39 protein-coding genes (1 of these 39 running past the window's edge) are annotated in these 42396 nt (G+C 71.2%); 13 read left to right on the forward strand and 26 right to left on the reverse strand.

The window, feature by feature from the left end; all coding sequences use genetic code 11:
* Window positions 1-5, reverse strand: the 5' portion of a protein-coding gene (locus AB0H43_RS12035; RefSeq protein ID WP_359999282.1) for a hypothetical protein. It extends 649 nt beyond the left edge of the window; the window shows 5 of its 654 coding nt (coding positions 1-5); its start codon is at window positions 3-5; its stop codon lies beyond the left edge, outside the window.
* A 263-nt stretch (window positions 6-268) separates the two neighbouring features.
* On the opposite strand from AB0H43_RS12035, the gene AB0H43_RS12040 reads away from it, so the two are divergent.
* Window positions 269-1144 (forward strand): phosphotransferase, encoded by an 876-nt coding sequence (locus AB0H43_RS12040; RefSeq protein ID WP_359999283.1) that lies wholly within the window; start codon window positions 269-271, stop codon window positions 1142-1144.
* A gap of 79 nt (window positions 1145-1223) precedes the next feature.
* Window positions 1224-1559 carry a cytoplasmic protein gene (locus AB0H43_RS12045; RefSeq protein WP_359999284.1) on the forward strand — a complete coding sequence of 112 codons (336 nt, stop codon included), beginning with the start codon at window positions 1224-1226 and terminating at the stop codon, window positions 1557-1559.
* Here AB0H43_RS12045 and AB0H43_RS12050 read toward each other — a convergent pair.
* From AB0H43_RS12050 to AB0H43_RS12070, 5 genes are all read right to left on the reverse strand, one after another.
* Complete coding sequence (locus AB0H43_RS12050) at window positions 1556-2383, reverse strand: alpha/beta hydrolase (protein ID WP_359999285.1); 828 nt, start codon at window positions 2381-2383, stop codon at window positions 1556-1558. The genes AB0H43_RS12045 and AB0H43_RS12050 overlap by 4 nt on opposite strands.
* An 8-nt stretch (window positions 2384-2391) precedes the next feature.
* Complete coding sequence (locus AB0H43_RS12055; RefSeq protein ID WP_359999338.1) at window positions 2392-2811, reverse strand: organic hydroperoxide resistance protein; 420 nt, start codon at window positions 2809-2811, stop codon at window positions 2392-2394.
* A gap of 103 nt (window positions 2812-2914) precedes the next feature.
* The gene (locus AB0H43_RS12060; protein WP_359999339.1) at window positions 2915-3661 is read right to left on the reverse strand and encodes a succinate dehydrogenase/fumarate reductase iron-sulfur subunit; all 747 of its coding nucleotides are present in this window, start codon (window positions 3659-3661) and stop codon (window positions 2915-2917) included.
* A gap of 8 nt (window positions 3662-3669) precedes the next feature.
* Window positions 3670-5610 (reverse strand): fumarate reductase/succinate dehydrogenase flavoprotein subunit, encoded by a 1941-nt coding sequence (locus AB0H43_RS12065; protein WP_359999286.1) that lies wholly within the window; start codon window positions 5608-5610, stop codon window positions 3670-3672.
* 3 nt (window positions 5611-5613) lie between these two features.
* Entirely contained in the window at window positions 5614-6312 is a 699-nt protein-coding gene (locus AB0H43_RS12070; protein WP_359999287.1) for a succinate dehydrogenase cytochrome b subunit, read from the reverse strand.
* Between the two features lie 113 nt (window positions 6313-6425).
* Here AB0H43_RS12070 and AB0H43_RS12075 point away from each other — a divergent pair, with 113 nt between their 5' ends.
* From AB0H43_RS12075 to AB0H43_RS12105, 7 genes are all read left to right on the forward strand, one after another.
* Complete coding sequence (locus tag AB0H43_RS12075; protein WP_359999340.1) at window positions 6426-7361, forward strand: LysR family transcriptional regulator; 936 nt, start codon at window positions 6426-6428, stop codon at window positions 7359-7361.
* Between the two features lie 32 nt (window positions 7362-7393).
* On the forward strand, window positions 7394-8185 hold the full coding sequence (locus AB0H43_RS12080; protein WP_359999288.1) for a TIGR04222 domain-containing membrane protein: 792 nt from the start codon (window positions 7394-7396) through the stop codon (window positions 8183-8185).
* Complete coding sequence (locus AB0H43_RS12085; protein WP_359999289.1) at window positions 8182-9000, forward strand: DUF692 domain-containing protein; 819 nt, start codon at window positions 8182-8184, stop codon at window positions 8998-9000. The genes AB0H43_RS12080 and AB0H43_RS12085 overlap by 4 nt, the downstream gene beginning before the upstream one ends.
* Complete coding sequence (locus AB0H43_RS12090; protein WP_359999290.1) at window positions 8997-9437, forward strand: hypothetical protein; 441 nt, start codon at window positions 8997-8999, stop codon at window positions 9435-9437. The genes AB0H43_RS12085 and AB0H43_RS12090 overlap by 4 nt, the downstream gene beginning before the upstream one ends.
* 38 nt (window positions 9438-9475) lie before the next feature.
* The gene (locus AB0H43_RS12095) at window positions 9476-10612 is read left to right on the forward strand and encodes a hypothetical protein (RefSeq protein WP_359999291.1); all 1137 of its coding nucleotides are present in this window, start codon (window positions 9476-9478) and stop codon (window positions 10610-10612) included.
* Between the two features lie 185 nt (window positions 10613-10797).
* On the forward strand, window positions 10798-11796 hold the full coding sequence (locus tag AB0H43_RS12100) for a patatin-like phospholipase family protein (RefSeq protein WP_359999292.1): 999 nt from the start codon (window positions 10798-10800) through the stop codon (window positions 11794-11796).
* Between the two features lie 138 nt (window positions 11797-11934).
* On the forward strand, window positions 11935-13767 hold the full coding sequence (locus tag AB0H43_RS12105; protein WP_359999293.1) for a beta-propeller domain-containing protein: 1833 nt from the start codon (window positions 11935-11937) through the stop codon (window positions 13765-13767).
* Between the two features lie 36 nt (window positions 13768-13803).
* On the opposite strand, the gene AB0H43_RS12110 is transcribed toward AB0H43_RS12105, so the two are convergent.
* The gene (locus AB0H43_RS12110; protein ID WP_359999294.1) at window positions 13804-14187 is read right to left on the reverse strand and encodes a hypothetical protein; all 384 of its coding nucleotides are present in this window, start codon (window positions 14185-14187) and stop codon (window positions 13804-13806) included.
* A 173-nt stretch (window positions 14188-14360) separates the two neighbouring features.
* On the opposite strand from AB0H43_RS12110, the gene AB0H43_RS12115 reads away from it, so the two are divergent.
* A complete protein-coding gene (locus AB0H43_RS12115) occupies window positions 14361-16847 on the forward strand; it encodes a DUF3516 domain-containing protein (RefSeq protein ID WP_359999341.1) in 2487 nt (828 codons plus the stop codon).
* 121 nt (window positions 16848-16968) lie between these two features.
* Here the strand turns inward: AB0H43_RS12115 and AB0H43_RS12120 are convergent, their stop codons facing one another.
* The 3 genes from AB0H43_RS12120 to AB0H43_RS12130 all read right to left on the reverse strand — a co-directional run bounded on the left by AB0H43_RS12120 (window position 16969) and on the right by AB0H43_RS12130 (window position 18542).
* Window positions 16969-17520 carry a hypothetical protein gene (locus tag AB0H43_RS12120; RefSeq protein ID WP_359999295.1) on the reverse strand — a complete coding sequence of 184 codons (552 nt, stop codon included), beginning with the start codon at window positions 17518-17520 and terminating at the stop codon, window positions 16969-16971.
* Between the two features lie 66 nt (window positions 17521-17586).
* Complete coding sequence (locus tag AB0H43_RS12125) at window positions 17587-17910, reverse strand: FKBP-type peptidyl-prolyl cis-trans isomerase (RefSeq protein ID WP_359999342.1); 324 nt, start codon at window positions 17908-17910, stop codon at window positions 17587-17589.
* A gap of 326 nt (window positions 17911-18236) precedes the next feature.
* Window positions 18237-18542, reverse strand: a complete 306-nt coding sequence (locus AB0H43_RS12130; protein WP_359999296.1) for a hypothetical protein — start codon at window positions 18540-18542, stop codon at window positions 18237-18239.
* Between the two features lie 133 nt (window positions 18543-18675).
* Here AB0H43_RS12130 and AB0H43_RS12135 point away from each other — a divergent pair, with 133 nt between their 5' ends.
* On the forward strand, window positions 18676-18816 hold the full coding sequence (locus AB0H43_RS12135; protein WP_359999297.1) for a hypothetical protein: 141 nt from the start codon (window positions 18676-18678) through the stop codon (window positions 18814-18816).
* 69 nt (window positions 18817-18885) lie between these two features.
* Here AB0H43_RS12135 and AB0H43_RS12140 read toward each other — a convergent pair whose 3' ends face one another.
* Together AB0H43_RS12140 and AB0H43_RS12145 are read right to left on the reverse strand one after the other, a co-directional pair.
* Window positions 18886-19401, reverse strand: coding sequence for an RDD family protein (locus tag AB0H43_RS12140; protein WP_359999298.1), 516 nt, complete (start codon window positions 19399-19401; stop codon window positions 18886-18888).
* Between the two features lie 28 nt (window positions 19402-19429).
* Window positions 19430-20899 (reverse strand): peptide MFS transporter, encoded by a 1470-nt coding sequence (locus tag AB0H43_RS12145; RefSeq protein WP_359999299.1) that lies wholly within the window; start codon window positions 20897-20899, stop codon window positions 19430-19432.
* Window positions 20900-21092: 193 nt separating this feature from the next.
* Between AB0H43_RS12145 and AB0H43_RS12150 the strand changes: the two genes are divergently transcribed.
* Window positions 21093-21431: an RNA polymerase-binding protein RbpA gene (locus AB0H43_RS12150; protein WP_253751942.1), complete on the forward strand. Its 339-nt coding sequence runs from the start codon at window positions 21093-21095 to the stop codon at window positions 21429-21431.
* 147 nt (window positions 21432-21578) lie between these two features.
* Here the strand turns inward: AB0H43_RS12150 and AB0H43_RS12155 are convergent, their stop codons facing one another.
* The 12 genes from AB0H43_RS12155 to AB0H43_RS12210 form a co-directional block, all read right to left on the reverse strand.
* Entirely contained in the window at window positions 21579-21920 is a 342-nt protein-coding gene (locus AB0H43_RS12155) for a DivIVA domain-containing protein (RefSeq protein WP_359999300.1), read from the reverse strand.
* Window positions 21921-21961: 41 nt separating this feature from the next.
* The gene (locus tag AB0H43_RS12160) at window positions 21962-22447 is read right to left on the reverse strand and encodes an FxsA family protein (protein WP_359999343.1); all 486 of its coding nucleotides are present in this window, start codon (window positions 22445-22447) and stop codon (window positions 21962-21964) included.
* A 47-nt stretch (window positions 22448-22494) separates the two neighbouring features.
* Window positions 22495-24216 (reverse strand): apolipoprotein N-acyltransferase, encoded by a 1722-nt coding sequence (gene lnt, locus AB0H43_RS12165; RefSeq protein WP_359999344.1) that lies wholly within the window; start codon window positions 24214-24216, stop codon window positions 22495-22497.
* Window positions 24217-24290: 74 nt separating this feature from the next.
* On the reverse strand, window positions 24291-25130 hold the full coding sequence (locus tag AB0H43_RS12170) for an ATP-binding cassette domain-containing protein (RefSeq protein WP_359999301.1): 840 nt from the start codon (window positions 25128-25130) through the stop codon (window positions 24291-24293).
* Window positions 25127-27673, reverse strand: a complete 2547-nt coding sequence (locus tag AB0H43_RS12175; RefSeq protein ID WP_359999302.1) for a hypothetical protein — start codon at window positions 27671-27673, stop codon at window positions 25127-25129. The genes AB0H43_RS12170 and AB0H43_RS12175 overlap by 4 nt, the downstream gene beginning before the upstream one ends.
* Window positions 27670-31116 carry a hypothetical protein gene (locus AB0H43_RS12180; RefSeq protein ID WP_359999303.1) on the reverse strand — a complete coding sequence of 1149 codons (3447 nt, stop codon included), beginning with the start codon at window positions 31114-31116 and terminating at the stop codon, window positions 27670-27672. The genes AB0H43_RS12175 and AB0H43_RS12180 overlap by 4 nt, the downstream gene beginning before the upstream one ends.
* Before the next feature lie 163 nt (window positions 31117-31279).
* Window positions 31280-32581, reverse strand: a complete 1302-nt coding sequence (locus tag AB0H43_RS12185; RefSeq protein ID WP_359999345.1) for a glutamate mutase L — start codon at window positions 32579-32581, stop codon at window positions 31280-31282.
* Window positions 32582-32585: 4 nt separating this feature from the next.
* A complete protein-coding gene (locus tag AB0H43_RS12190) occupies window positions 32586-32966 on the reverse strand; it encodes a hotdog domain-containing protein (protein ID WP_359999304.1) in 381 nt (126 codons plus the stop codon).
* Window positions 32963-33730, reverse strand: coding sequence for an OAM dimerization domain-containing protein (locus AB0H43_RS12195; RefSeq protein WP_359999305.1), 768 nt, complete (start codon window positions 33728-33730; stop codon window positions 32963-32965). The genes AB0H43_RS12190 and AB0H43_RS12195 overlap by 4 nt, the downstream gene beginning before the upstream one ends.
* A 70-nt stretch (window positions 33731-33800) precedes the next feature.
* Window positions 33801-35357 carry a lysine 5,6-aminomutase subunit alpha gene (locus AB0H43_RS12200; protein ID WP_359999306.1) on the reverse strand — a complete coding sequence of 519 codons (1557 nt, stop codon included), beginning with the start codon at window positions 35355-35357 and terminating at the stop codon, window positions 33801-33803.
* Window positions 35350-36978, reverse strand: coding sequence for an amidohydrolase family protein (locus AB0H43_RS12205; protein WP_359999307.1), 1629 nt, complete (start codon window positions 36976-36978; stop codon window positions 35350-35352). The genes AB0H43_RS12200 and AB0H43_RS12205 overlap by 8 nt, the downstream gene beginning before the upstream one ends.
* Before the next feature lie 4 nt (window positions 36979-36982).
* The gene (locus AB0H43_RS12210; RefSeq protein WP_359999308.1) at window positions 36983-38014 is read right to left on the reverse strand and encodes an L-erythro-3,5-diaminohexanoate dehydrogenase; all 1032 of its coding nucleotides are present in this window, start codon (window positions 38012-38014) and stop codon (window positions 36983-36985) included.
* A 145-nt stretch (window positions 38015-38159) separates the two neighbouring features.
* On the opposite strand from AB0H43_RS12210, the gene AB0H43_RS12215 reads away from it, so the two are divergent.
* Entirely contained in the window at window positions 38160-39587 is a 1428-nt protein-coding gene (locus AB0H43_RS12215; RefSeq protein ID WP_359999309.1) for a lysine 2,3-aminomutase, read from the forward strand.
* An 84-nt stretch (window positions 39588-39671) separates the two neighbouring features.
* On the opposite strand, the gene AB0H43_RS12220 is transcribed toward AB0H43_RS12215, so the two are convergent.
* Together AB0H43_RS12220 and AB0H43_RS12225 are read right to left on the reverse strand one after the other, a co-directional pair.
* A complete protein-coding gene (locus tag AB0H43_RS12220; protein ID WP_359999310.1) occupies window positions 39672-39974 on the reverse strand; it encodes a hypothetical protein in 303 nt (100 codons plus the stop codon).
* A gap of 10 nt (window positions 39975-39984) precedes the next feature.
* The coding region (locus AB0H43_RS12225) for a polymorphic toxin-type HINT domain-containing protein (protein WP_359999311.1) at window positions 39985-42396 on the reverse strand (2412 nt) is incomplete at its 5' end.

The following is a 42396-nucleotide window of genomic DNA, read 5'->3' on the forward strand; positions in this document are numbered from 1 at the left end:
CCCATCGGCTCCGGTGTGTCGGGCCGAGGCAGGAGAGCCCCGCACCCCGGCTCTAGACAATATGGACTCTCGTCGTCGGCGGCGGCGCCGCACGCCGGACACTCCAGGCTCACGCGCAGCAGTATCCATCATGGACCGTCCCACCACCGGGACATCGTTGATCATGGAGTTTCCCGCCCCGACACACCGGTGACACCACAGTTAACTCCATGATCAACGGGGAGAGTGGGGGCGGGAGGCGTTGGGGGCTGAGCGGTAGCATCCGGCCGTGGTCTACGCCGAGATCCCCTACACGGCCGCCGTTCGAGAGGCGGTGGGCGCGGCTTTCGGCGTACCCGACGAGCCGGCGGTGAGGCTGCACGGCGGCGAGGAGTCCGCGGCCTATCGGGTCGCGGATCTCGTGGTCCGGCTCGGGCCGTCGTGGCGCTCCGACGCCGAGATGGCCTGGTTCGCGCGGCTCGCGGCGCACGCGAGCGCCGCGGTGCCCGAGGTGATCGCGCCGCTGCCGGCTCGGTCGGGCGATTATGTGATACGCGCAGCGCAGCGACCGGTGACCGTGTGGCCGTTCGCCGCGGGGACCTGGCCCGGCAAGTATGACGCCGGGGTGCGACAGCAGGCGGCCGAGCTGCTCGTGCGGGTGCATGCGGCGTTGGCCGACGCGCCGGGGCCGGTCGAGCCGGTCACCGCGATGCCGCAGGGGCTGGGCGAGGATCTGGCCGATCCGTGGCTGGACGCGTGGCTCGCCGAACGGGCGCAGGGCAAGGTGCAGCCGCTGCACGGTGACTTCTATCGGGGGAACACGCTGGCCGTCGGCGGCCGGATCACGGCCCTGCTGGACTGGGACGACGCGGTCGTCGGCCCGGTCGAGCGGGAGGCGGCCGAGGGGGCGTGGGAGTGGGGCGGGTGCCTGGACACCGGCGTCGTTGACGGCGCCCAGGAATTCCTGGCGGCCTATGCCGCGGCCGGCGGGCCGATCGTCGACGACCTGACCTTCCGGCAGTACGCCCGGGCGCGGATGCGGGGCGAGATCCTGCTCGCCCGTACGCGCTGGAACGAGCTGGACGCGGACGACCGCTCCTACCACGAACGGCAGGTCGCGGCGTATCACGCCCTCAAATCTCAGCCTACCCCGGGCGGTCGCTGATCGCCGCCGACCGCTCGTCGACGGTGCTTCGTGGTACCGTCGTCTCATGGGACTGGAGTCCCATGAAGGAGGGGCAGGCATGGACGACCCGACCGTCACCGATCCCGGCCTCTACCGGGTGGTGTTCGAGAACGACCGCGTACGCGTCCTGGAGTATCGGGACGAGCCCGGTGCGCAGACCCATCCGCACGACCATCCCGACAGCGTCATGATCACGCTGAGCTCGTTCCGCCGTCGCGTGTCGCTCGGCGACGAGGAGCGGGAGCTCGAGCTGCCGGCCGGGCAGGCGCGCTGGCTCGGCGCGCAGCGGCACTCCGGGCACAACACCGGCGACAGCCCGACGCACGTCTTCTTCGTGGAACTGAAGGAACCGGCCCAGAACTCTTCTGGCACAACGGTTCTGGGTCCCGTTTAAGCGGACCTCGCGAGCCACTCCAGAGCTTCTTCGGCGTGGCGCAGCACCGAGACGTGCCCCTCGTCGGCCCAATGCCGGTATTGAGCACCGGGGATGTGCCCGGCGAGCCAGGCGCTGTGCGTACTGGGGACCATCCGGTCGCGGTCGCCGTGCATCAGCAGCACGGGGACGGTGATGCTGGCCGGGTCGAATCCCCAGGCTCCGGCGTTGGCCAGGTCGTCGTCGATCTGGGCGGCCGGCCCGGCGGCGATGGCGGGCCCGACGACCTTGCCGAACCAGCCCCACTCCCCTTCCAGCGCCGCCCAGTCGACGTCGGCGAACCCGATGTCGGTCTCCCCCTCGGCCGCCAGGTGACTCGCCAGGGCGGTACGGCCGGCGGCCGACGCGCGCAGGGTGGCCTCCGAGCCGGAGGCCATGCCGGCGAACCAGTCGAGGCTTTCGGCGCTGATCGGGGCGAGCCCGGAGACGCTGACCGCCGCGAAGACCCGCTCGGGCAGCAGCGCGGCACAGGCCAGCGCGTGCGGTCCGCCACCGGAGTGGCCGAAGACGGCGAACCGGCCGAGCCCGAGGTGGTCGGCGACCGCCGCGGTGTAGCGGGCGGCGGAGGCGAAGTCCCGGCCGGGTGCGGGCGTGGAACCGCCGTAGCCGGGGCGGTCGTAGGAGACCCAGCGCAGCCCGAGGCGTTCGGCCGCGGCGAACAGCGGTTCCGGCGGCGCGCCGAGGTTGGGGGTGCCGTGGTGCCAGACGACCGGCACCCCGTCCCCACCCGTGTCGTACGCGTGCAGCCGCCCGCCGGTCACGGGCACGTCGAATTCGATCACCACACGGGCTATTACACCGTGGTGATCAGCTCCACGTCCACGTTGCCCCGGGTGGCGTTGGAGTACGGGCAGGTCTGGTGCGCCTGGGCGACGAGGTTCCGGGCGGCCGCCTCGTCGAGGCCGGGCAGGTGGACGGCGAGGGCGACGGTCAGGCCGTAGCCGCCGGTGTCGAGCTTGCCGAGGCCGACGCGGGCGGTCACCGAGGTCTCGGGCAGCTGGACCTTGCCCAGTCGCGCGACGGTCTTCAGCGCGCTGTGGAAGCAGGCGGCGTATCCGGCGGCGAACAGCTGCTCGGGGTTGGTCGCGCCACCGGCGCCGCCGAGTTCCTTCGGCACGGCCAGGGTCAGGTCGAGCTGCCCGTCGTCGGTACGCGCCCGGCCGTTGCGGCCTTCCCCGGTCGCGACGGCTTCGGCGGTGTAGAGCGTGGTCATCATGGTGTCAGCGTACCCAATTTGATTGTGTGCAACCATATGGTGAAGGCAACACGAAAAGCGCCCCGGCACCGGGCCGGGGCGCTTGGCGTACAAGCTGGGCTCAGGACTTCGCGCGGACGGCGTGGAGGAAGTCCTTGTTGAGCCGCGAGATGGTGGACAGCGGGATGCCCTTGGGGCAGACCGCGGTGCACTCGCCGCTGTTCGTGCAGCCGCCGAAGCCCTCCTCGTCGTGCGCGTGCACCATGTTCAGCACGCGCGAGTCGCGCTCCGGCTGGCCCTGCGGCATCAGCCCGAGGTGGGTGATCTTCGCCGCGGTGAACAGCATGCCCGAGCCGTTCGGGCAGGCCGCCACGCACGCGCCGCAGCCGATGCAGGTGGCCGCCTCGAACGCGGCGTCGGCGTCCGGCTTGGGCACCGGGACCGCGTGCGCCTCGGGCGCGGACCCGGTCGGCGCGGTGATGTAGCCGCCGGCCTGAATGATCCGGTCGAACGCCGTCCGGTCCACCACCAGGTCCTTGATGACCGGGAAGGCCCGGGCCCGCCACGGTTCCACGTCGATGGTGTCGCCGTCGGAGAACGTGCGCATGTGCAGCTGGCAGGTGGTGGTGGCCTTCTGCGGGCCGTGCGGGGTGCCGTTGATGACCAGCGAGCACGCGCCGCAGATGCCCTCGCGGCAGTCGTGATCGAAGGCGATCGGCTCCTCGCCGCCCAGGATCAGCTTCTCGTTGAGAACGTCGAGCAGCTCCAGGAACGACATGTCCGGCGACACGTCGTCCACCTCGTAGGTGACCATCCGGCCGGCGTCGTCCGGCCCGGTCTGGCGCCAGACGCGCAACTTCAGGCGCATGGTGTCGCTCACTTGTAGCTCCGGGTGCTCGGGTGGACGTATTCGAAGACCAGGTCTTCCTTGTGCAGGACCGGCTGGGCGTCCTCGCCGCCCCACTCCCACGCCGCGACGTAGGAGAAGTGCTCGTCGTCGCGCTTGGCCTCGCCGTCGGCGTCCTGGCTCTCGGCCCGGAAGTGGCCGCCGCAGGACTCGGTGCGGTGCAGCGCATCGATGCACATCAGCTCGGCCAGCTCGAAGAAGTCGGCGACCCGGCCGGCCTTCTCCAGGGACTGGTTGAGGCCTTCGCCGTCGCCCGGCACGCGTACGCGCTGCCAGAACTCGGCCTTGAGGTCCCGGATGAGCGAGATCGCCTTGCGCAGCCCCTCGTCGGTGCGCTCCATCCCGCAGTACTCCCACATGATGCGGCCGAGTTCGCGGTGGAACGAGTCGACGGTACGGTCGCCGTTGATCGCGAGCAGCCGCGTGATGCGGTCCTCGACCTGCCGGCGAGCCGCCGCGACCTGTTCGTTGTCGGCGGTCAGCTGCTCGAACGGACCGGCGGCCAGGTAGTCGCCGATCGTGTTGGGCAGCACGAAGTAGCCGTCGGCCAGGCCCTGCATGAGGGCCGACGCGCCGAGCCGGTTGGCGCCGTGGTCGGAGAAGTTCGCCTCGCCGATCACGAACAGGCCCGGGATGGTCGACTGCAGGTCGTAGTCGACCCACAGGCCGCCCATCGTGTAGTGCACCGCCGGGTAGATCCGCATCGGGACCTCGTACGGGTCCTCACCGGTGATCCGCTGGTACATCTCGAACAGGTTGCCGTACTTGGCCTCGACCGCCGCGCGGCCCAGCCGCTGGATCGCGTCGGCGAAGTCGAGGTAGACGCCCAGGCCGCCCGGCCCGACGCCGCGGCCCTCGTCGCAGACGTTCTTCGCCGCGCGCGAGGCGATGTCGCGCGGGACGAGGTTGCCGAACGCCGGGTAGATCCGCTCGAGGTAGTAGTCGCGCTCGTCCTCTGGGATCGCGCCCGGCGCCCGCTGGTCGCCCTTGGCCTTGGGCACCCAGACCCGGCCGTCGTTGCGCAGCGACTCCGACATCAGGGTCAGCTTCGACTGGTGGTCGCCGGAGACCGGGATGCAGGTCGGGTGGATCTGCGTGTAGCACGGGTTCGCGAACAGCGCGCCCTTGCGGTGCGCCCGCCAGGACGCGGTCACGTTGCAGCCCTTGGCGTTCGTCGACAGGTAGAACACGTTGCCGTAGCCGCCGGAGGCCAGCACGACCGCGTCGGCGAACTCGGTCGTGATCTCGCCGGTCACCAGGTCACGCACGACGATGCCGCGCGCCCGCCCGTCCACGGCGATCAGCTCGAGCATCTCGTGGCGCGCGTTCATCTCCACGTTGCCCGCGGCGACCTGCCGCTCCAGCGCCTGGTACGCGCCCAGCAGCAGCTGCTGCCCTGTCTGCCCCCGGGCGTAGAAGGTACGCGACACCTGCGCCCCGCCGAACGACCGCGTGTCGAGCAGCCCGCCGTACTCGCGGGCGAACGGCACGCCCTGGGCGACGCACTGGTCGATGATCTCGACGGAGATCTCGGCCAGCCGGCGTACGTTGGACTCCCGGGACCGGAAGTCGCCGCCCTTGACCGTGTCGTAGAACAGCCGGTGGATCGAGTCGCCGTCGCCGCGGTAGTTCTTCGCCGCGTTGATGCCACCCTGGGCCGCGATCGAGTGCGCCCGGCGCGGCGAGTCCTGGTAGCAGTAGCTCTTGACGTGGTAGCCCAGCTCGGCGAGGGTCGCCGCGGCCGAGCCACCGGCCAGCCCGGTGCCGACCACGATGACGGTCAGCTTCCGCTTGTTCGCCGGGTTGACCAGCTTGGCCCCGAACCGGCGGCGCTCCCAGCGGGTCTCGATGGGACCGTCCGGCGCCTTGGCGTCGGCGATGGGGTCACCGTCTACGTAGAACTCGGTCATTGCTCAGCCCACCAATCCGAAGGTCACAGCGAGCGGGACGATCAGGAAGCCGGCACTCAGGCCGACCGAGACCACCAGGGCGGCGGCCTTGAGGACGCGCTGGCGCTTGGCGTTGCTGACGCCGAGGGTCTGCAACGCCGACCACAGGCCGTGGCGGAGGTGGAACCCGATCATCACCAGGGCCACGACGTAGAAGATGGTCACCCACCAGCGCTCGGGGGCGAAGTCCTGCACGACCGCGTCGTACGCCTTGCTCCGGTCGCCGACCGGGTTCACGGTGCGGGTGGTCAGGTCGAGGATGTGCCAGATGATGAAGGCGAGGACGATGACGCCGCCCCAGCGCATCGTCCGGGCGGCGTAGCTGCCCTGCACCGGCGGGCGGTGGGCGTACTTGACCGGGCGGGCCTGCTTGGCCCGGATCGTCAGCACCGTCGCCGACCAGATGTGCGCCACCACCGCCAGCAGCAGCACCGCCCGCTGGATCCAGAGGAAGCCCTCGTACGGCACGACCGGCGTGAGGATCGTGCGCAGCCAGTGCGCGTAGTGGTCGAACGCCTCGGCGCCGACGAAGATCTTCAGGTTGCCGATCATGTGCACGACGAGGAAGGCGACCAGCAGCGCGCCGGTCGATGCCATGATCGCCTTGAGCGCCACCGAGCTGCGCCGGCGGACCGGCCGGACCGGAGCGCGCTTGGTGCTCACGGCCCCGGAACTCACACTGCGGGGAGGAGAAGCTACTGCCACGCCCCGACGCTAGGAACGAGCTGAACCCCGCGTCCAATGCATGCGTGCCCGTTTTCCGATAGCCGTAAACTATCGTCGTGCAGCTCCAACAGCTCCGGTACTTCGTCGCGGTCGCCGAAACCCGGCATTTCACCCAGGCGGCCGAGCAGGTCGGTGTGACCCAACCCTCACTGAGTAAGCAGATTCACGCCCTGGAAACCGACCTCGGCGCCGAACTGTTCACGCGTACGCGGGGAGCCATCGCGCTGACCCCCGCCGGTGAGGCCCTGCTGCCGCTGGCGCGCCGGATCATCGCCGACGCCGACACCGCCCGCGTCGAGGTCCAGGAGCTGGTCGGGCTCCGCCGGGGACGCCTGCGCCTGGGTGCCACCCCCAGCCTCTGCGTCAGCCTCGTCGCCCCCATTCTGCGCCGCTACGCCGACGCCTATCCCCGCGTACGCCTGCAGGTGGAGGAGAGCGGCTCCCAGGATCTCGTTCGGCACCTCGTCCAGGGCAGCCTCGACATGGCGATCATCGTGCTGCCGGACGCCGGCACCGACCCGTCGCTGCGTACCGAGCCGATCCTGCGCGAGAGCCTGGTCGTGGTCTCCTCGCTGACCATGCCCCCGCCCACGGAGAAGCCGCCGCTGCGCATCACCGAACTGCGCGACCAGCCGCTGGTCATGTTCCGCACCGGCTACGACCTCCGCGACGCCACCGTCGCGGCCTGCGAACGGGCCGGGTTCACCCCGTCGTTCGCCGTCGAGGGCGGCGAACTCGACGCCGTCCTCGGCTTCGTCGAGGCCGGACTCGGCGTGGCGCTGGTGCCGTCCATGGCGGTGGCCGGGCGCGACCGGCTCCGCATCACCACCCTGGCCAAGCCCGGCGTGCAACGAACCGTCGCCCTGGCCCACCGCCGCGACGTCACACCGACCCACGCCGCCCGGGCGCTGCGCGACACGCTGCTGGCGTACCTGACCGAAGCGTCGGCGTGGAGCACCCTCCCGCCGGGCGTCGACCCGCTCTGAACGCGGTTGCGCCCAGTACGCACACTGTCGGCATGCGCGCGCCGTTTCTGCTCGTCCTCCTGATCCCGTTCGTGCTCGCCGGTCTCATCATCCTCATCGCGCTCGTCCAGGTGGCCCGCCGCCGTAACGCCGTCTACACCGGCCCGCGGCCCAGCCCGGAGGAGGTCGCCTACCTCGCGGGCGGCCGGCCCCGGGCGGTCCAGTCGGCGCTGGCCTCGCTCTGGGTCGCCGGGCAGGTCCACCTCCGCCCGATGCACCAGATCCCCGGCGCCACCTCCCTGCAACGGGCGGTCGCCGCCGAACTGGCCCGGCGGCGCAAAGGGCGGGCCATCGTCGCGAGCCCGGCCGTCGGCAGCGCGCTCGACGAAATCCGGCACTCGCTCCAGCTCAAAGGCGTGCTGAGCGCCTCCAACCGGCGTACGCCCACCGGCAACGCGCTGCTGCGCCAGCACCGTCAGGAGTACGCCTACCTCGCACCCGCCCAGAATCCCGCCTGGCTGACGTACGGACCGGCCGCGGCCGGGCTCGGCGTCGGCCTCTACGGCACCGCCGCGTTCACCGCCGTCAGTCCCGAACTGCTCGGCTTCTTCCCGCTGCGGACCGCCGCCGCGACCAGCAGCACCGCCGGGGGCAGCACCTACAGCTGCGGCGGCTCCACAGCGTCCTGCGGCAGCCCGCCGGACACGGGCGGCTCCTCCGACAGCGGAGGCACCTGCGGCAGCGGAAGCTCGTGCGGCAGCAGCGGATCGAGCTGTGGCGGCGGAAGCTCCTGCGGCGGCGGGTCCAGCTGCGGCGGGGGCGGCGGCTGCGGTGGTGGTTCGTGACCTCCCCACTGGCCGGCGTCGGCATCGGCTGGCGGCCGGAGATCTCCGGCTACGTCACCGGCCTGGCCGCCCTGTCCTTCGCGGAGGTCATCGCGGAATCCGTGCCGCATCACGGTCCCCTGCCGGACGGGCTCGCCCGCCTTCGTGACCGCGGCGTGCCAGTCGTCCCGCACGGCGTCAAGCTGTCCCTCGGCGGGGCCGAACCCGTCGAACCGCACCGCGTCGAGCACTTCGCCGCGGTCGCCCGGCTCACCGAGGCTCCCCTGGTCAGCGAGCACATCGCATTCGTACGGGCGGGCGGGCACGAGGCCGGTCACCTGCTGCCCGTCCCGCGTACGCGGGAAGCCGTGGACGCGATCACCGCCAACGCCGCCGTCGTGCAGTCCACACTGGACGTGCCGTTGGCGCTGGAACCGATCGCCACCCTCGTCGACTGGCCCGACGACGAGCTGACCGAGGCCCAGTTCCTCACCGAGATCCTCGACCGGACCGGTGCGCTGCTGCTGCTCGACGTCGCCAATGTGTACGCCAACGCCGTCAACCGGGGCGAGGACGCGTACGCCCTGCTCGACGCGCTGCCGTGGGAGCGGGTCGCCTACTGCCACGTCGCCGGGGGCGCCGAGATCGACGGGCTCTACCAGGACACGCACACTGATCGCGTACCCGATGACGTGCTGCGGCTGCTCGCTCACCTGGCCGGGCGGCTGCCCGCGGTGATGCTGGAACGCGACGGCCGGTATCCCCCGGCGGCCGAGCTGTCGGCGGAGCTGGACGCCATCGCCGACGCCGCGGGCCTGGACCGGGTGACGGCGTGAGCCTCGCCGACCGGCAGGCCGCGCTGGTCGCCGCGCTCGTGGCCGGCGGCGCTCCCCCGCCGGACTTCGACGCCACGCGGGTCGACGCCGTCCGCGAACAGCTGCTGCGCAAACGCGCCGGGGAGGTCGCCCGGGCCTGGCCCGCGGTGGCCGCCTCGCTCGGCCCGTCCTGGTACGCCGCCTTCCGCGCCTGGGCCGACGGGCGACCGCCCCAGGGATCGCTTCGGGACGGGTGGGACTTCGCCCGCTCGCAGTCCACACTGGATCCGTCGGCCGCCGCTGAGCTGCGTCTTCGCGACATTCACTGGTCCTACGACGGCCGTACGCCACCGCGGCGGCGATCGCGCCCCGCCCGCCTCGCCCGCACGCTGACCATGCGCTTCGGGAAACGATCAGGACGCCAGGGACACGACACACCGGCCGAGCACGACCGTTAGTTCATGATCGGGCGAACGGAGCGCCTAAGGTGAACCCCGTGACCGCCGCCGCCGAACCCGAGACCGAGACCCGGCCCTGCCTGCACTGCGGCAAACCGGTGCCGCAGCGCGCCGGAGCCGGACGACCGTTTCGCTACTGCCGCGACAACGACGGCGAGTGCCAGCGAGCCGCCCGCAACGTCCGGATGCGTCACCGCACCTCGCCCGGGCTGGCCGGTCAGGTCGCCAAGGCGTACGAGGTCGTCGATCGGCTCGACCAGGTCGTGGAGACGCTGACCGAGGCGCTGCACGCCGAACTCTCCCCCGCCGGGGTGGAGCGGCAGCTCGCCGAAGTGCGGGCGCAGGCCGCCGCCGACGTCGCGGCCGCCCGCAGCGAGGTCACCGCGTCGGACGCGCACGCCGCGCAGGTCCAGGCCGCGATGCGCCGCCTGGAAGAGGAGACCGCGGCCACCCTTCAGCGAGTACGCGAAGAAGCAGCGGCCACATTGGAGGCCGCGAACGCGGCCGTCGCGGCGGCCGAGGCGACCGCGACCGCCGCCCGCGAGGAGGCGGCGACCGCCGTCGAACAGGCGCACGCCGAGGCTCAGGCCGTCCAAGAGCAGGCCGCAGCCGACATCGCCGCCGCGGTCGCCGCGAAGGAGCAGGCCGACGCCCGGGCTGCCGACGCCGCCGGACAGGCCGACGCCGCCCGCGCCGAACGCGACCGCATCGCCAAGGAGGCCGACAACGCCGTCGCCGCCGCCGGGGCGCTGCGCGACGAGGCGTACCAGCAACGAGACCAGGCACGGACCGCGCTCGCCGAAACCCAGAGCGCCCTGGCCACGGCCGAAGGCGAGCAGCGCCGCCTGACCGCCGACCTGGACCGGGCCACGGCCCGGCTGTCGGCCCTCGACACCCAGGTGACCGGCCTGACCGCAGACCTCGCCGCCGCCATCGCAGACCTGAGCACCGCGACCCGGGAACGGGACGCCGCGCGGCGGGACGCCGACGAGGCCCAGCGCGCCGCCGACACGGCCCGCCGCGACCTGGAGATCGCCCACCGCGACCTCGACGCCGCCCGCCGGGACGCGCAGGCCGCCCAGGCGCAGGCGGCGCAGCTCGCCGAACAGGTCAGCCAGCTCATCGCCGCAGTCGCCCGGCTCGGCGCGCCCGCTCCGGCACCCGCCGCCTCCTGAGGCGATTGCGCGGGTATCCTTCTCCCGAGTACGCCAGCCGCGCTCGCGCAGCGCCCAGTCCAAGGAGGTGAGTCCGATCTTCGTTCACAGTCGGGTGCTCACCCCCGTACGCCGGAGCCGCTAGCGCCGCACCGTCGACGGTCGCCGGGCACCCGCATCTCGGATGCCCGGAAAGGGACCACGACATGTCACAAGCGCACGAATCAACCTCCGTACGCCCGCAGCCGGCTCAGGTCCTAGCCCTGGTTCTCGGTGCGGGCGGAGCCGCCGGGCAGGCCTGGCAGATCGGTGTCATCGCCGGCCTGGCCGAAGCCGGTCTCGATCTCACCCGAGCCGCCGACCTGGTGATCGGCACCTCGTCCGGGTCCACCACCGCCGCGTGGGTTCGCAGCGGCACCACGCTGGCCGACCTGCTGGACTCTGTGCTGTCCCAGCCGGTTCGACCGGCCGGGCAGCACCGTGAACAGCCGCCGTCGTCACTGTCCCAACCGGTTCGACCCGCCGGGCAGCAGGGCGAACGGCCGTCGTCGTCGATGACGGCGCTGTTCGACCGGATGAGGGCCATCGGCGCCGCCGCCACCTCCGCCGCCGATCTCCAGCGGGCGATGGGCGCGTTCGGGCTCGAGAGCGACGCCGCCTTCGGGCCCGACGTGGTGGAGCAGCGACGGGCGATGATCGCCGCGCGGATGCCCCGGCCCGAGTGGCCGGACCGGCCGATGATCGTGGTCGCCCTCAACGCGCACACCGGAGAGCTGGCCCCGTTCGACAAAGATTCCGGCGTCGAGCTGGTGGACGCGCTCACCGCGGCCGTCGCCCTGCCCGGTGGTGCTCCCACGCACGAGGTCAACGGCGTCCGCTACATCAACGGCGGCGTACGCTCCCCCGACAACGCCGACCTCGCCGCGGGCTACGCCAAAGTCCTTGTGCTTTCGCCGTTCAGCGAGCGCAGCGGGCCACTGCCGGAGGGCCAGTTCGAAGGCCTGCGCCGCTTCCCCGGCGCCGACCTGCCCAGCCAGGTCGAAGCCCTCCGCGAGCAGGGCAGCCAGGTCCAGGTGATCACCCCGGACGCCGACTCCCGTGCCGCCATGGGCGTCAACCAGATGGATCCGGCGACCCGCGCCCCGTCCGCGCGCGCCGGATTCGCCCAAGGCCACCGGGAAGCGGCTCGCGTGACGTTCCGCTGACCGTGATAGCGCTGGATCAGGGTTCGCGGTCGAATCTTGGGGCAAGATTCGACCCAGAACCCTGATCCAGCGCGCTGCGACCACAGCTGGAATGGCGGCGACGGGAACCCGTTCGCGACCGCGCGCGTCTTAGGCGCCATGAGACTGAAGCTGCTGGGCGCGGCCGCGTCCGCCCTCATCGCGTTGAGCGCCTGCACCGAGGAGTCGCCGACGCCCGCCCCCAGCCAAGTGGCCGCGCCTGCGCTGCAGCTCGTCTCCTACGACTCCTGCGACCGGCTGCTCGCCGACGTCCGCGCCGCGGCCAAGGCCAGCGTCCAGCCCTGGGGCTTCGGCAACCAGATGCTGTGGCGCGACTTCGCCAGCGGCGTCGAACGGGCTACCGGCGGGAAGACAGCCGTCCCCGACGCCGCCGGGCCGGCGTACTCGGGAACGAACACGCACGAGGCCGGCGTGGACGAACCCGACCTGGTCAAGACCGACGGCAAACGCATCGTGACGGTCAGCCGGGGCGTGCTGCGCATCGTCGACGCCGCCCAGCACAAGCTGACCGGGACCGTTCAGCTTTCTCAGGCCGGGGATCAACTGCTGCTGTCCGGCGACCACGTCCTGGTCATGGGCGGCCGCGACTACTATCCCGCAGCCCGTGGCGGACCGATGGTCACCGCCCAGAACACCACGATCACGCTGGTCGACCTGACGACCGCCAAGGTGATCTCGACCTACACCATCGACGCCACGTTCACCGACGCGCGCCAGACCGGCTCCGTCGCCCGGGTCGTCGTGCGCTCCGCACCGCGAATCGTGTTCAAGCCGGACGCACGCGGCGATCAGAAGACACTCATCGCCAACAACCGGAAGATCATCGACAAGACGCCGATCGACGCGTGGCTGCCGAAGTTCACCAGCGACGGCACGCCCGGCACCGTCGACTGCGGCGACGTCCGCCACCCCGCGACGTTCAGCGGCTCGGAACTGGTCACCGTGCTCAGCTTCGACCTGTCCGCCGGCCGCCTCGCCGACGGCGTGCCGGCGTCGGTCTTCGCCGACGCGGAGACCGTCTACGGCTCCGGCACCCATCTCTACCTCGCCAACGACGAACGCTGGCGCGGCGTCGGCACCACCGGCAAGACCGAGCTGTACATGTTCGACATCACCGGCCGCCAGCCCCGCTACGTCGCCGCGGGCACCGTCTCCGGCTGGCTGCTCAACCAGTACTCCATGTCCGAGAACGACGGGGTGCTGCGGGTCGCGACGACCACCGGTCACCCGTGGTCCCAGACCTCCAAAAGCACTTCCAGCGTGTACGCCTTGCGCACCGACGGAGGCACGTTACGGGTCGTCGGCAGCGTCGGCGGACTCGGCAAAGGCGAGCAGATCTACGCCGTACGCTTCGTCGGTGCGACGGCGTACGTGGTGACGTTCCGGCGGACGGATCCGCTGTACGTGGTCGACCTGCGTGACCCGGCCAAGCCCGTCGTCGCCGGTCAGCTGAAGATCCCCGGCTACAGCGCGTACCTGCATCCGCTCACCGGCGATCGGCTGCTCGGCGTCGGCCAGGCCGCCGACGACAACGGCCGAGTGCAGGGCACCCAGATCTCCCTGTTCGCCGTCGGCGACCCGACGAATCCGAAGCGCCTGGCCAACCACGAGGTCGGCGACCACGGCTACAGCGAGGCCGAGTTCGACCCGCACGCGTTCCTCTACTGGCCCGACACGAATCTGCTGGTCGTACCGGTCCAGAAGTGGAACTCCGACAAGGGCGACGGGGGCGCGCTGCTGATCAAGGTCGGCGGCGCCACACTGACCGAGGCGGGCTGGATCAGCCACCCGGTCCAGGCCAAGGACAGCTACTACCCGGCGGCGATCCGGCGCAGCCTGGTCATCGGCGACGAGCTGTGGACGGTCTCCGACTCCGGCCTCATGGCCAGCACGCTGGCGGGCGGCAAACGGGTCAGCTGGCTGCCCTACTGAGGTGCTTGCCTCCGGCGTCGCAGACGATCGGAGATGTCAATGAACGTACGCCGGGCCGCAACGATCGTGGCGGCGGGTGTCCTGCTCACCGTGGGGTTCACCGCCACATCGGCGTACGCGGAAGTCGTCGACCCCGAGGCGCTCCCGGCATCGGCCTCGGGAGCCGCCGGGCAGACCGTCGCCGTGACGATCGCCTTCGAGGCGTCGGCCGCGATCCCGGCGTCGGGGCCTGCAGTTCAGGTGGGAGGTCGCCTTCCCGGCCGGGGTGCTGATCAAGGAGTACGCACCCGGCTGCGTGTACTGGGGCACCTTCAAGGCACGCTGCCAGATGGACTCCGTGTCGGCCGGCCGGCACGAGCTCCGGTTCCAGGTGATCATGTCGACGGCCTCCGTCGCGACCGGCAGCTTCACGCTGACCATGAAGGCAGCCGGGTACTCCGAACCGACCTACACCAACAACAAGGCGTCTATCACACTGAAGCGGGCCGCCGTCACCTCCGGCTCGCCATCCGCGCGCCCAGGTTGAACGGTTTGCCCGACGGCACAGTAACCTTGCGCCGGTGACCTCCGCCTCGCGTACCCTCATCGATCTGCTGCCGCCGCCCGCCGAGGGTGGCGGACCCAGCGAGCCGGAGGAAGTTCTGCTCGCCTTCGAGGAGTGGGCCGCGAGCCGCGGGCTGAGCCTCTACCCCGCGCAGTCGGAGGCCCTGCTGGAGGTCGTGACCGGCTCCAACGTGATCTTGGCGACGCCGACCGGGTCGGGCAAGAGCCTGGTCGCCGCGGGCGCGCACTTCTCCGCGCTGGCCTCCGGCGAGCGGACCTTCTACACCGCGCCGATCAAGGCCCTGGTCAGTGAGAAATTCTTCGCGCTGTGCGAGCAGTTCGGGGCGAAGAACGTCGGCATGCTGACCGGCGACGCGGCGGTCAACGAGTCGGCGCAGATCATCTGCTGCACCGCCGAGATCCTGGCCAACCTGGCCCTGCGCGAGGGCGCGAAGGCCGACGCGGGCCAGGTCGTCATGGACGAGTTCCACTTCTACGCCGAGCCGGATCGGGGCTGGGCCTGGCAGGTGCCGCTGCTGGAGCTGCCGAACACCCAGTTCGTCCTGATGTCGGCGACCCTCGGTGACGTCACGCGGTTCCAGGAGGACCTGACCCGGCGGACCGGGCGGAACACCGCGGTGGTCACGTCAGCGACCCGGCCGGTGCCGCTGGTGCACGCGTTCTCGCTGACGCCGCTGCAGGAGACGGTCGAGGAGCTGCTCCAGACCCATCAGGCGCCGATCTACATCGTGCACTTCACCCAGGCCGCGGCGATGGAGCAGGCCCAGGCCCTGATGAGCGTCAACATGTGCACACGGGCCGAGAAGGACGCGATCGCCGAGATGATCGGCAACTTCCGGTTCGCCGCCGGGTTCGGCAAGCAGCTGTCCCGCCTGGTGAAGCACGGCATCGGCGTGCACCACGCTGGGATGCTGCCCAAGTACCGCCGGCTGGTGGAGTTGCTGGCCCAGGCGGGTCTGCTGAAGGTCATCTGCGGCACCGACACGCTGGGCGTCGGGATCAACGTGCCGATCCGCACGGTGTTGTTCACTGCCCTGTCGAAGTTCGACGGGACGCGGATGCGGCATCTGAAGGCCCGCGAGTTCCACCAGATCGCCGGGCGGGCCGGCCGGGCCGGGTTCGATACTCTCGGCCGGGTCATCGTCCAGGCCCCCGAGCACGTCATCGCCAACGAGAAGGCGATCGCCAAGTTCGCCGGGGACCAGCGCAAACTCAAGAGCTACGTGAAGAAGAAGCCGCCCGAGGGGATGGTCTCCTGGGGCCAGCCCACCTTCGACAAGCTGGTCGCCGCCGACCCCGAGCCGCTGACCTCCAGCTTCACGGTCACCCACTCGATGATCCTCAACGTCATCGAGCGCGGCGGCGACGTCTTCGCCGACCTGCGCAAGCTGCTGACCGACAACCATGAGCCACGGTCCGCCCAGCTCAAGCTCGTACGCCGAGCCTTCGCTATCTATCGCGCGCTGCTGGCCGCCGGAGTCGTCGAGCGCGTGTCCGGGCCGGGTGAGCCGCTGCGCCTGCGCGTGGTGGAGGATCTGCAGCTCAACTTCGCCCTCAACCAGCCGCTGTCGCCGTTCGCGTTGGCCGCCCTGGAACTGCTCGACCGCGCCTCACCGACGTACGCCCTCGACGCGTTGTCGATCATGGAGTCGACCCTGGAGAACCCGCGCCAGGTGCTGTCGGCCCAGCAGTTCAAGGCCCGCGGCGAGGCCGTGGCCCAGATGAAGGCCGACGGACTCGAATACGACGAGCGCATGGCGCTGCTCGACGAGGTGACCTATCCCAAGCCGCTCGCCGAACTGCTGGAGGGGGCGTACGAGATGTATCGGCGCGGCCACCCGTGGGTCAGCGAACACGAGGTCGCCCCCAAATCCGTGGTACGCGACATGTACGAGCGCGCCATGACGTTCACCGAGTACGTCGCCTTCTACGGGCTGGCCCGCTCGGAGGGCATCGTCCTGCGTTACCTCGCCGACGCCTACCGGGCGCTGCGGCAGACCATCCCGCCGGACGCGCGTACCGAGGACCTCGAAGACCTCATCGAATGGCTCGGCGAACTGGTCCGCCAGGTCGACTCCAGTCTGCTCGACGAATGGGAGCAGCTGCGGAACCCCGTTTCCGACGGCGCACCGGTCGTGCTGGAAGAGAAGACTCGGGGCGTCACCGCGAACGTCCGGGCTTTCCGCGTACTGGTGCGCAACGCCTTGTTCCGCCGGGTGGAGCTGGCCGCCTTCGAGCGCTACGACACCCTCGCCGAACTCGACCCCGACTTCGACTGGCGTACGGCGCTGGACGCGTACTTCGAAGATCACGACGAGATCGGCGTGGACGGCGACGCGCGCAGCGCCGGGCTGCTGCTGATCACCGAGACGAAGGACCGCTGGCAGTGCCGGCAGATCCTCGACGACCCCGACTCCGACCACGACTGGGCCATCACCGCCGAGGTCGACTTGGCCGCGTCGGACGAGGCGGGCACGGCCGTCGTCACCGTCCTCGACGTCGCCCGCCTCGACTAGCCCCGCTTCCGCCCCCGCTTTCCGCGCGATCATGAACTATCGGTCATGATCGCGCGGCGTGTCGTGTCCCTACGAGCCTGATCGTTCCCCAACTCCATGATCGGCTTCGCGGGGCGGGGCATCAGGTGCAGCTCGGGACCTCCACCAGACGGCGTACCTGGCCGAGCGGGATCCAGTTCTCCGCGGCCACGACCGAGCCCGGACTCACCACATATGGCGCTGTCACCACGACGTAGCCGTCATGCTCGAAGCTGACCGGCCCACAGTCCGTGCCGCCCTCGTGATCCACCTTCATGAGCGGACGCGTCGTCTCGGCCACCGGGGACAGCCAGCCGACGAGCAACGCCATCACGATCAGCGACAGTCCTGCGACGGTCCATCGCCTCGCCGAGCCGAGGCCCAGACCGGCCCGGTCGCCCGGCTCCCCGCCCGCCGCACGGGCAGCGAGGAACACTGCCCGGATCAGCGCCACGAACGCCACGACCAGCAGGAGCGCGATCCACCATTGCAGCCACCAGACAAGGTCGGTGACGTCGTCTCGCCCTCGGACGATGACCGCCGCGCCGAGCAGGGCCGTCACACCCGCGACGCCGTTACGCCACGCCTCGGCCTGCCGCCGGCCGGCGGCCACGTCGTCGAATACCCGCTCGTCAGCGGCCCCGTCAGTTTCCACGCCGCACACAATAAAGCGACACCGGGGCGAAAACTGCCCCGATGTCGCTGAGCTGACCGAACTGTGTCAGGCGTTGATGGAGACCACGTCCACCACGAAGACGAGCGTCTCGTTCGGGCCGATCACGCCGCCCGCGCCCTGAGCGCCGTAGCCCAGGTTCGGCGGGATGACGATCAGTCGCCGGCCGCCGACCTTGGCGCCGACGAGGCCCTGGTTCCAGCCGTCGATGACCCGGGCCTGGCCCAGCGGGGCGACGGTGAACGGCTGTGCGCCCCGGTCCCACGACGAGTCGAACTGCTTCTGCGTCGACCAGGAGATCCCGACGTACTGCACCGCCACCGAGTCGCCGATCTTGGCCGCGTCGCCGGAGCCCTCGACGATGTCGGTCACCTGGAGACCGGAGGGCTTCTCCGCGTCGCCGGTGAAGGTGACCGTGGGCTTGTTCTTGGTATCGGTGCTGACGTTCACGCCACCGTTGCCTTTCGTCTCGGAGCCGCTGTCGCCGCCACAACCGGCCGCCCCCGCGGCCAGCAGCCCGCCGAGGGCGAGGACGGTCACGACTCGCTGAATGATTCGCACCCGCGCAGGCTACCCGAGAGATCGCCGTTCGCCGGTACAACCGCGCGGACCAGCAGATGCGCCTAGACTTGGTAGATCTAGTACGAGGTTTACGGCGTTCTACGAATGCCGGCACTTCGGGCGCTCGCAATGACTAATCAGATCTCGCCCGACGGCAGATTCCGATGGAACGGCACACGGTGGGAACCGCTGTCGCCAGACGGGCGCGCCGTGTGGAACGGCTCCCACTGGCAGCCGATCACATCAGCACCGTCGAGACGCCCGTTCTTCTCAACGACGACAGCGGTGGTGCTCGTAGCCAGCGGTCTGACAGCGCTTTGCTGTGTCGGCGTCATCGTTTCGGGCGGGGGCCAGGATCCCGCGCCCCGACCGTCGATCACGGCGACCACGACGAGCCCGACATCGCTGCCCAGCTCCGCCTCCTCGCGGCCCGCCTCGTCCACACCGGGCTCACCCAAGTCAGCGAGTCCGACACGACCTCCGGCTGGCACTCCGCCACCGGCAAGCCCACCCCCTGCCTCACCACCCGCCGTGGCGCCACCTGAACCGAGCTGCCACCCCAACTACTCGGGATGTGTGCCGATCGCCCCGGACGTCGACTGCGCCGGAGGCAGCGGAAATGGACCGGCCTATGTTCAGGGGCCGGTGCGGGTCTACGGCGATGATCCGTACGACCTGGACCGCGACGACGACGGCGTCGGTTGCGAAGACGGCTAAGCCATCCTGCGAATCAGGGGTACGCAGGCTACGACGGCCCATGATCACCTGCGTAACCGTGATCTGGCGCTAACGAGCTGACGGCCCGGCGGGGGTCACGCTGAGCGCGGTCGCCGCGTCGTAGGGCGTACGGCCGGCGAAGAGGCCGACGAGATAGGCGATCACCACGAGCCAGGCCGCGCCGGTAAAGATCGTGCCGACGGTGTCGTCGCCGGCCTTGAGGAAGGAGAAGACGCCCGTGTGGGCGAGTTCCCACGGCAGCGCCACCTTGAGCAGGTTGCGCCCGAGCGCCCGACCGAAACCGGGCAGGCCCTGGACACCCGCCGGAGCCGGCGAGGAGGCGCGGGACACTCGAAGGCGGAGGAGACGCTTGCCCGGTGAAGCGCCCCGGGCCTCCCAGAACGCCAGCCAGAGGGTCACCGGCACGATCAGGATCACGAACGACAGCCCGTTCCAGGCTGCCGTCGAGATGTCCAGGGACCGGCCGAACAGCAGACCGAGCGGGATCAGCGCGATGGCGTACAAGCTGATGACGCACCAGTCGACGAGCCAGGCGGCGAGCCGGCGCAGCGCGGAAGCCTTCACCCGGCGGATGGTAGCGCCCGCGCGCGAGTCAGTGGATGCCGCGCATCAGTGTGCGGATGTGCTTGGTGAACATGAACGCCGCGAGGCCGATGAGCACGGAGGCGATGCCGAGGATCAGGAAGTAGCTGGGCCCGCCGTCGGACGTCTTGGCGATCTGGCCGCCGATCGCGTCGCCGACCGCGGTGGACAGGAACCAGACGCCGAGCATCTGGCTGGCGTACCAGGCGGGGGCGAGTTTGGTGGTCATGGACAGGCCGACCGGCGACAGCGAGAGTTCACCGGCGACCTGCAGCGCGTAGACCGCGACCAGCCAGAGCGGCGAGATTTTGTGGGTGAGGGCCTGCTGGGCGGCGGCGGCCATGAGCATGAAGGACAGACCATTGAGGATCAGCGCGACGGCGAACTTCCATGGCGTGGAGACGCGGGTGCCGAGTTTGACCCACAGCGCGGCGGCCAGCGGCGCGCCGATGATGATCAGGATCGGGTTGACCGACTGGAGCCAGGCAGCCGGGAAGGTGAAGTTGCCGATCGTACGGTCGGTGTTGTCGTCGGCGAACGTGTTGAGCACCGAACCGGCCTGGTCGTAGATCATCCAGAAGCAGGCGGCGAAGACGAACAGCCACACGTACGCGTGCATCCGGCTGCGCTCGTCGTCGGTGAGCCGCTTGTCGAGGAAGATCCGGCTGAAGTAGACGACGGCGACCGCCACGGTGAACCAGGCCAGCAGGTCGACCACGCTGCTGACGCTGAGCCAGCCGACCAGCGCCAGGAAACCGATGAGCACGGCGGCGACCACGGCGCTGAGAACGACCCAGCGGAGCGTCCGCGTACGCTCCGGGCCGATCAGCGGGTGCGTGGGGGCGGCGCCGTTCTCCTTGAGCCGCTTGCTGCCGACGATGTACTGGATGACGGCGAAGGTCATGCCGACCGCGGCGACGCTGAAGCCGACGTGGTAGTTGACGTGATCGGCGAGCCAGCCGGTGATCAGCGGCGCGATGAAGGCGCCGAGGTTGATGCCCATGTAGAAGATCGAGAAGCCGGCGTCGCGCCGTGGTGAGTCCTTCTCGTAGAGGTTGCCGACCATCTGGGAGATGTTCGGCTTGAGCAGGCCGGTGCCGAGCACGATCAGGATCAGGCCGGGGAAGATGCTCCAGTCGGTCGGGACCGCCATCGTGTAGTGCCCGAGGGCGATGACGATGCCGCCGTAGAGCACGGAACGCCGCGCGCCGAGCAGCCGGTCGGCGACCCAGCCACCCGGCAGCGCCGCCAGGTAGACCATGCCGACGTAGACTCCGTAGAGGGCGTTGGCCTGGCCGTCGGCCATCCCGAGGCCGCCCTCGGCGGCGGTCGCGGTCAGGAAGAGGACCAGGATGGCCCGCATGCCGTAGTAGCTGAAGCGCTCCCACATCTCGGTGAGGAACAGCGTCGACAGAGCCCGGGGATGTCCGAAGAAGGATCGGTCCACGTCTTCTGCGGGGATCGGTTCAGTGATCGACATCCCAGACCTCCGATTTCACCATCAAACAGTCCCAAAATGGACCATAACGGATCTCCAGGCCCGGGTGAGGCCAGTCGCGTGATTCGCGGGCCAGGTACCCTTGAGGGAATCTCTGACACAGTCGCGGTCGTTGCACCGTGTGACCGGGACTGAGCAGGGACCTTGCAAACTTTTCTCGAGGGGTGAGCCGAATATGGGCGAGCGCATGCTGCGCGGAAGCCGACTGGGCGCCGTCAGCTACGAGTCGGACCGCAACACCGAACTGGCTCCGCGTCAGACCCGTGAGTACTTGTGCGCCAACGGCCACCAGTTCGAGGTGCCGTTCGCCGTCGACGCCGAGGTGCCCATCACCTGGGAGTGCAAGTTCGACGGCACGGTGGCCCGCCTGGTCGACGGCTCCGAGCCGGAGCAGAAGAAGGTCAAGCCGCCGCGTACCCACTGGGACATGCTGCTGGAGCGCCGGTCGCTCGAGGAGCTCGAGGAGATCCTCAACGAGCGCCTCGACGAAGTCCGGACGCGTCGGGGACGTTAATCGCCTCAAGCACACGACCCGTCAGGTCAAGCCTGGCGGGTCGTTTCATGTTTCTTCTCGTCCCGGCTCCGCGCTGGTGCCGACCGTCGCTCCCGCCGGGCACCGGTCGGGCCGTCAGACGGCCCTCCCTGCCAGCTCCGCGCCGGCTCAGCTCGGCGCGGCTTGCTCCAGCTCGGCCGCCAGCCGGGCCAAATGCTGGTCGACCTGCTCGCGGTCGTAGCCACGGAGCACGACGAGCCCCTTGGTCCGAAACTCGGCAATCGACCGCCCGACCGTCGCTGCGGCCGCTGGATCCTGATAGGCCAGCGCGTCCTGGGCCGCCTGGATCACCTTGTGGACCTGTTCGCGGTCGTAGCCGCGCAGCACGATCGTGAAGGGCGTCTCGGTCGGGGTGCTCTGGTCCGCGAGCGCCGGCTCGCTGCGCTTGGGAAGCGTCATGACGACGATGAAGACCGCGGCGATAGCGGCGGCGACTAGGAACGGCAGCACTGGATGCCCCTCTCCGGACGAGTGGGGTCAGCGTAGCCGGGTCAATCGACGATTTCGCCTTCGATGACTTCGTCGGTCTCCGTGGGCTGGGCTGCCTTGGGTGTGCGCTGCACACGCACCTGGCGCGGGCCGAACAGGTCGCCCGCCACGTTGGATGGAACGCGCTTCTCGGTCATGCCTTGGGCACGCCGGGCGGCGAACTTGCGGATCGGCGGGATCAACAGCAGCGCGCCGATCAGGCCGGTGAAGAATCCGGGCACGAACAGCAGCAACGCGCCGACCGCTCCGGCGATGCCGTCAGCGGCTTGGGGTCCGACCGGGCTGTTGCTGCGGGCTGCGTCGCGTACTCGCCGCCAGCCGCGCTTGCCTTCGCGCGCGAGGGCGAACATGCCGGCCGCGCTCAGCAGTAGCACCGCGAACAGCGCCCAGCCGAAGCCGATGAGCTGAGCCACCCCTACGAAGACGGCGATCTCGACGATCGCCAGGATCAGCACCGCCAGCGGCACGAAACGCCACCGAGACCGCACTGCCACCTCCAGACCCGCGCCAACCTTCGTTTGTCGGCGCTACAAGCCTACCCGCGCGACCGACGGCGAACGACGACAGCTCCGGCCAGCACGGCGATCGCGATCACACTCAGCACCAGCTCGGGCCAGTACGCCAGCCGCGTGGCCAAGGTCGTCCCGGTGCCCTCGTGGAGCTGACGGACCTGGACGTCCCGGGTGAAGAAGCCGGTGGACTGGTGCACGTCCCCCGAGGCGTCGACGAAGCCGGAGATCCCGACGGTCGACGACATCAGCGATTCCCGGCCGTGCTCGACGGCGCGCAGCCGGACCATGGCCAGCTGCTGCCGGGCCTCGTCGACGTTGAAGGTGGCGTTGTTGGTCTGCACCACCAGCAGGCCCGCGCCGTCGGTCACCGTGTCGCGCACCAGCCCGTCGTACGCGATCTCGAAGCAGATGACGTCGCCGATGGTGGCCGGCCCCATGGTCAGTACGCCGGAGGTGTCCCCGGGCTGGAAGTCCGACCGGAGCAGACCGGCCTTGTCGGTGACGATCTTCGCGATCGGTTCGATCCACTTCCGCAGCGGCATGTACTCCGCGAACGGCACCGGATGCTGCTTGGTGTACCGGGCGGTGACGCCCTGGCCGGACTCCCAGACCAGGCCTACGTTGTAGACCTGACCCTCCTGCCGGCCGTTGAGCACCGAGCCCACCAGGATCGGTACGCCGACCGCCCGCGCGGCCCGGTCGATGGCGTCGGCGGCGTCGGCGTTGCGCAGCGGGTCGATGTCGGAGGAGTTCTCCGGCCAGATGACCAGATCCGGCTTGGCCTGCTTGCCGGCGGCGACGTCGGCGGCGAGCTGCTCGGTCGCGGTGACGTGGTTGTCGAGGACCGCCCGGCGCTGGGCGTTGAAGTCCAGGCCCATCCGCGGCACGTTGCCCTGCACGATCGCGACCGTGACCGTCGGGCCGTCCGGGGTGGACAGCGGAACGGCGTACCCGACGACGGTCAGCGCGGCCGCACCGAGGATCAGGCTCGCCGCTACCAGCCACCGCTTCGGCTTCCCCTGGCGCGCCGGCTCGGGCGTCGCCGCCGGGATGGGCGCTGGATCAGGGTTCTGGGTCGAATCTTGATCGAAGATTCGACCGTCATCCCTGATCCAGCCCGAGCCGAGCGGGTCGGACGAGACATCCGCCGTGGTCGGGGGCGCAGCAAGCAGGCGGGAGAAGGCGCGAGTCACGGCGAGCAGGAGAAGGCCGCCGGTGACGGCGACGACGAAGGTGACCAGCGGCGCGCCGCCGAGCACGGCGAGGCGCAGCGTCGGAGCGTCGGCCTGGCTGAACGCCAGCCGTCCCCAGGGGAACCCGCCGAACGGGGTCCGGCCCCGCAGCGCCTCCTGCCCGACCCAGAGCACGCCGATGATCAGCGGCCAGCTCCACCGCCGGCGGTCGACGACCGGGCTCACCAAGGCCAGGGCCAGCCCCTGCAGGGCGAAGTACGCCGCCTGCAGGCCGACCAGCAGCAGCCACGGCCACGGGCCGACGTGCGTACTGGTCCAGGACAGCAGCGGCGCGAAGAACACGACACCGGTGATGAAGCCGAACAAAGCCCCCGTACGCGGTCGCCGCCGGTGCACAGCGAGCGCCGACGCGGCCACCCCGAACGGGGCGAGCCACCACACGCTGTAGGACGGGAACGACAGCAGCAGCGCCGCTCCGGCGACCACGGACAGCAGCAGCCCGGCCCAGTACGGCACCGGCTTGCCGGCGGGCGTCGGCTCGGGCGCGGCCACCTCGGTCGGCGGGGCGTCAGGCGGGGCAACGGCTGCGGTCACGGCGCAAACCCTACCGCGCAGCGCTGCGTTCCCTACGGGGAAGCGGGCTTCTCCGCCTCCAGCATGACCGCCCCGTCGACGTCGTCGACCGAGAACAGGGTGCCGGGCGGGTAGCTGGCCAGCATCGCCGGGGGAAGCTGCACCGTGCCGTCCCCGGCGACGACCGCGAACTCCCGCCCGCCGCGGCCCTCCGCGCCGACCCGGCCGTCGCGGATCGTGACGACCCGCCCGAACGCCTCGCCGACCGCCATGTCGTGGGTGACCGCGACGATCGTGGTGCCGCGTTCGGCGTTGACCCGGTCGAGCGCCGCCAGCACCTCGTCCCGGGCCGCCGGGTCGAGACGGCTGGTGGGTTCGTCCACCAGCAGCAGGCCCGGTGACGCGGCCAGGCCGACCGCCAGCGCCGCCCGCTGCTGCGCTCCCGGCGGCAACTGGTCGATCCGGCGGTCGCCGTAGCCGAGGAGCCCGACCAGGGCCGCGACCGACTCGGCCGGTTCGACGTCGGCGGGGCGTACCTTGCGGACGCGGCGCTGGGCGAGCCAGATGTTGTCCTCCAGCGTCGCGTACGGCAGCAGGTTGCGCGTCGCGCCCTGCAGCACCACCCCGAGGTCGGTGCCCCGCAGCCGGGCCAGCTCGCCGTCGGTGAGCTTGCCGATGTCGGTCTGTCCCAGGTGGACGCGGCCGGCGCTGGGCCGCATCAGCCCGGCCAGCAGCGCGATCAGCGTCGACTTGCCCGATCCGCTCGGGCCGACCAGGGCGACCTTCTCGCCCGGCGCGATCTCCAGGTCCACCCCGGCCAGGGCGACGACGTCGCCACCCTCGGCCCGATAGATCTGCACGACCCGACGGCAGATCACGGCCATTCCGTTCACCGGGACTCCCCTTCCACCGCCCGCCGCAGCACGGTGGCCACGACGAGGCTCGTCAGCAACAGAATCACGACCTGGCCGAGCAGGGCCGCCGCGAGCAGTCCGGGCCGCACCGGCAGCAGCGGGGTGGCCGGCGCGAAACCCCCGTCGGCCACCATCGGCACCACCGCCCGGGCCGTACGCCACGCCAGCCCCGCAACGAGGGCGCCGATCAGCGCGGCCACCACCACGAGGACGGCGTACCCGCCGGCGACCTGGCGCGGCACCGATCGCGACCGCATGCCCTGGATACGCAGCGCCCGCATGACCCGGCCGATCTCGTCGTGCTCCGCCGCGCCGACCACCAGTACGCCGGTCACCCCGAGCACCACCGCCGCCAGACACGCCACGAGGTAGAACCGCAACGCCAGCGCCGGGCCGGACGAGTCGAGCCGGTCGGCCGCCCGATCCGCGGTCATCGTCGCCACCGGCGTCAGCCCTTGCACCCGCAGTCCCGACCGGATCAGCTCCGGCGTGCCCTCGGCGAGCCAGACCTGCGCCTGGCGTACCGGGGTGGCGGCGGGCAGACCCGCGAGGTCGATCAGACCGCCCGAGGTCCCGAGCCGGGGCAGCACCGCAACCTGGGCGACCTCGGTCACCGCCACCGAGTCCGCGCCCGCGGCGACCCGATCCGGCGGCGGCTGCGTCACGATGATCGGCAGCGGACCGGAGCCGGACGCCGTCAGCGAAGCACACGCCTGATCCTGGGACACCTGCGCGTCGGCGCTCCAGTAGCCGACGTGGCAGAACCGTCCGGCGTCGACGGCCAGCACCCGGAACCGTTTGTCCGGCAGCATCGCCGCCGCCATCGCGTACCGGCCGGACGGGTCGGCGTCGTGGACGGCGTTACGCAGGTCTCCCGCGGTCGTGGTGGGCAGGCTCCAGACCTCGGCCGCGCCGAGGTCCAGCTGGGCGCGTTCGGCTCGCGCCCACGCCCCGGCGGTGGTGGCCGCGACGGCGAACCCGCCGGTGCCGAACAGCACCACTAGCAGGGCCAGCAGCCGCGAATGCGTCGGGCGCCGGGCGATGACGAACGCGGCCATGGCCCGGTTGACCCGGCCGCGCCGCAAGCCCCAGCGGCCCAGGCGTTCGGCGACCGGCCCGGTCACGCGGCGGGCCACCAGTCCGGCGGCGACCGCGATCAGCAGTGGAGCCAGCAGCGCCAGTCCGCCCGGCTGGTCCTCGGCGGTGATCTGGTACCCGGCCGCGACCGCTGCCAGGACCGCGCATACCTCGGCCAGTCCGATCAGGACCGTGTGCGCACGGGCGGGCGTACCGCGCAACTGGGCCGCGATCGGTCCCCGGCTGGCCTGCGCCACGGCCGTCCCGGCGAGCGCGGCCACCGTCACGATCGCCGCCCCCACCGTCGCGGCGACTCCCCAGGTCAGGCGCGGGCCGTCACCGCCCGGCAGCGTCCACGCCCCGAGGAGGCGTACGCCGAACCACCCGGCGGCCAGCCCGATCGGCGCCGCGGCCAGCGCCGGCAGCAGCGTCTCGGCCGCCGACAGCCACCATCGCGTCAACCCCGGTACGCCCCGCAGCCCGGCCAGTCCGCTCTCCGTACGCCGTCGCACCGTGCTGGAGCTCACCGCCAGATACAGCACCACCATGGTCAGCAGCAGCAACGGAACCGCCGCGACCTGCACCGACCGGTCGAGTCCGGCGCGTTCGGCGGCGATGCGGTCCAGCAGGTCCGGCAGCGCGGTGCTGGCGTCGTAGCCGTTCTCCTCGGCCAGCGTCTCCTCTTCGGCCGCCAGCGCCCGCAGCCCGGCGTCGTCGGTGAAGTCCACTCCGTCGGCGATCAGGTCGGTGGTCTGGAACGCGGTGCCGAACGGGGTCGCGCCGACGGTTTCCAGCGTCGCGAAGACGGCCGGCACGTTCTCCTCGGGCTCCTCGTCCGGCTGCGGCACGCCGGTGAACGACCGCCCCGCCCCGTACGCACCGGTCAGGTCGCCGATGGCGTACACGCCGACGACGGTCAGCCGGATCGGGTCGCCGTCGGCCCGGAAGCCGCCCTGCGACAGGGTTCCAGCGGCGAACTCGGTCTCCGAGCCCGGCCGCAGCCCGGCCGACTGGGGCACGATCGCCTCGCCGGCTCCGGCGATGCAGCGGCCCGACAGCATGCGCACGTGCGCGCACACCCCCGACCGGTACGCCAGCCACACCGACTTGCCCGGGGAAGTGTCCGAGCCGCCCAGTTGGCCGCCCACGAGCAGGCCGCCGACGGTGGTGAAGCCGGGCTGATACGGCAGTTGCGGGGCGAGCTTGTCGGCCGCGGGCGGGGCCGGACGGCCCGGGAAGCCGCCCGGCGTCAGCAGGATCGTGCGGGCGATCGACAACTCCTGCGGCGCGGCGTCGGCGACCTGCGCCGCGGTCACCGCCCGCGCCGCCGCCCCCGCGTACAACGGCACCGCGGCCGCCGCCGCCGAAGCGATCACCGACAGGGCCAGCACCAGCAGCGCGGTGCCACGCCGACGGCGCAGCATCACCCGGACGATCCGGATCATCGGTCCTCCTTCCCGGCCCCACCAGCCGACACCCCAGCACCGCCGGACCCCACGTCATCGCCGGACACCGCGTCACCGCCAGACACCCAGCCGCCGTCGGACACCGAGCCGCCGTCCGACGCCACGTCACCGCCGGGCACGGCGTCACCGCCAGACACCCAGCCGCCGTCCGACACCGAGCCGCCGTCCGACACCGAGCCGCCGTCCGACGCCGAGCCGCCGTCCGACGCCACGTCACCGCCGGGCACGGCGTCACCGCCCGACACGGCGTCACCGCCCGACACCCCAGCACCGCCGGACACGGCGTGGCCGCCAGACACCGAGCCGAGGCTCTGGGCCGCGCCCGGACTCGTGGGCTTCGGCCCGCCGGCCGACGCCCCGCCGCCACCTGGCACTGAGCCGCCGTCGGCCAGCACCACGCGGGTCAGCCGCCGCGCACCGAGCCAGCCGGCTGCCGCGATCGGCATTGTCGCCACGAGCACGCCGACACCGATGGCCGGCGCGGACACGGACGGGATGCCGGTGGCCGTCCAGTCGTCGGTGAACACCGCCAGGCCGCTACCGCGCCAGCCGACCGCGGCGGCGATGGCGAGCACGGCTCCGAGCAGCACCCCGACCGCGACCAGCAGCCACGCCGACCAGGCGATGGTGCGTACCGCCGTGCGGGCCGTCAGGCCCTGGCGCCGCAGGTCGACCAGTTCGGCTCGGCGTTGGGCGTACTCGCCGGTGGTGATCACGGCCAGCCCGGCCGCGCCGAGGAACACCCCGAGCAGCGCCGCGCCGAGCTGGAAGCGGGCCGCCTGCCCGGGTCCCGTACGCGCCATCCGGTCGACGCGATCGTCCACCGTCTCCTCACCCGCGATGAGCAGCCGCTTGCGCAGATCGGTGAGCACGGCCGACGGCGTGTCCGCCCGCGCCCACACCTCGGCCTGGACGACTCCGCCGTCGTCGGCGAGCCGGTCGGCGTACTCGTGGTCGATCAGGAAACCGTCCGCGCCCGCACCGGGCAGGACGTTCGCGCCGTCCACCACGCGTACCGGCCGGGAGACCCCGTCGAGCACGGGCAGTTCGCGGACTTCGTCGGTCTGAGCCAGCCGGGGACGTCCGGCGGCCACCACGGGCAGCGGCACCGGGGCGTCTGCCACCAGCACGCGCAGGTCGGTCGAGACGTGCATCGGATCGCTGGGCCGGTATTCGGCGCTGAGCCAGGCGTCGCCGTGCAGCACGGTGAGATCGCCCGCGGTGGTGGTGAAGCCGGGTCGCCAGCGACCGGCTGCGGCCATCCAGGCCGCGTCGACCAGCGTCTTGTCCGGGGACTGCTGCCGGATCGCGGTCAGCCGCAGGCTTTCCGGCGACGAGGTGAAGCCGAGCCAGGCCAGCCGGCAGCCGTCGGCGCACTGCGGCACGTCGACGCCGTACGAGCCGGCGCCGGCCTGGTGGGCGACCGTGACCGCCACGGTGAACCGCTGCCCGGCCGTCGTGACCAGCGCCGCGCGGATCGCGCCTCCGGCGTCGGCGGACATCGCCGTCACGTCGAGCACCAGGCGGGTGCCGGTCAGCCGCACCGGCTCGTTCACCTTCGGCCGAATGTCCGCGGCGATCCGCCGGGCGAGCGCGCCCGAGGTCTCCGCCACGCGCGCCAGCCGGTCGCTCTCGACCGCGACGACACTGCTCGCCGCGCGTTGCTGCCGGGCCGCGGCCAGCAGCCACCGGCCGTCCGGGTCGGCGGCGTGCACGGCCACGCGTACCGCGGTGTGATCCGAGCCGACCACCGTGATGACCCGCGCCGCGCCCATCTCGGCCAGCGCGCGGTCGCGCAGCGCCGTCGACGTGGTCTGCAGTCCCGAGGCGGCCAGCGCCGGCGTCGCCACCGCGACCGCTACCAGCGCCAGCGCCCGTGCCGTGTGCGGGCGCCGCGCCAGCTGCGTCGCCGCCAGGCCGAGCCCCAGGTCACCACGACGCAGCCGGCCCACGCCCAGGTGGGCCAGCCCCCAGGCCACGGTCCGCCCGGCCAGCAGGGCCACCGCGAGCACGCTCACCATCGGGGCCAGCGGCGCCAGGCCCGCGTCCCGGCTGGCCGTCACATTCTGGTACGCCAGCAGCAGCGCCACGACGACGGCCAGTGCCTCCAGCGGCGCAAAGCGGAGCCGCCGCGCGGCCCGCCGCGCGCGCCGCACGGCGTCCAGCACCGGCGTACGCAGCACGCGCGTCTCGGTCGCCGCGACCAGCGCCAGCACCGCCACCAGCACGGCACCGGCCGCCACACCATCCGTCGCCGACATCGGAGACCCGCCGCTGAGCAGTCCGGCGGCCGTGCCCAGCACTGCCCCGGTCAGGACGGCGATCGCCGATGGGCCGACCGCGAACAGCCAGCGCGTCCGCACCGGCGCCCCGCGCAGGACGCCCAAAGCGGTCTGCGGTGCCCGCCGGTCGGCCGCCGCGGCCGCCGCCAGCAGCAGGACGAACACCCCCACCAGCAGCAACGCGCCCGCCGCGGCCAGTACGCCGGCCGCGAGCGCCCGCCGTCCGGCGGTGATCCGGTCGAACAGCTCCGGCAGCAGCCCGGTGGCGAAGAACGAGTCGGGCGGCGTCTGCCGCAACGCGTCCAGGGTCGAGCGGGCGGGGCCGAGGTCGGCGGGCAACGCCGCCGGATCGGTGACCGTCGCGTCCATTACGACGGTGACGCTGACGCCGTTGATCGCGTCGGCGGCGAGCGGCGTACGCAGCAGCGAAGCGTCGCTGGTGGCGATCGCGCGCACGGTGTCCGCCCCGGTCAGCACCGGGGTGTCGGTGCGCCGGGGGTCGGCGGTCACATCCGACCGGCCCGCCCAGTACGCCGCGTCGCCGCCCGGCTGGTAGATCCCGGCGACGGTCAGCCGGTAGCCGAGCACGGCCGAGGTCGTCGGCACGTCGGCGGTCAGTTCGTCGCCCACCCGTACGCCGAGTTTCTCGGCTGCCGCCGCACCGAGCAGCACCTGACCGGGCTGAGCCGGGCAGTTTCCGGTGATCGTCAGGTGGTCGCAGGCGCCGTCGCGGCTGACCACCGGAGCGGCGAGTTGCCCGGTTCCGGTCGTGATCCGGGCCGGGACCTGCAACGTCGTGTAGACGGCCAGGCCGCTGCCGGCCGCGGCCCGCTCGGCGGCCGACCGGGCGGCGTCGACCTTGCCCCGGTCACCGTCGGCGTCGAAGACGACTTCGCCGCGCAGGCTGAGCGTACGCTCCAGCGGCCCGGCCGCCGCCACGTGCGCGACCAGCAGCCGCCCGGCCGCCGTGCGGGCGTACGCGGGCGCCGCCGTGGCCACTGCGGCGAGCAGGAATCCCAGCGTGGCCAGGATCGCCGCCTGACCGGCGTGGGCGCGTAATCCGCGCCGGAGCATCCGCCACATGTCCACCCTCTCGCCACCCGAGCCGCTCGCCACCCGTGCCCGGGAGCGCTCCCACACTCAGCGAAGGACACTAGCGGATCAAGGCCGAACGCGACGTCCCCCGATCAGCGCCAAGTGCGCCGAGCGATCCGCGCCGGATCAGGGATCTGGGTCGTATTCCGCCCAAGATTCGACCCGGATCCCTGATCCAGCCCCGAAAAGCGAGCGCCGAAGGGGTCGGTCAGCGCAGCGAACCGAGCAGCGCGAGGGCTGCGCCCGGATGGTCGTCGGCGAGCAGCCCGGCCGCCGCCAGCACGTACGCCGAATCGATCACCACCGTGGGATCACGGGGCAACGCCCAGCCGCCGGCTGTGTCGGCCAGTGCCGACCGCAGGATGTCCCGGCCGAACGACGGCGAGTTGTGCCGCAGCACCCCGCCGGAGCCGATCACCAGGCGTACGTCCCGCAGATCCGGGCCGCTGCGCGCGTGGCGGCGCACTGCGACGGTCGCCGCGAGGGCCGCGATGCGGCCGTCGAGCGGATCGTCCGGACCCGCCACCAGCCCAGGCTCCGACGCCCGCAGCGAGGCGCCGGCGGACAACTCTTCAGCATCGGGGATCAACCGTTCGGAGACTGCGGCCGAGACGACGCCCGGAGCGCTCCAGCGCATCCCGAGGTCGCCCTCGACCGTCCGGCTGCGCCACAGCGTCCCAGCCGCCTCCGCGCGTACGTGCGCGCGTTCGGCGTCCGGGGTCAGCACCGAGTACACGTCGCAAGTCGCCCCGCCGACGTCCACCACCAGCAGATCCTGGCCCAGTTCGTCGCCGAGCAGCTCGACGCCGCGCAGCACGGCGTCCGGGGTCGCCGCCCGCACCAGCGACGCGAACCGGGGGCCTTTCGACAGCCGCTTGCCCCCGATCACGTGCTGCAGGAACACCTCGCGGATCGCCGCCCGGGCCGGCCCCGGCTCGAGAACCCCGATCCTCGGGAGCACGTTCTCCGTCGCGGTGACCGGCGTCCCCGCCTCCGCCAGCAACGTCCGCAGCTCTGTGCGTACATCTTGATTGCCCGCCAGGACCACCGGCACGCGATGCCCGCCCGCGGACAGCCGCGACCGCGCGAGCCTGGTGGCGTTGTGGGTCAAGACCTCCGCGTCGCCGCCGTCGGTCCCGCCCACCAGCAGGATCACATCCGGGTACGCCGAGCGCAGCGCCGCGAGCCCGGCGGTGTCGAGCGGACCCGCCGCGACGTGCACGACCTTCGCGCCCGCCGAGAGGCCGACGCGGTGCCCGGCCTGAGCGGTGACCAGGGCCTCGTAGCCGACGACGGCCAGGCGCAGCCCACCGCCGGCCGACGAGCACACGCGGACCTCGTCGCAGGCGATCCCGGTGGCCGCGACCGCCGCGTCCAGCCCGTGCAGCACGTCTGACTCAACGGTCGTCGGATGCGACGCGGTCGCCAGCAGCGCGCCCGTGTCCGTGTCGACCACGGCGGCCTTGGTGAACGTGGACCCGACGTCCACGCAGGCGATCTTCACTGACAGCAGATCACTTGGCCGGGACGACCACCGTGCCGGTCGCCGTCACCGCGACGATCGGCGGGTCCAGCACCTCGGCGGCCGACTCGCTCCGGTCCGGGCGGCCCCGGCAGACCACCCGCGCCTCGAAGTCGATCGTGCGGCTGCGGTTGCCCATGCGGGTCACCGTCGCCGCGACCTCCAGCACGTCACCGGCCCGCATCGGGGCCTTGAACTGCACGTCGGAGTAGGACGCGAACAGTCCCTCGTCACCGTCGAGCTGGATGCACACCTCGGTCGCCACGTCGCCGAACGCGGCCAGCGCGTAGGCGCCGTCGACGAGGTTGCCCGCGTAGTGCGCGTGGCTGTACGGGACGTACTTGCGGTGGGTGACGGTGAAGCCGACGCTCATTTGACTGCCTTCTCCTGCGCGGCTGTGGCCGCCTTCTGGGTGATGAGACGGTGGACGAGGTAGGAGGCGACCTCGCTGGGCGTGGTGCCTCGGCCGAAGACCCGGTCGACGCCGAGGTCGCCGGCCATCAGCTCGTCGAACCGCGGCCCGCCGACGATGAGCAGCGGCCGTTTCGCCGCCGGCATCGCCTCCCGGAACGCCGCCGACATCTCCCGGGTGTTGTGCAGGTGCGCGTCGCGCTGGGTGACGACCTGCGAGACCAGTACGGCGTCGGCTTTCTCCTTACGCGCGGCCTCCACCAGGTCGGGCACGGTCACCTGGGCGCCGAGGTTGACCACCTTCAGCTCCCGGTAGTACTCCAGGCCCTTCTCCCCCGCGATGCCCTTGACGTTGAGGATCGCGTCGATGCCGACGGTGTGCGCGTCCGTGCCGATGGTCGCACCGACGACCGACAGCTTGCGCCGCATCTTCTGCTTGACCGCCGTGTTGACCTCCTTGGCGCTCAGCAGCGGGAAGTCGCGCTCGACGACCTGCACCTTGTCCAGCTCGACCAGATGGTTGACCCGCCCGTAGACGACGAAGAAGGTGAACCCGTCGCCCATCTGCTTGGCGTGCACCAGCATCGCCGGGTCCAGGCCCATCTTCGCCGCGAGCTGCAGCGCCGCGCCTTCGGCCTTCTTGTCGTGCGCGATCGGGAGGGTGAACGACACCTGCACCATGCCGTCACCGGTGGTGTCGCCGTACGGCCGGATAACGGAACTCATGCGATCACCGTCCTGCGGCCGGCGACCGCCTGAGTGGAACTGTACTTGCCGATGATCATCCTGCGGATGCTCACTGGGCCGCCTCCAGCAGCTCGGTCGCGGGGTTGTAGTAGCCGTCCTCGTGCCGGGCGACGCCGTCGAGGCCCTTGCCCCGGTCGGCGGGCCGCTTCATGATCCCGAAGGTGCCCTCGCCGATCGCGGTGAGCAGCCCCTTCTTCTCGATCACTTCGAGCAGCTCCACGGCCTCGTCGAGGACCTGGTGGGCGCGGCGCTGGATGAAGCCGCCCTCGGCCGGGACGAAGTCCTCGTGCAGGCCGCCGCAGGCGTTGAGCACATAGCGGACGTTCTGCAGGGCGATGTCCCGGTCGGACAGCCACGGCGTGACGACCGCCTCGGTCATCATGCCGACGAGCAGGATGCCCTGGCCGGTCATGGTGCCGACGAGGTTGAAGAAGCCGTCGAGCAGGTTGCCGCGGAACACGTCGCCGGTCATGTGCTTGGTCGGCGGCATCCACTTCAGCGGCGCGTCCGGGAACAGCTCCCGGGCCAGCAGCGCGTGGGCGAGTTCCAGGCGGAAGGACTCGGGCAGGTCCGGGTTGATCTCGAAGGCGTGCCCCAGCCCGAGCTGCCAGTCGGCGAGCCCGGCCTCGTGCGCGAAGTACTCGTTGAGAAGCTGCGACACCGTGACCGTGTGCGCCTCGTCGACCGCGTCGGCGGTGGTGAGGTAGTTGTCCTCGCCGGTGTTGATGATGATCCCCGCGCGGGCGTGGATCTGCCGGGAGAACCGCTGGTCGACGAAGGTGCGGATGGGGTTGATGTCGCGGAACAGGATGCCGTACATCGAGTCGTTGAGCATCATGTCCAGCCGCTGCAGGCCGGCCAGCGTCGCGATCTCCGGCATGCACAGGCCCGACGCGTAGTTCGTCAGGCGTACGTAGCGGCCCAGTTCCTTCGACGACTCGTCCAGAGCCGCCCGCATCAGGCGGAAGTTCTCCTGGGTGGCGTACGTGCCGGCGAAGCCCTCCCGGGTCGCGCCCTCGGGCACGTAGTCCAGCAGGGACTGGCCGGTCGACCGGATCACCGCGATCACGTCCGCCCCGGCGCGGGCGGCCGCCTGCGCCTGCGGAATGTCCTCGTAGATGTCGCCCGTGGCGACGATGAGGTAGATCCAGGGACGCTGCTTCGGGTCACCCAGCTTCTTGATCATCCGATCGCGGTCGGCGCGGTTGCGGTCGATCGTCTTGATCCCGGCCTTCACCGCCCGGTCGGCGGCCTTGCGAGCCGCCGTGCGCGCCTTGCCCTCCGGTACGCGGAACCGCACTGATCCGGCCGCGGCCTTCTGCGCCAGCACGGTGATGTCGGTTTCACCCTCGGACAGCATCGCGTCGAAGACGGGCAGCGCGACTCCGTGGCCGAGCCCGGCGTCGGCGCGTACGGCGTCCACCAGGCGGTTGGCCCAGGGGATGCCCTCCGCGTCGGCTCCGGTGATCCCGGCCAGCCGGAGCACGGCCCGTTCCACCGAGACGGTGGTGTGGCTGCGCGCCAGGTCCACCACCGGCGCACCGGCCCTGCGGGCCAGCTCCCGGGCCTTCGCCACGACGTCGTCGTCGAGGTGCAACTTACCCATAGATCTTCTCTCCACGAAGGATGGTCAACCGGCAGTCCGGCAGGTCGGGCAGCGGCTCGTCGGGCAGGGCGGGCAGCAGCGCGGGCAGGGTGCCGACCAGCCCGGCCGGTGCCTGCCACACGGCGAAGGTGGCCGGCTTGCCCGGGGCCAGCACGCCCTCGTCGTCGCGGTGGGCGGCCCGCCAGCCGCCCCGGGTGTGCGCGGCGAACGCCGACTTCACGCTCATCCGCAGCGTCGGGTTGAAGTGGTTGGCGGCGGCGCGTACGGAGCCCCACGGGTCCAGCGGAGTCACCGGCGAGTCCGAGCCGAACGCCAGCGTCACGCCGACGGCGTGCAACTGCCCCATCGGGTTGCTCGCCAACGACCGGGCGACCCCGAGCCGCTGGGCGTACATCTGGTGCTCGCCGCCCCACAGCCGGTCGAACGCCGGCTGCATGCTCGCCACGATGCCGTACTCGACGGACCGGGCGATCAGCGCCTTGTCCACGATCTCCACGTGCTCGATGCGGTGCCGGGACTCCCGTAGCACCTCCGCACCGGACACCCCGTTGCCGCCGAGCTTGGCCGCCGCCATCGCGAACCCGTCCAGCACCGTGCCGATGGCGGCGTCGCCGATCGCGTGGAACCCGCCCTGCACGAACCGGGCTGACTGCACTCCTGGCTCTTCACGCGAGCGCTCATCACGCGAGGAATGCCGGTGGCAGTCCAGCAGATGGTCGCGTACCTGCTCGGCGGTGACGTAGCCGAACCCGCAGCCGTCCCCATCGAGATAGTCGCTGGTCAGATGCGCCGTACGCGACCCCAAAGCTCCGTCGGCGTACAGGTCGCCGCCTGCGCCGACCGCACCCAGGTCGACCGCCTTGGCGGCGCCCATCAGCTCGCCCCAGTACCCGTACACCTCCGGCAACTCAGGCAACCGCCCGAGGGCCAAGACGTCGGTGAAGTCGTCCTCTGAGGACGTGCCCGGACCGCCGCACTCGTGGATCGCGGCGATTCCCAGCGAGGCGGCGTGCTCCAGCGCCCGCCGTTGCGCGGCCCGTCGCTGCTCGGCCGTGATCCCGGCGAACGCGGCCTCCCGCACCACGTGGTGCGCGTCGCGGCGTACCCAGCCGGACGGGTCGTAGCCGGGCACCGCCTCGGCCAGCTTCAGCAGCCCCGTGCTGACCAGCGCCGAGTGGATCGACGCCTGCGACAGGTAGACCGCCCGCCCACCGGCCGCCCGGTCCAGCTCGGCCGCGGTCGGCGGCACCTGCGCCTCCCTCGGCCAGGCGGACTCGTCGAATCCGTGACCCAGCAGCACCGCGCCCTCGGGCAGGGTCGCCGCGAACGCCGCGACGGCGTCCAGCACGTCCCGGGCGCTGCGGGCGGCCGACAGGTCCAGCCCGGACAGGGCCAGGCCGGTGTCGGTTGCGTGCACGTGCGCGTCCACGAACGCCGGCGTGATCAGGGCGTTCTCCCCCGCCAGCGCCCGGACGTCCACGACGGTGTCAGCGGCCGGGGCCTCGTCCACCGGACCCAGCCAGGTGACGATTCCGTCCTCCACGAGCAGGGCGGACAGACCTGCGTGCACCGGCAGGGCGGGGGTCCGGATGACGGCGTTCGTGTACAGAGAGGTCGACATGAGATCAGTCTGCCGCTAACCGCGCCTCGAAGAGCCGTCGCACGCCAGGAACCTCGCGCAGCAGGTCCAGCGCCAGCTCCGCGTGCCCCGGGGCGTACCCGTTGCCGATCAGCATGGTCACGTCCGCGGCCAGGCCCTCCGCGCCCAGCGCGGCCGCCGCGAAGCTCGTGGCCATCGAGAAGAAGATCACCGTGCCGCCGTCCGCGGTGGACAGGATCGCGCCGTGCTCGCAGCCCGGCACGTCCACGCACACCACCGTGACGTCCGCGCGGCGCCCGAGCGCCGCCTCCACCGCCGCCGACAGCGCCACCGGATCGCGCGCGTCGGCCAGGGCCACGACGTCCGCGAGCCCCGCGGCCACGAGCCGCTCCCGCTCGGCCTCCACCGGCACGATCCCAGTGGTACGCACAGCGCCGGCCCGTCGCGCGGCGGCCAGTGCCAGCGAACCGGACTTGCCCGCGCCCCCGATGACGGCGACGGTCGGCTGCTCGTACTTCCGCACGACGCGCTCGGTCAGCGCCGGAGCGCCGCAGACGTCGAAGACCGCCAGGGCCAGCTCGGGATCGAGGTCGCCGGGCAGCTTGGCGGCGATCGACCGGCCGAACAGGATCGCGTAGCCGACGGCGGGCACCTGTTCCGACAGCCCGTCCCACCGGTCGAGACCATCGATGATGTTCAGTGGGGTGAGGGTTAGGCTGACGAGCGTAGCCACCCGATCCCCCGGCTTCAGGCCCAGCGGCGAGTCCGGCCCGACCGCCTCGACCGTGCCGATCAGCATCCCCCCGGAGCCGGTGACCGGATTGTGCATCTTTCCGCGGGTTTCGATGATGTCGAGAACTTCCGCGCGCACCTTGTCGCCGTCGCCACCGTGCTTGGTCAACAGCTGCCGGAAGCTCGCCGCGTCGAGATTCAGCTTCTCGACCGCGATCCGCACCTCGTCCGCGCCGATCGCCGGATCGGTGGACAGCCGCTGGGCCGCCTGCGGCAGCACCCCGTTCGGCTCGAGAACCCGGTGCAGACCTACGGGCGACGTCATCGTCAGATCTCCTTGCATGCCCTTGATACGTACAACAGCCGGTGCTTGGCGAGCGCTGGCGGAAATTCTCCGGCAGAATAGTTCCTACACGAAAAATAATCCAGTAGTGTGACGCCGTCACCCCCACCGCTCGAGGAGGAGCCAGATGTCCAGCGAAGCAGAATCCGCCGTTGAGGCCGCCTCACCGTCCTCCCGGCTGACGCTGACGCCGGATCGAGCGGGAGGCGCCCAGCCCTACGAGTACCGCCGAGTGGAACTCGTCGAACCCGACTGGACCCGCTTCCCCGGCTGGCGCCACATCACCGCCACCCAGTGGGAGAACGCCCAGTGGCAGCGGGTGAACTGCGTCAAGAACGTCAAGCAGCTGCGCGCCGTCATGGGCGACCTGCTCGACGAGCGCTTCTACGCCGACCTCGAAGCCGACATGCAGCACACCGCCACCATGTCGATGCTGCTGCCGCCGCAGATGCTCAACACCATGGTCCCGGCCGGCGCTCCGGGCGGTGCGGCGTACACCGAGGCGTTCTACGCCGACCCGGTCCGCCGCTACATGCTCCCGGTCGCCTCCGACCGGCTGCCCGAGTGGACGTCGCACCCGCACGCCACCCGGGACTCGCTGCACGAGCACGACATGTGGGTCGCCGAAGGACTCACGCACCGCTACCCCACCAAGGTGCTCGCCGAGCTGCTGTCGACCTGCCCCCAGTACTGCGGCCACTGCACCCGCATGGACCTCGTCGGCAACTCCACCCCGGCCGTCGCCAAGCTCAAGCTGGAACTGAAGCCGGTCGACCGCTACGACGCGCACATCGCGTACCTGAAGAACCACCCCGGCGTCCGCGACGTCGTGGTCTCCGGCGGCGACGTCGCCAACGTCCCGTGGAAGCAGCTCGAGGCGTACCTCATGCGGCTGCTCGAGATCGAGACGATCCGCGACATCCGGCTGGCCACCAAGGCGCTCATGGGCCTGCCCCAGCACTGGCTGCAGGCCGACGTCGTCGAAGGCGTCGAGCGGGTCGCCCGCACCGCCCGCCGCCGTGGCGTCAACCTCGCGATCCACACCCACGTCAACCACGTGAACTCGATCACGCCCATCGTGGCGCGTGCGGCGAGGACGATGCTGGAAGTCGGCGTACGCGACGTCCGCAACCAGGGCGTGCTCATGCGCGGCGTCAACGCCCACAGCCACGACCTGCTCGACCTGTGCTTCGCCCTCCAGGGCGAGGCCAACATCCTGCCGTACTACTTCTACATGTGCGACATGATCCCCAACGCCGAGCACTGGCGCGTCGCCGTCTGGCAGGCCCAGCAGCTCCAGCACGACATCATGGGCTACCTGCCCGGCTACGCCACCCCGCGCATCGTCTGCGACGTGCCGTTCGTCGGCAAGCGCTGGGTCCACATGGTCACCGAGTACGACCGCGACCACGGCATCTCGTACTGGACCAAGAACTACCGCACCTCGATCGAGGCGACCGAGGCCGACGCGCTCACCAAGCGCTACGCCTACTACGACCCGATCGACACCCTCCCGGAGTCCGGCCGCCGCTGGTGGGCCAAGCAGGAGGACTGACCAAGCCTCCGCGACGGGCGGCGCATATGCGGTGCGGGCAGCACCGCCCGTCGCGGATCTTCCATTGCCGGCGGCCGGACCGGGTCAGTCGGCCACCGGCCAGTGACCGGAATCGCGCGGGGGGACGCTTTTCGGAGTCCACTTCGATCGGTCCGCGGTGGGGCTCCAGTCCGGGACCTCGCCGAAGTAGATCGCCAGCGCCCAGTAGTGCTCGTCCTCGTGGAGGATGATCTCGTTCTCCCCGGACAGATCGTGACGGTGCCACTGCTGGTTGATCCGCGCGACGGCCTCGGCCCGGGTGATCCCGAACTGGCCCACCATTTCATCGGCGATCGCGTCCAGGAGTTCGCGAACGTCGGGCGAGACCGGCATGTGAAAGGTGGTCATCGGTCTCCCCTCACTGCAACGACCGGTCGAGCATCGGGCCGGTGCCGCCGAAGAAGACGACCTGGTTGCCGAACCACTGGGGCGCCGCACCCCGCAGGAAGGGACCAGGGTTGCGCAGCATCGGGCCCTCCACCAGGTCATAAGGCGTTCCGGTGCCGCCACTCCGATAATACCGGACAAAGGCCGTCAGATCAGGACTGCCTTCGGCGAACGTCCGAGCATTGAGCTCCTCGAGCCGGGCGTTCGGCACTCGGAAATGAAGGACGGCCCCAGCGTCCCCGTGACGCTTCGACGCCCATTCCGCGGCCTGCGCCGGGTCTCGGGTGGTGTAGAAGCCGCTTCCGAAGTCCATCGGACGCGACGAGTATCCGGTGTCGACACCGTTCGCCCGGATGCTGGCCGCGGCCTGGGCACTCGTCCCGTGGTAAAGGTCGGTGAAATCGTCGCCGCCGCAGTTGTGCACGAGGACCGGGGCGGCCCCGGCGATGACGTAATAGGTGTGTACCTCGGCGACCGTCAGGTCGCGCATATCGGCCAGGCCCGTCCAGGTCTTGACCGCGACGACGATCTGAGTGGTACGCCCGGCGACGTCCCGGAGGCGGTCGCCCGGCTTCAGGGCCGACGCGTCGACCCAGTCCTTCGCGGCGACGCTCCAGAACGGGTGGTGCTGCGTCGTATGCACAGTGGACGACTTGCCGGTCTTCGTGTCCCGGACGGTCACGTCGGCCAGATCCGTGTCCGCGTTCTTGTGCAGCACCGTCACCGGCTTCGCCGTGGTCTTGCCGGACGCCGGGTCGGTGGCGAGCACCTCGTCGCCGACCTTGACGTCCTTGATCGCCTTCGTCGACCCGTCGGCCATCACGACCCGCGTACCGGGCTGGAAGCTGTGACAACTCGGACCGTTGCGACTGCCCCGGGTGCCCGTGACCGCTCCGATGCCGCCGGAGATCGCGACGCCGCTCCAATTGACCCGGCCGGTGGTGGCCAGCTGTGAGGCGGTGTCGCTGACCGCGCCGCCGGCGAACCCGGCGACCATCCGGCCGCCGACCTTGGCCGCGAAGCCGCCCATGGCCCCGGCGACCTTGCCCGCGACCAGGCCGCCGACGCCACCGGTGACGACGCCGATGCCGCCTTGCACCGCGCCTTGGCCCAGTGAGCCGAGCGCGTCCTTGAAGCCGTGGATGTTGCCCTGGGCCGCGTCCTTGCCGAGGTTGATCAACGCGGCCGCGCCCACGGCGCACGCCACCGCACCGGCTCCGGCGGTGACGGCCATGCAGGCCAGCCCGGCCGCCACCCCGGCCACGATCGCGCCGATCTGGATCAGGGTGTCCTTGTGCTCCTTCACCCAGGTGGCGGTGGCGTGATAGGCGTCCTTGACCTTGTTGGCCACCTGTTTGACGGTCTTCGTGACCTTGTGCACGACCCGCTGGCCGGCCTGCTTGATCCGGTGGTAGGTCGTCTTGACCTTGTGCTTGACGTGGTTGATCGCCTTGGCCACCGAGTGTTTGACTCTGTGGACGGTCCGCTTGACCGCGTGAACTGCCTTCTTGTACTTCTTCTTGACGTAGTGGACCGCCCGGCTGACGGTGTGTTTGACCGCCCGCGTAACCCGGTGGACCGCTTTGCGTACGGTGTGCGCAACCTTCTTGACCGTATGCACGACGGTCCGGGCGACGCTCGTCACCGCGTGCCACGAGGACGTGGCGTAGTACGACGCGTAGTTGTAGGCAGACGTGGCGTAGCTCGTGACGGTGTGCACCACCGTGGAGACGGCCTTCTTGACCGCCTTGATCGGGTTCCAGCCCCAGTGGCCGGTCGAGTCCGTCGTCTGCAGCGGGTTGCCGTCGCCGTACTGGTAATGGTTGGCGTCGATGGAATCCGGGATCGGGTCGTTGTCGGCGGTGTCCCGGTTGTCGAACTGCCCGGTCGCCGGGTTGTACCAGCGCGCGTGCATGTTCACCCGGTTGGCGACGCTGTCGGTCCACTCCGACTGGTAGCCCAGGTTGCCGACCTTGCCCACGTTCGCCGTCACCGTGCCGAACGGGTCATACGTCGCCGACCCGGACAACGTCGCCCCGGTCGAGGTGAACTGCCCGACCAGATCCGTGTGCAGATCAGCCCACGCGAACACCCCGGTCCCACTCGTGGGTTTGACGCCCACGACGTCGCCGTCGGGATCACGGCTGTAGGTCGCCGTACCGTCCCCAGCCACATCATTGGCCAACCCGGAGTACGACAGGATGGTGGATCCGGCGGTCAGCACCCGGCCCAGACTGTCGTAGGTGTACGCCTCGGCGCCGATCGAGACCTGCTGCCCGTAGGCGTCGCTGGCCAGGTTCTGCGTCGACGACCCGGTGACCGTCGACTTCAACGTGCCCCGAGCGGTGTAGGTGTAGGTCGTCGACCCGTCCCCGACCAGCTG

The organism is Hamadaea sp. NPDC050747, from assembly GCF_040654195.1.
Taxonomy (GTDB): domain Bacteria; phylum Actinomycetota; class Actinomycetes; order Mycobacteriales; family Micromonosporaceae; genus Hamadaea.

Excerpts from the sequence above, each read along its gene's own strand:
- AB0H43_RS12060 (WP_359999339.1), bottom strand. The coding sequence starts at position 3,661 with ATGCGCCTGAAGTTGCGCGTCTGGCGCCAGACCGGGCCGGACGACGCC.
- AB0H43_RS12150 (WP_253751942.1), top strand. The coding sequence starts at position 21,093 with ATGGGCGAGCGCATGCTGCGCGGAAGCCGACTGGGCGCCGTCAGCTAC.
- AB0H43_RS12205 (WP_359999307.1), bottom strand. The coding sequence starts at position 36,978 with ATGTCGACCTCTCTGTACACGAACGCCGTCATCCGGACCCCCGCCCTG.
- AB0H43_RS12045 (WP_359999284.1), top strand. The coding sequence starts at position 1,224 with ATGGACGACCCGACCGTCACCGATCCCGGCCTCTACCGGGTGGTGTTC.
- AB0H43_RS12220 (WP_359999310.1), bottom strand. The coding sequence starts at position 39,974 with ATGACCACCTTTCACATGCCGGTCTCGCCCGACGTTCGCGAACTCCTG.
- AB0H43_RS12080 (WP_359999288.1), top strand. The coding sequence starts at position 7,394 with ATGCGCGCGCCGTTTCTGCTCGTCCTCCTGATCCCGTTCGTGCTCGCC.
- AB0H43_RS12200 (WP_359999306.1), bottom strand. The coding sequence starts at position 35,357 with ATGGGTAAGTTGCACCTCGACGACGACGTCGTGGCGAAGGCCCGGGAG.
- AB0H43_RS12110 (WP_359999294.1), bottom strand. The coding sequence starts at position 14,187 with ATGGTCAGCGTGAAGCTGCCGGTCGCGACGGAGGCCGTCGACATGATC.
- AB0H43_RS12210 (WP_359999308.1), bottom strand. The coding sequence starts at position 38,014 with ATGACGTCGCCCGTAGGTCTGCACCGGGTTCTCGAGCCGAACGGGGTG.
- AB0H43_RS12190 (WP_359999304.1), bottom strand. The coding sequence starts at position 32,966 with ATGAGCGTCGGCTTCACCGTCACCCACCGCAAGTACGTCCCGTACAGC.
- AB0H43_RS12055 (WP_359999338.1), bottom strand. The coding sequence starts at position 2,811 with ATGACCACGCTCTACACCGCCGAAGCCGTCGCGACCGGGGAAGGCCGC.
- AB0H43_RS12065 (WP_359999286.1), bottom strand. The coding sequence starts at position 5,610 with ATGACCGAGTTCTACGTAGACGGTGACCCCATCGCCGACGCCAAGGCG.
- AB0H43_RS12105 (WP_359999293.1), top strand. The coding sequence starts at position 11,935 with ATGAGACTGAAGCTGCTGGGCGCGGCCGCGTCCGCCCTCATCGCGTTG.
- AB0H43_RS12145 (WP_359999299.1), bottom strand. The coding sequence starts at position 20,899 with ATGTCGATCACTGAACCGATCCCCGCAGAAGACGTGGACCGATCCTTC.
- AB0H43_RS12195 (WP_359999305.1), bottom strand. The coding sequence starts at position 33,730 with ATGAGTTCCGTTATCCGGCCGTACGGCGACACCACCGGTGACGGCATG.
- AB0H43_RS12175 (WP_359999302.1), bottom strand. The coding sequence starts at position 27,673 with ATGATCCGGATCGTCCGGGTGATGCTGCGCCGTCGGCGTGGCACCGCG.
- AB0H43_RS12100 (WP_359999292.1), top strand. The coding sequence starts at position 10,798 with ATGTCACAAGCGCACGAATCAACCTCCGTACGCCCGCAGCCGGCTCAG.
- AB0H43_RS12215 (WP_359999309.1), top strand. The coding sequence starts at position 38,160 with ATGTCCAGCGAAGCAGAATCCGCCGTTGAGGCCGCCTCACCGTCCTCC.